Annotated in this window: 46 protein-coding genes and 1 riboswitch (2 of these 47 cut by a window edge); of the genes, 24 read left to right on the forward strand and 22 right to left on the reverse strand. The window is 40.0% G+C overall.

The window, feature by feature from the left end; all coding sequences use genetic code 11:
- Positions 1–1,268, reverse strand: the 5' portion of a protein-coding gene (gene feoB, locus QOL76_RS17820; protein WP_283414317.1) for a ferrous iron transport protein B. Its footprint begins 862 nt before the window's first position; only the first 1,268 of its 2,130 coding nucleotides appear in the window; the start codon lies at positions 1,266–1,268; its stop codon lies beyond the left edge, outside the window.
- Between the two features lie 5 nt (positions 1,269–1,273).
- Positions 1,274–1,501 carry a FeoA family protein gene (locus tag QOL76_RS17825; protein WP_283414318.1) on the reverse strand — a complete coding sequence of 76 codons (228 nt, stop codon included), beginning with the start codon at positions 1,499–1,501 and terminating at the stop codon, positions 1,274–1,276.
- Between the two features lie 789 nt (positions 1,502–2,290).
- Between QOL76_RS17825 and QOL76_RS17830 the strand changes: the two genes are divergently transcribed.
- The 3 genes from QOL76_RS17830 (at position 2,291) to QOL76_RS17840 (ending at position 12,751) form a co-directional block, all read left to right on the forward strand.
- The gene (locus tag QOL76_RS17830; protein WP_283414319.1) at positions 2,291–7,591 is read left to right on the forward strand and encodes a hypothetical protein; all 5,301 of its coding nucleotides are present in this window, start codon (positions 2,291–2,293) and stop codon (positions 7,589–7,591) included.
- Positions 7,592–7,821: 230 nt separating this feature from the next.
- Entirely contained in the window at positions 7,822–11,952 is a 4,131-nt protein-coding gene (locus QOL76_RS17835; RefSeq protein WP_283414320.1) for a hypothetical protein, read from the forward strand.
- Positions 11,953–12,094: 142 nt separating this feature from the next.
- Positions 12,095–12,751, forward strand: coding sequence for a Crp/Fnr family transcriptional regulator (locus QOL76_RS17840; protein WP_283414321.1), 657 nt, complete (start codon positions 12,095–12,097; stop codon positions 12,749–12,751).
- On the opposite strand, the gene QOL76_RS17845 is transcribed toward QOL76_RS17840, so the two are convergent.
- Complete coding sequence (locus tag QOL76_RS17845; protein ID WP_283414322.1) at positions 12,752–13,555, reverse strand: universal stress protein; 804 nt, start codon at positions 13,553–13,555, stop codon at positions 12,752–12,754.
- 217 nt (positions 13,556–13,772) lie between these two features.
- On the opposite strand from QOL76_RS17845, the gene QOL76_RS17850 reads away from it, so the two are divergent.
- Positions 13,773–14,579, forward strand: a complete 807-nt coding sequence (locus QOL76_RS17850; protein WP_283414323.1) for a sulfite exporter TauE/SafE family protein — start codon at positions 13,773–13,775, stop codon at positions 14,577–14,579.
- Between the two features lie 129 nt (positions 14,580–14,708).
- On the forward strand, positions 14,709–16,232 hold the full coding sequence (locus QOL76_RS17855; RefSeq protein WP_283414324.1) for a DUF4394 domain-containing protein: 1,524 nt from the start codon (positions 14,709–14,711) through the stop codon (positions 16,230–16,232).
- Between the two features lie 61 nt (positions 16,233–16,293).
- On the opposite strand, the gene QOL76_RS17860 is transcribed toward QOL76_RS17855, so the two are convergent.
- Positions 16,294–16,944: a sulfate ABC transporter permease gene (locus QOL76_RS17860; protein ID WP_283414325.1), complete on the reverse strand. Its 651-nt coding sequence runs from the start codon at positions 16,942–16,944 to the stop codon at positions 16,294–16,296.
- A gap of 79 nt (positions 16,945–17,023) precedes the next feature.
- Here QOL76_RS17860 and QOL76_RS17865 point away from each other — a divergent pair, with 79 nt between their 5' ends.
- The 5 genes from QOL76_RS17865 to QOL76_RS17885 all read left to right on the forward strand — a co-directional run bounded on the left by QOL76_RS17865 (position 17,024) and on the right by QOL76_RS17885 (position 22,287).
- The gene (locus QOL76_RS17865) at positions 17,024–18,217 is read left to right on the forward strand and encodes a tol-pal system protein YbgF (RefSeq protein WP_283414326.1); all 1,194 of its coding nucleotides are present in this window, start codon (positions 17,024–17,026) and stop codon (positions 18,215–18,217) included.
- A 209-nt stretch (positions 18,218–18,426) separates the two neighbouring features.
- On the forward strand, positions 18,427–18,909 hold the full coding sequence (locus QOL76_RS17870; RefSeq protein ID WP_283414458.1) for an Lrp/AsnC family transcriptional regulator: 483 nt from the start codon (positions 18,427–18,429) through the stop codon (positions 18,907–18,909).
- Between the two features lie 55 nt (positions 18,910–18,964).
- Positions 18,965–19,507, forward strand: coding sequence for an NUDIX domain-containing protein (locus tag QOL76_RS17875; protein WP_283414327.1), 543 nt, complete (start codon positions 18,965–18,967; stop codon positions 19,505–19,507).
- A gap of 1 nt (position 19,508) precedes the next feature.
- Positions 19,509–20,864, forward strand: coding sequence for an MATE family efflux transporter (locus QOL76_RS17880; RefSeq protein ID WP_283414328.1), 1,356 nt, complete (start codon positions 19,509–19,511; stop codon positions 20,862–20,864).
- 70 nt (positions 20,865–20,934) lie between these two features.
- Complete coding sequence (locus QOL76_RS17885; protein WP_283414329.1) at positions 20,935–22,287, forward strand: M24 family metallopeptidase; 1,353 nt, start codon at positions 20,935–20,937, stop codon at positions 22,285–22,287.
- A 138-nt stretch (positions 22,288–22,425) separates the two neighbouring features.
- Here the strand turns inward: QOL76_RS17885 and QOL76_RS17890 are convergent, their stop codons facing one another.
- The 3 genes from QOL76_RS17890 to QOL76_RS17900 all read right to left on the reverse strand — a co-directional run bounded on the left by QOL76_RS17890 (position 22,426) and on the right by QOL76_RS17900 (position 25,332).
- Entirely contained in the window at positions 22,426–23,610 is a 1,185-nt protein-coding gene (locus QOL76_RS17890) for an MFS transporter (protein ID WP_283414330.1), read from the reverse strand.
- 47 nt (positions 23,611–23,657) lie between these two features.
- A protein-coding gene (gene prfB / locus QOL76_RS17895) for a peptide chain release factor 2 (RefSeq protein WP_283414331.1) occupies positions 23,658–24,759 on the reverse strand; the annotation gives its coding sequence in 2 pieces (ribosomal slippage) (positions 23,658–24,698 and positions 24,700–24,759; 1,101 coding nt in all).
- Between the two features lie 66 nt (positions 24,760–24,825).
- The gene (locus QOL76_RS17900) at positions 24,826–25,332 is read right to left on the reverse strand and encodes a hypothetical protein (protein ID WP_283414332.1); all 507 of its coding nucleotides are present in this window, start codon (positions 25,330–25,332) and stop codon (positions 24,826–24,828) included.
- Between the two features lie 697 nt (positions 25,333–26,029).
- On the opposite strand from QOL76_RS17900, the gene QOL76_RS17905 reads away from it, so the two are divergent.
- A complete protein-coding gene (locus QOL76_RS17905) occupies positions 26,030–26,416 on the forward strand; it encodes a GreA/GreB family elongation factor (protein ID WP_283414333.1) in 387 nt (128 codons plus the stop codon).
- A gap of 56 nt (positions 26,417–26,472) precedes the next feature.
- Here the strand turns inward: QOL76_RS17905 and QOL76_RS17910 are convergent, their stop codons facing one another.
- From QOL76_RS17910 to QOL76_RS17945, 8 genes are all read right to left on the reverse strand, one after another.
- Positions 26,473–27,540, reverse strand: a complete 1,068-nt coding sequence (locus QOL76_RS17910; RefSeq protein WP_283414334.1) for a branched-chain amino acid aminotransferase — start codon at positions 27,538–27,540, stop codon at positions 26,473–26,475.
- A 38-nt stretch (positions 27,541–27,578) separates the two neighbouring features.
- Positions 27,579–28,130: a cob(I)yrinic acid a,c-diamide adenosyltransferase gene (locus tag QOL76_RS17915; RefSeq protein WP_283414335.1), complete on the reverse strand. Its 552-nt coding sequence runs from the start codon at positions 28,128–28,130 to the stop codon at positions 27,579–27,581.
- Positions 28,131–28,190: 60 nt separating this feature from the next.
- Complete coding sequence (locus QOL76_RS17920) at positions 28,191–28,907, reverse strand: ABC transporter ATP-binding protein (protein ID WP_283414336.1); 717 nt, start codon at positions 28,905–28,907, stop codon at positions 28,191–28,193.
- 75 nt (positions 28,908–28,982) lie between these two features.
- Positions 28,983–31,754 (reverse strand): tetratricopeptide repeat protein, encoded by a 2,772-nt coding sequence (locus QOL76_RS17925; RefSeq protein WP_283414337.1) that lies wholly within the window; start codon positions 31,752–31,754, stop codon positions 28,983–28,985.
- Positions 31,755–31,771: 17 nt separating this feature from the next.
- A complete protein-coding gene (gene gatC, locus QOL76_RS17930; RefSeq protein ID WP_283414338.1) occupies positions 31,772–32,059 on the reverse strand; it encodes an Asp-tRNA(Asn)/Glu-tRNA(Gln) amidotransferase subunit GatC in 288 nt (95 codons plus the stop codon).
- Positions 32,060–32,145: 86 nt separating this feature from the next.
- A complete protein-coding gene (locus tag QOL76_RS17935; protein ID WP_283414339.1) occupies positions 32,146–32,877 on the reverse strand; it encodes a lysophospholipid acyltransferase family protein in 732 nt (243 codons plus the stop codon).
- Positions 32,870–33,244: a globin domain-containing protein gene (locus tag QOL76_RS17940; RefSeq protein ID WP_283414340.1), complete on the reverse strand. Its 375-nt coding sequence runs from the start codon at positions 33,242–33,244 to the stop codon at positions 32,870–32,872. Before QOL76_RS17940 ends, QOL76_RS17935 begins: the two co-directional genes overlap by 8 nt.
- 22 nt (positions 33,245–33,266) lie before the next feature.
- On the reverse strand, positions 33,267–34,622 hold the full coding sequence (locus QOL76_RS17945) for an NfeD family protein (protein ID WP_283414341.1): 1,356 nt from the start codon (positions 34,620–34,622) through the stop codon (positions 33,267–33,269).
- Positions 34,623–34,974: 352 nt separating this feature from the next.
- On the opposite strand from QOL76_RS17945, the gene QOL76_RS17950 reads away from it, so the two are divergent.
- From QOL76_RS17950 to QOL76_RS17960, 3 genes are all read left to right on the forward strand, one after another.
- The gene (locus tag QOL76_RS17950) at positions 34,975–36,123 is read left to right on the forward strand and encodes a DPBB and LysM peptidoglycan-binding domain-containing protein (RefSeq protein ID WP_283414342.1); all 1,149 of its coding nucleotides are present in this window, start codon (positions 34,975–34,977) and stop codon (positions 36,121–36,123) included.
- A gap of 309 nt (positions 36,124–36,432) precedes the next feature.
- A complete protein-coding gene (locus QOL76_RS17955; RefSeq protein ID WP_283414343.1) occupies positions 36,433–36,987 on the forward strand; it encodes a hypothetical protein in 555 nt (184 codons plus the stop codon).
- On the forward strand, positions 36,987–37,754 hold the full coding sequence (locus tag QOL76_RS17960) for a TIGR02757 family protein (RefSeq protein WP_283414344.1): 768 nt from the start codon (positions 36,987–36,989) through the stop codon (positions 37,752–37,754). The genes QOL76_RS17955 and QOL76_RS17960 overlap by 1 nt, the downstream gene beginning before the upstream one ends.
- A 1-nt stretch (position 37,755) precedes the next feature.
- On the opposite strand, the gene QOL76_RS17965 is transcribed toward QOL76_RS17960, so the two are convergent.
- From QOL76_RS17965 to aceK, 4 genes are all read right to left on the reverse strand, one after another.
- Positions 37,756–38,973: an ATP-grasp domain-containing protein gene (locus tag QOL76_RS17965; protein WP_283414345.1), complete on the reverse strand. Its 1,218-nt coding sequence runs from the start codon at positions 38,971–38,973 to the stop codon at positions 37,756–37,758.
- 2 nt (positions 38,974–38,975) lie between these two features.
- Positions 38,976–40,403, reverse strand: coding sequence for a leucyl aminopeptidase family protein (locus tag QOL76_RS17970; RefSeq protein ID WP_283414346.1), 1,428 nt, complete (start codon positions 40,401–40,403; stop codon positions 38,976–38,978).
- Positions 40,404–40,421: 18 nt separating this feature from the next.
- Positions 40,422–41,552 carry an alpha/beta hydrolase gene (locus QOL76_RS17975; RefSeq protein ID WP_283414347.1) on the reverse strand — a complete coding sequence of 377 codons (1,131 nt, stop codon included), beginning with the start codon at positions 41,550–41,552 and terminating at the stop codon, positions 40,422–40,424.
- A gap of 77 nt (positions 41,553–41,629) precedes the next feature.
- Positions 41,630–43,357: a bifunctional isocitrate dehydrogenase kinase/phosphatase gene (gene aceK, locus QOL76_RS17980; protein ID WP_283414348.1), complete on the reverse strand. Its 1,728-nt coding sequence runs from the start codon at positions 43,355–43,357 to the stop codon at positions 41,630–41,632.
- A gap of 317 nt (positions 43,358–43,674) precedes the next feature.
- Between aceK and QOL76_RS17985 the strand changes: the two genes are divergently transcribed.
- Genes QOL76_RS17985 through QOL76_RS18000 form a run of 4 tightly spaced genes read left to right on the forward strand, consistent with a single transcriptional unit; the run spans position 43,675 to position 46,552 of the window.
- The gene (locus tag QOL76_RS17985) at positions 43,675–44,358 is read left to right on the forward strand and encodes a hypothetical protein (protein ID WP_283414349.1); all 684 of its coding nucleotides are present in this window, start codon (positions 43,675–43,677) and stop codon (positions 44,356–44,358) included.
- Between the two features lie 2 nt (positions 44,359–44,360).
- A complete protein-coding gene (locus tag QOL76_RS17990) occupies positions 44,361–44,999 on the forward strand; it encodes an NUDIX hydrolase (RefSeq protein ID WP_283414350.1) in 639 nt (212 codons plus the stop codon).
- 57 nt (positions 45,000–45,056) lie between these two features.
- On the forward strand, positions 45,057–46,310 hold the full coding sequence (locus tag QOL76_RS17995) for a DUF819 family protein (protein WP_283414351.1): 1,254 nt from the start codon (positions 45,057–45,059) through the stop codon (positions 46,308–46,310).
- Positions 46,310–46,552, forward strand: a complete 243-nt coding sequence (locus tag QOL76_RS18000) for a (2Fe-2S) ferredoxin domain-containing protein (protein ID WP_283414352.1) — start codon at positions 46,310–46,312, stop codon at positions 46,550–46,552. The genes QOL76_RS17995 and QOL76_RS18000 overlap by 1 nt, the downstream gene beginning before the upstream one ends.
- An 18-nt stretch (positions 46,553–46,570) precedes the next feature.
- On the opposite strand, the gene QOL76_RS18005 is transcribed toward QOL76_RS18000, so the two are convergent.
- Complete coding sequence (locus QOL76_RS18005; protein ID WP_283414353.1) at positions 46,571–46,891, reverse strand: YbjQ family protein; 321 nt, start codon at positions 46,889–46,891, stop codon at positions 46,571–46,573.
- Positions 46,892–47,132: 241 nt separating this feature from the next.
- On the opposite strand from QOL76_RS18005, the gene QOL76_RS18010 reads away from it, so the two are divergent.
- The 5 genes from QOL76_RS18010 to metF all read left to right on the forward strand — a co-directional run bounded on the left by QOL76_RS18010 (position 47,133) and on the right by metF (position 55,406).
- Positions 47,133–49,064: a PAS domain-containing hybrid sensor histidine kinase/response regulator gene (locus QOL76_RS18010; protein ID WP_283414354.1), complete on the forward strand. Its 1,932-nt coding sequence runs from the start codon at positions 47,133–47,135 to the stop codon at positions 49,062–49,064.
- A 68-nt stretch (positions 49,065–49,132) separates the two neighbouring features.
- On the forward strand, positions 49,133–50,449 hold the full coding sequence (locus QOL76_RS18015; protein WP_283414355.1) for a hypothetical protein: 1,317 nt from the start codon (positions 49,133–49,135) through the stop codon (positions 50,447–50,449).
- An 89-nt stretch (positions 50,450–50,538) separates the two neighbouring features.
- Positions 50,539–50,637: riboswitch (SAM riboswitch) on the forward strand.
- 65 nt (positions 50,638–50,702) lie between these two features.
- Entirely contained in the window at positions 50,703–51,755 is a 1,053-nt protein-coding gene (locus QOL76_RS18020; RefSeq protein WP_283414356.1) for a homocysteine S-methyltransferase family protein, read from the forward strand.
- 4 nt (positions 51,756–51,759) lie between these two features.
- The gene (gene metH / locus QOL76_RS18025) at positions 51,760–54,453 is read left to right on the forward strand and encodes a methionine synthase (protein ID WP_283414357.1); all 2,694 of its coding nucleotides are present in this window, start codon (positions 51,760–51,762) and stop codon (positions 54,451–54,453) included.
- Complete coding sequence (metF, locus tag QOL76_RS18030) at positions 54,453–55,406, forward strand: methylenetetrahydrofolate reductase [NAD(P)H] (protein WP_283414358.1); 954 nt, start codon at positions 54,453–54,455, stop codon at positions 55,404–55,406. Before metH ends, metF begins: the two co-directional genes overlap by 1 nt.
- A gap of 157 nt (positions 55,407–55,563) precedes the next feature.
- Here metF and QOL76_RS18035 read toward each other — a convergent pair whose 3' ends face one another.
- Entirely contained in the window at positions 55,564–56,091 is a 528-nt protein-coding gene (locus QOL76_RS18035) for a hypothetical protein (RefSeq protein WP_283414359.1), read from the reverse strand.
- 335 nt (positions 56,092–56,426) lie between these two features.
- Here QOL76_RS18035 and QOL76_RS18040 point away from each other — a divergent pair, with 335 nt between their 5' ends.
- Positions 56,427–57,278: a hydroxymethylglutaryl-CoA lyase gene (locus QOL76_RS18040; protein ID WP_283414360.1), complete on the forward strand. Its 852-nt coding sequence runs from the start codon at positions 56,427–56,429 to the stop codon at positions 57,276–57,278.
- A gap of 5 nt (positions 57,279–57,283) precedes the next feature.
- On the opposite strand, the gene dprA is transcribed toward QOL76_RS18040, so the two are convergent.
- Positions 57,284–57,671 carry the 3' portion of a DNA-processing protein DprA gene (gene dprA, locus QOL76_RS18045; RefSeq protein ID WP_346771420.1) on the reverse strand. Its footprint extends 740 nt past the window's final position, so the window shows 388 of its 1,128 coding nt (coding positions 741–1,128); the start codon falls outside the window, past its right edge; its stop codon occupies positions 57,284–57,286.

The following is a 57,671-nucleotide window of genomic DNA, read 5'->3' on the forward strand; positions in this document are numbered from 1 at the left end:
ATTATGGTGATGATTTTTTCCTTCCAATTGCCAATATTCCTAGCAGCCATTACCCCAGGAATAGCGCAGGCGACGCCTGATACTAAGGGAACTATACTTTTGCCATGAAGTCCAAATGGACGCATCCAACGATCCATCAGAAATACCACTCTGGACATATATCCGGTATCTTCCAGAATAGCAAGAAAACCAAAAAGCATAGCGATCTGAGGGATAAATATTACTACTCCCCCTATGCCCGGTATTATGCCTTCAGTTATTAAACTGGAGAGAGGTCCTTCAGGTAGCAGGCTGGAAACAGAGCCGGCAAGCTCAGCAAAAAATCCATCTATCAAATCCATAGGCACAGAAGCCCAAGCAAAAATCGCCTGAAAGATCACCAATAAAATTCCTCCAAATATGACATAACCAAATACTGGATGGAGTAGGATTTTATCAATTCCAGACTCCTTCTTTACATCAGGAGTTTTTACTACTGCTTTTTCTACAATTGAGGTGATAATTCTATATCGAATTTTGGTTTCCTCGAGCTGTGCTTTTTCAAGGTTAAAGTTGGTTTCTTCAAGTTTTGCCTTGATCCAACTTCTGTTTTCCAATGAAATGGTTTTATCTTTTTCTCCAAAACGAAGCATTTGATATGCCTGATAGGAGTTCGAAAATTCAAATTTTTCTTTTACTTCATTTAGTATGTTACCAGGAACTACCTCTTCAATGGTTATAAAAGACGATTTCTTACTAAAGTTTTGTTGATGAATTAACTCACGAATTTGGTCCAAACCTTTTTCTCCCCTGGCATCTGTGCTCAAAATAGGCACTCCTAGGGCTTTGAAAATCTCAAAGGTTTTAATCGCAATATTTTTCCTGGTGGCAATGTCAGCCATATTTAGCACCAAGGCCATATTTAAGCCCAAATCGATTAATTGAGTAGCCAAGAATAGTCCTCGAGAAAGCTGGCAGGAATCAATTACCATTAATACGAAATCTGGCTTCTCCTCTTCACTCAACTGGTTCAGAACTCGATGCGCTATGATTTCATCTTCCGAGTTTGGGTATAGACTATAAGTTCCTGGTAGGTCAATGATCTCATAGTTTGACCCATGATACACCATAGAACCGGTCCTTTTATCTACAGTCACTCCAGGATAATTACCGATTTTTTGGTTTAATCCAGTGAGTTGATTGAAAATAGTTGATTTACCAACATTCGGATTCCCGATGATGGCGATTTTTGGAGATTTGACTTGGGAGGGAATTGTTGACTCGGTCATGAAATTCAGAGCAATTGTACTTCAATGAGTGAAGCTTCGGTTTTTCTAAGGGCGAGTATAGTTTCATCAAGCTTGAATGCCATAGGTCCTCCCATTGGAGCGGAATGATGCAGGGTGATTGTTTTCCCAGGCAAAAACCCAAGCTCCATCAAGTTGATTTTCAATGGAGAATCTAAAATTTCTTTTATAATTGCTGCCCGGGTGACAGGTATAGAATCAGCTGTAACGATCATATATTTGTATAGGTCTTTTGACCGGTTGCAAAAATAGAATTATTTGGAATGAATCTAAAGAAAAATAAAGAAGATTTTTGTCATGTTTTAAAATTCCTTGGTCATTTTATCGAATGCCTCCCAATTACCAGAATAAATTCCTTGCTAATTTAAAGGAGTATTTTGATTTCAAAATGCAGGATAAGCTCCCTTTCTGGCTCTGAGGGTCCCTTTAGGTTCGGTAAATCATTCTTGTATAATTCACCCTGTCTCTATAGCAATTCATCTATTGTGAAGGATTCCAGGCTTGAAGATAATTTAATCCAACTAGCAGAAAAAAAATTCTACCACCGGGAAAAGTGCTGACATCAGTTATTAGCGAAGTATAATTGTAGGTTCCTTATCCCTTGACCTAGGTTATAGCGAAATACGCACACATGGTAGTCCTGAAGATTCCAATGAACTGGAATGCTTATTTCAATAGACTCAAGTGGATATAACTTTTTCTGGTTAAATGTTATTCATCAGTACAGCTAATTCCATAGGTGATAATGCGTCCTCAGCATTAAGTATTTAATAGATTTCATTTTTATTAACCCTAATCCTGGTTAGTGAATATTACTAAAAATAATTTCATAATTGGTAGATATTCAATGATATAGATTGGATGGTCTTAGGGATTATTTGGATTTATTTCTAACTTGATCATGCTCTTTTAATTTTTAATTGTTTGGTGTCGATTTTTATGTGGTAGCAGAAGTAAACAGTTTTTATCATGAGAGGGCTTCACAAGTCTAAACACTTTTTATTATGGAAAAAGACCTGATTCAGTCCCTGCTTACAGAGGTATTTAGTCAATTAGAGGCTAATGACTCCAAAGAAAAAAAATCGATTACTGAAGGGATTCCAATTCTGGCAAAAGCCTTACAACACCAGTCTCTGACTGATATTCAAGCTGAAAAATTAACTGTTCAAACTGCAGATTTTTTCTTTCAGGACAGGCTTACTAAGCCTGATAAAATTAAGATTGAAGAAATCTCCAAAGAAGTAAGTGGGCTAAAGGTCACCGCGCAGCCAGAGACTAAAGTTTTTGTGCGTGAAGTTCCGGTTCGAACTAGTCAGGTGAAAAAGAGTGTGCCGGCATGGGCTGTGGGGGCAAAAGTTGATAAAACAATCGGACCAATAACCAGAGTCGATGGCTTACAGGTTTTCGTGGATGTTTACAATGTAGAAAAGCTGATTGCGTTACGGCAACAAGGGTCAAATAAACCTTTGATATTTTTTAAAGCAAAATTCACTAAACCTAGAGTTCAGACAATCAATAGTCCTGCAATGGAAGTGTCTGAAAACTACACCTTGGTTGCAGGTAGTGTATGGGTTAAAGCTAAAATGTTTGCATCAAATGCCCCGGAGGACCGGTATTTTGGACTAAAAATACTAGCTGGGACAATTTCATTGACAGCTAAGCCAGTGCTAAATGGAAATAACCTCCTTTTAGGGATGAATACCCAAGTATCTGTAGATCTAAAACTTGATTCACCTCCTGTAAAAGGAAATAAAAGCTTGAAGAAATATGGCAGAGATGCAGCTGAGATGTCGCTTCAATGCCCTGAAGCTATTAAATTCAAGTTTACGGGTTCAGGTTTAGGGCAGATAATTAGTGCCGGTGATGCTCAATGGAACGTGTATGGGAATTCAAATTCTTTCGGCTTTCAGAACAAAGCAGCTACCTATAACACCCAACTCAGTCGATTTTGTATCCCATTTTCACCTGATTCAAAAGGCAAAGTTTTTTCTCCTAAGAAAGTGCAAGGGAATTGGGCGGAGTTGTCCGGCGAAGCTAAGGTAAAATTGAGTTGGTGGGCAATTCCGGCGGCATCCTTAGATATAAATGCTCCTTTAGAAGTATCTGGGATAGGAGGGATGGTGGAAGAATGGGAGTCAGGAATTCAGTTTAGTTGGGCCAACGTTGAGACTCAAAAAATCAGGTTAAATGAAAGTCTCTTTTTGGTAGAAGAAGGAAGAATTGCAATTACCTCACTGGCAGCAAATGGATCTGGCGGGGCTATGCATTTTGATCATTGGAATGATAAGCTCAACCCCTATGGAACCTCGATTGATGTCGCATTTCTTTCAAAAACAGCTTTCTTATATAACTGTCTGTCTGAGGGGACTGAACTCATTTTTTCTACTTGCAATACCTCAGTTAATGTTGATAGACCTAAGCAAGTAAATGGGCATGCAGTTGCAATTAAGACCAAAGAATCTGCCTTAATTTTAGCTGGAAATGATGCGTCGAATTTACTTCTCTTAATGGATGATAATATCCTGTGGGATAATAAATTACCGTTCGATAAGGTGCCTGAATTCAAATCAATAGCATTAGCACTGGAAAATGCATTATTCACTGTATCTCCGGTAAATGGCTGTATGGTTTTTGGTAAATGTAATGGTGAGTGGACAAGAATTTTGGAGAGCCAAACCTACTTGGTTTTTGGTATGTTGGCATATCTCCCAACCTTACCGGATCCTTATTTGGCGAATTTCGGAGAGCTCAGTAGATCCTTCAATCGAAAAGGTTCCAATCTGCAAAACATTAAAAATTGGCTGGTATGTCGAATTATTCAAAAACCAATTCCCGACAAAGATGATGAGGTACTAGTTTCTTTCCATTTTGGGCAGGCAGTAACTCATCCAGCTTCTGGCACCTCAAATGATGCTCAAGCTGGAGGGCTTATGAATGCGGTACGAGATTTCGAGTCTGAAAAGGTAGTCTATAGACTTAGTAGCGATTCAAATGTGCCCAAAAGTGCAAGCACCAAGGCAAAAACGCCAGACTATGAGGCTGAATATGATAAGCAAGTGTCAGGTTTCTCTCGGGATTTTTTCACATTGCTGGATGTAAGTTCCAATGCAAATCAAGTTGGGGTGAGCCTCGGCACGAACGTGGGAGCAATATCACAGCGGCAAGTTACTGGGGTAGCAACCCACAAGACAGAAGCCGAGGCTAACGTTGTCGCACAAGATGGACAAATGATTTCTGTAGAAGGAATGCAGGTGAAAGTTCCGGGATATTTGGCAAGGGTATTCTTATTGCCTCAGGTGGCCTGGGAGCCTGTATTGAATTTGACCACTCCTCCCAATCCTCCACAACCTATGGACCCACCTGGGGGATATAATTATTACCTTAATGATGGTGGACCTACACGACTTATCAATACAAGTAGTTTAAGTGTAACTCTATCTCCAATACCTTTAACCTCCTTTATATTAGATCAATATAGACAGAAAAAGATAGATCTTTTGGCACAGTTTACGTTGCCTTTTGGATTAAAAGCTGTAGCTCAACTCACACAAAAAAGTCCATATCAAGATTTGCTTCCACGACTGGAAGGGGTCAACCCCAAGTTCCCGGATAGTTTGCAAGGAGGAATACAAATTAGAGCTATAGGTGGTGATGCTGGGAAAAAGCCTCCTTTAGAAAGAGACTTACCGATGTTTGACGGGTTTACTTTTCAATTAAATAACATTCTTTCCGCATATGGTACCTACACCAATGCCAGTACACTAGGTGATTCAGTAACAACTATTTTTAACACAGAATTTTCCACCCAAAGTGGAGACCCCAAGGGAGTTCCTGTCTCAACAATAGATTTTTCCGGATACGGAGCGAGCATGTTTAGTAATTGGCTAAGCCCTTCTGCAGCGATCGCAAGTACAAGTCAAGCTCGATTTGATGTTATGCTGGGTAGAACTGGACATGAAGTGATTCAAGTGAAAAGCTTGGTTTATCCTTGGGGAATACGTGTGGTACGGACGATCACCCTATTTCGTACCAGTTCGGGATTCGTCTATCGTGTAGACAGTGGATGGCAACCTGAGACAGATGGTAAGTTTGATTTCGGATATGATTTCGTAAGAAATGGCAATTTGGTCCACCATGATCCTTATGAAATCCATCCGGGCACATTACGGGGTTTGTTCAACATAAGAAATATTGAAGAAGATGCGTCAATTGCTGATTTTGAACGAAAAGATTATATAAAAAAGAATGAGACGTATATAGATATATTGGGTGTAGAACAAACTTGGAACCAGAATACTGACAAAGAATTACCCATTATATGTCGACCCGTTTGGTTTGATGCAGATGTGGAGCTGGAAAACTTAGTACAAGGACATTCTAAAAACAGAACCCCTTCCAAAAAGATCTTGGGATATGTACAATTAGCACCAACAGGAGTGCCTCTGAGTCCTAACCGCTTTAAAGAACTGTTGAATTTGCAGGGCGGAATTATAGGTGGAGATATTAATTGTATAATGGACGTCAATAAATCAGGGCAGCAAATGCGGATTTCACGGTTCGATTTCTCTCATGCTACAAGCCAATCGTCTTCAGACCCAATTTTTGTGGCTTCCTCAAGAGGTAGTCTAATCCTGCCAAAAACCGGTAGCTGGACTGTGGTACAGCATAATGTGAGTTCTGGCGATGTGACTCCTTTACCTCCGCATATACCTGTTCCCTTGATTAGAGTAGGAAAGTGGGTAAAAGATATCGTGGTAAAACAGGCTGATGTAAATACGAAGCTATTAAGATTAGCCAGCCCTTCAGAATTATTGAGAAATCCTGACTCAAGTACCGTCAACTTCGGGATACTCCAAACCACTGCTTCCCAGAAAGCACTTGTTTTGACGCCATCATTCGAAAATGGAACTAAAAAGCTTCTTAGTAAAACCCCGATGCTCTATGCAGATGCTTATCGATTAATGGCAGGGAGTGGGATTTTTCCAAATGCGGGAAATGGCATTGATGAATTTGGAAAAGCAGCAGTACTATTCAGTGGCGCATTAGCTGGTGTTGGTGCGGCTGCAAGCGTTTTCAAAGAGAATGGTTTGGAAGATGGTGGAGTTAAAGTTTTGGAAATGCTGAAAATTGAACTCCAAAAAGAAGGGGAATCAATAATAGATCAGGGGTTTGAGCTTTTATCTACTGGTGCTAATGATGTTCTGAAAAAAGCGGTAGCTTTTGACCTGCCTCCAATCCAAGTGTATTTGGTGGATATGGAAGCATTGAAAATTTATATCGACTATCAAACGGGTAAGAAGGAAGAAAATCCAAATACTTATGTAGATAGCAAGCTGAATTTTGATATAGACTCCTTTGCCAACGATACAGCTAAATCATGGAAGAGTAGATTGAATAATCTGGCTATGGTTGTCGATTTGGGTAGTTTTAAACGTTTAATGACTATTAAAGGGAATTTTGATGCTAAGAAGGGTAAAGAGTCAGGTTATGAGGGATTTAAGGATGATGACTTTCCTGCCCTAGGTCTTCCTACTCCAGAGATTGAGTTCAGTGATGAGCTACAGCCTGTGATAGATATATTACAACTTTTAGCATCTCTCAGTACCGGAGATTATGGCGCAGTAATGCAAAAAGGTCTCAAAATAGCCATGAGTAATGCAGGTGAGATTTGGGAATACAAATTTGAAGCTTCTAAAGAAATTCCTTTAGTACGATTTCCGCCAGAAGAAAATGCGTACAACTCACCTCAGACCCCACTCAAATTAGAAGCTGGTTTATCATTAGGGGTTTATTTCAATGCGGCACTTAAGGTTACGACAGATCCAAAACAACTTTTACCTACCGCAGGTGCATTTATTGAGTTCCGTGGTGGGCTCGAAGTGATGTGTGTTACCGTGGGTGGAGCCACGATTTTTGCAATCGGTGAGGTGCAGCTAAAAGTAGCATGTGATACTAAAATAGGTCCAAGTCTGACTATGAAGCTTGGTTTTGGAGCCACGATAGCTGTTGGACTGCCTGTTGTAGGTAATGTGTCTGTCACCTATATGGTAGGATGTGAAATGTATGCAAGTGCGGACCTAATCAGTGTCACTGCTTTTATGCTATTCAGAGGTAAGGCAAGTTTAGTTGGTGGTTTGGTGGCAGTGACTATTTATATTGAAGCCAGTGGTACAGTTACTAGACTTATTCCTGAAAAAAGAACAGAATGCACAGCGTCAGTCACTTTTGGACTTGAGATCAGCATTTGCTTTATCATCAATATTGATTTTGAGGAGACATGGCAGGAAAGCAGACAGATTGCTTGATTCTTAGTTTGATTATCAGCAATAATGCCAGTCAGCTTAGATTCTTTGTTTTTCAGGTTGGAAGATACATCGGCTATTTTCAGAACAAGTGAACAAAGACTCCCGCATTGGCGGAACAGGCTGAAGTGGCTTCAATTCTTAAGTTTAAGATATCCTACTTTGCTTTTCCCACTTTACAGGTAGACAAGCAGATATACATAATATTTATTTTTAAATAGACCTTTTTCATCATGGAACTTAAAAAACTTCTTTCAGTAATGGCACTTCCTCAGCACTTTGATGGGAAGAATTTGTCTGTAAATATTTTAGTAGTGCCAACTAATACGGATCCGTTTGTTAATTGGAATACCGGACTGGCAAGCCCGAATTCCGTTCCTGGATTTGCTGATTTTCAGCCTCAATTCAGTCTGGGGATAGTCAGAGGGACTGATGATTTTCCAATTTCAAATCCATTAAATCCAGATCGAATGCCGGTGTTAGTTCCAGTCACCGTCACAGAAGCTACAAAAAAGGCAAGTTTGCTGGAAAAAGTATCCAAGAGTTTTAACCTAACCATAGGAAATACCAACGATAAACTTCCACCAGTGATAGAGGTGGCCAAGAGCGTTAAAAAATATCTGCCTGAAACTTATAGGAAAAGCTTCAATTTTACTCAACCTCGGCATCCCAATGCTGTCACGGATGATAGCTATGAATGTGCAGTAAGGGATAAGCTTCCTCTTCAGCCTGTTGCTCCCGTAGATAAGATAAGTTGGGGCAAGATTTTCGCCCAAATTCTTAAGCAACCCTTATTGGCTGAAGCTTGTGGGATGGTGTATAAGGTAACAATACCTCTGGAGGAATCATGGTTTGAAAATGGAGGCTTCATTTATGCGGATATAGTAAATGATCCATATGCTTCAGTTCAAGATCAACTTTTGGAACACTCAGAAGGGCCATTAATAAAACGATACGCTGCCAGAATTCCAGCTTTGGTACCCGGCATCGAACGTCCAGTTTTTGCGGCTGTGACTTTCCCTGTAGTTCATAAGAAAAATTCTGATCCAACTCCAGTAATTCCATTGGGACCTTGGGATGAGGTTTTTCAGGAGGCCCGAATATATGATGATGGTTTTGCAAAAATAGTCCATGCTAATCAACCTAAAAGTGGGAATCTTATTAAGGAAAAAAGAGATGGTTTTCATCCTCAAACCGAGGCAGGTATTAGATTGGGATGGGATGATGAGCAGATATTAGTGTGGTACATCAGACAGCTGACAGAAAACACAGATATTCAAGCCATAGGTTCAGGGTTAAGACTAGATGCTCCTTTGGGGGTGATGGGTTATCATATTGATGTGAAAGAAGCGGAAGAAGGAAGTATGTGGGAAAGTCTAAATGAAGTTGAGATAAATCCCGAAAGTAATTTGGGAAAGGAATTGGCTGCGTCTACAACAGAACTTCCTTATCAAGTTTATCCTACTAAGCTGACAGGGAAGGATTCAAGCAATTTTTGGTTGCCTATGTATTACGCACATTGGATTGGCAAAAGCATGGTTACGGAAGATCTTGACGCGCTTTTGATTTATAAAAATAATCAGGCAAATGGAGCTATTTTGAAAGGCAGCCAAGTGAAGAAAGTTGATCCTAATTCCACGCTGATCCCGGCCCCAATTGATACTGTGCTTAGATATGGACAAAGCTATGACTTTAGAATTCGCTTAACTGATATAAGCGGAGGTGGGCCAAAAGTGGATAAGCTGCCATTGAATAGTGCGCCTAATCCTGTGACCAATGTAGCCTTCAAGCGTTACGTGATTCCTGGTATGCTTAGGATTGAAATGCCCAGTCAGTTACTTAATCAGACGGGAGAATATTTCAACTCTACTGATCTTGCAGAAACATCTTTTTCTGCTAATCCTAAGATTTCCTTACATCGACCATTATTGGAATATCCAGCGGTAGTTTTTACTCAAAAATATCAGAAGGTGGGACGGGACCCCATTGCAGAATTGAAGAATGTGGCTGCTATCAATAACGTTATAAAACCAGCATTACCAGATCCTGATGTTAATGAAGTATATATTAGAGTAGAGGTGAAATCACTTAGAATGGATAATATCCTAAGTCAGAATGGTTCTGACAGCTACATCACATTATATCAAACGAAACGCTTTTTCCCCTCAGAATTTGATGAAAAATTAGATATCCCCATAGAATTCATCGATGTCCCGGTTTTAAATCTTGGAGAAGAGGCTAATCCATTTTTTATAGATAATCTAAAAAATTCGGATTTAGATGAAATGGACCAGTTGATCTTACCTACGGGCAGAAATATTAGAGTAACTCTACGAGGTTTAGCTAGCAGTGACGATGATCCAGATGAATATTTTGGCTCTATAGATACCAATATAGAAAATGATAGTAGGTATGGGAAAGTGACCCAATTAAGCTTCTACAAGGAGCCATCTCAAGAGAGTCAATTATTATTTCCATACGGGAATGTGCCTGAATTGCAGGGCATTTTCCTTCGTCCCGAAAGCGTTCCGACGATTAAAAAGAATCTTTTTTCACACCTGCTGAAAAGAGTTACAGAAACTGGAGAGGCAGATATTGTAAATAGGTTGGCTGATGCCCTAGGCTGTAAAGCCAAAGGTATGACTCTACTGGCTCCAAAGGGAGAAAGGATAGCATTTGGTTGTAGCTCTCGAATTCAGCATTCTTTAGCTCCGGATGGGAGCAGTGTGACCTTCGCATCTAAAGCAGAGTTGCAATCTCACTGGCTTGGTGGATTAAGTTGTAAAATGGAAAGAGACTGGACTTGGGATTGTTTGGAGAATGATGCTTTTCAAATCAGTAAGAGGTACAAATTTAGAAGGGACCTGGAGAGTGAATGGAGAAACCTTAAAAATGCTGGAGAAATAGAACTTAAGCATACTATTTCATTTGAAGCACTTCAAGAAGATCGTTTTGGGGAAATAAACAGAGGATATACTCGACTTGTTTTTATAGATGCAATAGAACCCAAAAATGATCTTAAAAGAGATGGGATTGAACTTCGATTTCCGGATGAAATCTGGGTTAATTATAAGCTAACACCAAAATTCAAGCCTAATCACGTACCAACCCCTGTAAAGGAATTTGAAGAATTAACTTTGCCAACAGTGATTGCGCCATCGCAAATGCCTAAAATGAAAAGTGTAGGGTTGGCCTTTTCGCCCTATGATCGATCTGATGATTATAGTTCCACAGAGGTGCGAAGGAGGCATTTATGGATTGAATTTGAAGAGCCGGTGGAGAATCCTGATGACTTATATTTTTGTAGGATGTTGGCAAATGCTCCTGATCAGTTGATTTCAAATAATGCTCCAGAACAATTGATAGCACCAGAAGAAAGCCCATTGAATCTCGATCCCGAACTGACAAGAATAATCACTCCTGGCCAGAGCGATGATATGGCAGCAATAGGAGCCATGCAGCAAATGACTAAATCATTGGATAGTGATCGACATTTTATTTTACCGCTTCCACCTGGTATGCATGCAGAGAGCCCAGAGCTTTTTGGGTTTTTTACTTATGAATTTAGAGTAGGGCATGCTCATTTTGACGGTGTGAAAGATAACCTTTGGTCGACTGCTCAAGCTAGGTTCGGTAGAGCACTTCGAGTAACAGGAATTCAGCATCCTGCTCCTAATTTATTATGTACCTTGAATAGAGGAAAGCAACAAATGTATGTTACTTCTCCTTTTGCAAAGGCGGTAATGAATGGTAAAAACGTTACTTCCAAACCACCTAGAACGAGCTTGTGGGCAGTGTTATATGCTCAAGTTTTTCAAGCCGACGGACTTGACTTCAGGAATATATTATTGGGGGAAAAGGAAATGCAGATCGGGATAAAAATTGTTGATGATAAAAAAGAGTATGAACAATTTAAAGATTTGGAGAAAATAGCTTCAGCGCCAAATAAGGTTCCTACTAAGGTTAAGTCTTCTTTTGTTCAAAATGATTCCCTAATTCTCAAAGGACATTTGGTTGCAAATTTAAAGGAACTTCATCCTGTCGGTACAGCTAAGTTTTCATCTGAAGAAATTGCAAGTAGATTAAAAATGTTTGGTTTACCCGAGGATAGCCCACTCAGTGTCTTAGTGGTGGAGGTTTTTGGTAACATTACTAATATATTTGATCACTTCGAACAATTTCAACAAGTCAGGGAGAGTCCGCTGATGGAGAAAATTTTAGAGAACGTTGACAAGGATAAAATACCTCCTACTAATACTCCAGAGGAAATGAGGCCATTGAGTAGAGGTTTGGGACATTTTAGGATTTTGCGAACATCTCCACTCACTAGGGTTCCATTTGTTTGTTGCCCAACCTGTGAATAACTAATGGTGAAGCATTTAGTGGAAATACCTCTCAAGTCAATTGGGAGGTATTTTTTTTGAACTATATTGATTGAGAAAACGTGATATTTATCACTTAGCTCAGAAGCGGAGATTTATAATTTCGCCAACTTTTAATTACGATATGACTACTGAAGAACTGAAAGAAGCACTACCTAATTTTACTGATCCAGCATTAATAGCCCAACTATTGGAAAAGGGTCAGATAATGGAGTTGAAGGCAGGAAAAGTAATTATGGAGCCTGGACAATTCATGAAAATGGTACCAATAGTATTGGATGGCTCTATAAAAATTTCAAGAATGGATGATGAGGGAAGAGAGTTGTTCCTGTATTTTTTAGATGCTGGTGAGACTTGCGCGTTATCCTTGACCTGCTGTTCTGCTTCAAAAGCAAGTGAGATCAAAGCCGTAGTTGAGGAAGATGCTACAATTATTGCCATACCTATTGCCATTATTGATCAGTTCTCGAATGATTTCAAGCAATGGAAAGATTTTGTGTCCAATACTTACCAAAATCGTTTTCAAGAAATGCTAGTTGCTTTAGATGCGGTTGCATTCAAACGAATGGATGAGCGATTGATGGGATATATCGTGAAAAAAATGAAGCAACTTAAAACCAATGAACTGCATACTACCCATCAGGAGATTGCAAATGAGCTTACTACTTCGAGGGAAGTCGTTTCTAGGTTGTTAAAGCAATTGGAGAAAAAAAAATGGATAGAGTTGGGTAGAAATGTAATTTACATTCGAGATGATTTCGAGGAGTTGATCAGCAAGTGATCAGGTCATTACTAAAAGTGGGACTTTTGAATGGAAAACCATTTGAATAGTTTGGCTTCTGCTCAAGACTTGCTCCCATAGATTTTTGTGCTGGTGGCACATTACGAGGATTACATTTTCGTTTTCTTCCAAAAATTGATCTAATCCTTCAATGGGTGTTCTTGCATAAAAAGTATGGATTTTAAGAGGTAAACCTGGATATTGTTTGACAATTAAATCTTCTAAATTTTTTATCCCGGGATCCTCTTCAAAATCATTGGAAGTTTGTACATGAACGAATTCTATTCCTCGGTCCCATCTTCTACTCATGTCTATAACCCAGCCTATGAATTTTTCCTCATGACTAGCAAATTCTAAGGCCAAAGCTACCTTTCGAATATCTGCTGCAATTGATTCTGCAGGCACAACTAATACGGGTACTGATGATTCTTTGATCAGGTTGACTGTAGTACTTCCAATAAGGGCAAGTTTAATTCCACTGGCACCTTGAGTTCCCATTACCACCAATGTAGCATCTAATTCTCTTGCTATTCTGGCTATTGATATTGAAGCAGTTCCTTCTTTGATAATAGTTTGAAAAATCAGGTTGGTTACTTTATATTTTTCTAAAGTATTCTGCATCAAAGCTTGGGCATCTCGATGCATGCTTTCCATGGCAACAGAGGCTTGGGAAGCAAAGTCGAAAACTGCTTCTATGACATGTACGAGTATTATTTCGCCATCTTTTTTCCCTGCAAGTGCGATTGCAAAGTCTAATGCATTAATTGAATTTTCTGAAAAATCAATCGGGAGAATTATTTTCATGGCGATTCAGTTTTTAACAATAATTTAAGCAAATGTGGAGGAATAAATGAGTTATACGGCAGATGAAATCAGATTTTTTTTGCAACTAGAGCTATTGGAATTATTCTTACTCAGGATATCAAAGTTTTTTGCCTTTTCTAAAGTCAGTGTAACAATTGTCACTTCTTCTTCTGGGGATCACGGGTACTTTTGTGCTATCAAATCTTAGAAAATCATTATGGAAATCATCGTTTTAGTTGGTTATGCAGCGGCGGTTGTTATAGGTGTAAGTTTGGGGCTAATTGGAGGAGGGGGGTCTATATTGACTGTGCCTGTACTTGTCTATATCTTGGGGATTGACCCTGTTTTAGCCACTGCATATTCGCTTTTTGTAGTAGGAAGTACTTCACTGGTTGGGTCATTTACTTATATGAAAAAACAGCTAGTTAATTACAAGACTGCTTTAGTTTTTGCTATACCCTCATTTATTGCAGTTTTCTTAACTCGAAAATTCATTGTCCCAGCTTTACCGGACCCTTTATTTGACTTAGCAGGAATGGAGATTACCAAAAGTATTGGAATCATGGTCTTCTTTGCCCTGATCATGCTTGCAGCTTCTTATTCTATGATCAAAGGAAATGGTAATACAACAAATGAGGAAGAAAGCGAAATTAAATTTAATATACCATTGATTGCAGTTGAGGGAATTGTAGTAGGATTGATTACAGGTATAGTGGGTGCCGGGGGCGGATTTTTGATCATTCCTGCTCTGGTTCTTTTGGCAAAGCTTCCTATGAAAATGGCTGTTGGTACTTCACTCTTGATAATTGCCGCAAAATCTTTAATAGGATTTTTAGGAGATGTTTCTAATCAAACAATAGATTGGAAAATGCTTTTGATTTTTACAGGCTTATCAATTATTGGGATTTTCATAGGTAGTTCCTTATCCAAAAGGATTAATGAAAAGGCACTCAAAAAAGGGTTTGGTTGGTTTGTGCTTGTAATGGGGATTTATATCATCACCAAAGAACTCATGTCAATGTGAGGTAGTGAATTCCATTTCAAAAGCGGGAAATAAAGATCGAATTTAAGGTAGCTGTAAGTTTTCTTTTCTAGTTGTAAAATCCAGTTGGTTGGTTGGTTTCGTAAATGAATGAAACTAACTAATCAACTAATGAAAAAAAGAAACATTTTCCCCGTATTACTGGCCAGTATGATTTTTTCTCTGGCTTTTACCTCATGTGATGATAATGACGATGATATGGATCCCGTCGTTGAGATGCCAGGCACTGCCCCGGAAGTAAGTTTTACGGCATTGACTTCGGATAATATGATTTTGGTGTACAATGCTCAAAATCTTTCCGCCCCTTCTAGTTCTTTGGCTATTACGGGATTAGGTTCCGGTGAAATGATTGTATCAATTGATTACCGTCCAGCGACCGGTCAGCTTTATGCACTCAGCTCCATGAGTCGTATCTATCATATCAATGAAAACTCAGGTGCAGCTACTGCCCTGGGAACTGGTGCATTTACCCCTTCAGTTCAGGGGGCGAATCCTTCGTTAGACTTTAACCCTACAGTGGATAGAATAAGATTGGTCACCGAATCTGGACAGAATTTACGTCTACATCCAGAATTGGGCACTGTTGTCGCTACGGATGGCTCTATTAATGGAGGTATGAATCCTAGAATCGGCGCTGTAGCGTACTCGAATAGTTTTTCAGGGACTACCATGACCACCTTATTCGATATTGACTTTGAGCAGGACAAACTTTATAAGCAAGTTCCTCCAAATGATGGTGGATTGGAGGAAGTAGGTGAACTAGGTGTGGACTTTGAAGGAGTAGGTGATATGGATTTGAATCCTGATAACTCTGTGGCTTTGGCAGTAAATAGAAAGGATGATGAATCAAGACTATACACAATTGACCTTTCCACTGGAAAAGCTATGTGGATAGGAACTTTTACTCAACCAGTGGTAAGTATTGCTTTCAAAACTAACCCGATTGCCTATGCAACCGACTCAGCTAATAAACTTTACCGATTTGACCCTACAAATCCAAGTCCGATTTCAGTGGACATGATGGGATTGAAAGCAGGAGAGATGATTGTTGGACTTGATTTCCGTCCTGTGAATGGTCAGTTACTTGCCATATCTAATATGAGTCAGTTATATAGTGTCAACCCTTCGAGTGGGGCAGTTACTGCGATCGGTAGTCAGCTCATGCCAGCAGCGATGGGATCCTTTATTGGATTTGATTTTAATCCAACAGTGGATAGAATCCGCCTGATCACCGAGACAGGACAAAACCTTAGATTACATCCAGATTTGGGGACAGTAGTAGCAGTGGACGGAAGTCTTAACCCAGGTACGCCCATGGCGAGTGCAGCTGCATATACCAAAAGCTTTGCAGGAACTACTTCTACAGCCCTTTACGTAGTAGATGCCCAAAATGATATGTTATATCAAGTGTCTCCTCCAAATGATGGAGTGCTCGTAGCAATCGGATCATTGGGAATAGATTTGATAGATGATAATGGATTTGATATAGGTGGAACTTCAGATATGGCTTATGGAGTATTTACTGTAGGGTCTGCCTCTGGAGTTTACTCTGTAAATCTGATGTCAGGTGCAGCTTCAAAAATTTCAGACCTTAATTTTACGCCTACTTCAATGGCGTTAGGGTTAGGTTTCTAATCAAAAACAATCAAACCAAAAAAGGGCCAGATCATCTCTGGCCCTTTTTTGGTTTGATAGGTTAACTCCTGTAAACCATAATATACCATACTAACCAAATAGCTAGGGGAAGGTAATAACTAATCAATACTACAATACTGCACTCCCCAAAAGGCCGCCTGCTAATCATATGAAAACCGTAGAGCCAAACAATTCCGTATATGATTTCGAAGATATTGAGTGTAGCTAAAGCATAGTGATATTGACCAGCTACATTTTCAGGACCAATCAATGACAGCATAGAAAGTGCTCTGAATTCATCAATTTCTAAGTAAGTGACACCCGTTTGCGGAGAAATGTATACCAGCAGCCTAATCAGCTCTGGGAAAATAAAAACCACTTCGGCAATAAGTGCAAACTGCCAGAGTTCCTTATAGGGAACTTTATAGCCTATTAAGAAGGCACCAAGCCAAAAGAGGAAAGATATTATTGTGAATTTCCACAGTAATGCAAAAGGAGTCCATAGGTAGTTTAAGGCATTGAAAACATGAAATATCATGAAGTCACCTCTGGCTTCCAGATTATCATAATCAGGTATGGCTTCCAGAATTAGCGTATTTGTGAGATACCTAATCAGCAGAAACAAAAACACCAGTACAAAAAAATAAACCCGTTTGTCGAAATCAATTAGTTCTTTCAGACGTTGTCCCTCTGGAGTTAAAGTTTTAGCCATAATTGTGATGAATCTTGGCCAAATCTAAAATTTTGTTTGGGAATACCCCTAATTTTGAGTTTTAAAAAAGAATAAATATATGTCAACACGAATCGTAATGATTCTCAGCATTTGGTTTGCCGGACTTGGCATAGCTCAGGCGCAGCAGGTTGAGGCAGATTCAATGTTCTTTGCGCCTTCTAAGTATTTGCTTTTGGACAAAGGGCTGCAGTTTAGAATTACCAAGGCTATTAATAGCATGTATAATTTTGATTTTGCGACAGCAGAAAGAGATTACGCTGTGCTAGCCATTCAATACCCCAATCATCCTTTACCAGAATTTTTAGTCGCTTTGGGATATTGGTGGAGGATCGAAGTAGATGTGACGAACGAAAAATACGATGCCATCTTACTTAAATATCTGGATAGATCCATTAATAAGGCTCAAGCCATGTTTGATGAGGATGAAACTAATAAGGAGGCAGCTTTCTTTCTAGCAGCTGGATATGGATTTAAGGGACGGCTTTATTCTGAGAGAAAAAGCTGGACAAAGGCAGCTTGGGCTGGAAAGAATGCATTAAAATACATGGAGTTAAGTAGAGGTGAGGAAGAGTTCAATCCTGAATTGCTTTTAGGAGATGCGCTTTTCAATTATTTCTCTGAATGGATACCGGAAAATTATCCGCTGATGAGGCCTGTAATGGCGCTTTTCCCAAAGGGAAACAAAGAGCTAGGTTTACAACAATTGGAGGAGGTCGCCAATAATGCCTTTTACACCAGAATTGAAGCACAGTATTTTTTATTTAGGCTATATGCTTCAGAGGAAAAAGAGCCATTTAAAGCATTACAAATTACAGATTATTTACATACTAAATTTCCTGACAACCCGTATTTCCATCGTTCTTATGCACGCCATCTTTATGCAGTAGGAAGATGGGCAGAATCCGTGCAGCAATCCAAAGAAATACTGGATAGAATTGATGCCAAGCAAACGGGTTATGAATCGAATAGTGGAAGGTATGCAGCATTTTATATTGCCCAATTCAATGAGCGGATGGGTAATACCGCTGAAGCAAAGAAGTATTACCTGAAAACACTCAGCTACGGAGAAGAATCTGAATCCCAGGAAAGCGGTTATTATTTACATGCATTGCTACAACTTGGTAAGATTGCAACTAAGGAGCAAAACAAGACTCTCGCAAAAGAATATTTCAAAAAGGTAAAGAAGTATGCTAAGCGAAAACACCCCGCTCATCAAGAGGCCCGAGATTTTATCAAAAAGAATAAACTTTAATTCACTAGCTATCGTTTTTACAAAAAATAACAGGAGATAATTTGAATTTTTTAAAGGAGGCAAGGGATTTTGAAAGGATTGTTTGTGTATTGGCCCTTAAATCTTAAGAAAATTTTGATTTTCCTCTTTAAAATTCTGATGAATGGTTTAAAACAATCATCAATTATATTAACTTTGTGCGATATAAAATTTTGTAAATGCAAGAGATCATGGATCATAGCTTAAGAATAAAATTCGATAAAATCGACAGGAAGATTCTGGAAATCTTACAGGCTAATGCCAAAATCACGAATGCTCAATTGTCAAAAGATATTGGGCTTTCTCCGGCTCCTACCTTGGAGCGAGTGAAGAAGTTGGAGCAGTCTGGAATCATAAAGAGTTATCATGCAAAGCTAGATCCTGAGAAGATCGGCTTGGGTGTAAGTACTTTTGTATTAGTGAGCTTGATAGGTCACAATAAAGGGAATATTGAAGCTTTCATGAAGGAGATTAACATCATCCCAGAAGTGATAGAGTGTCACCACATCACCGGTACTGGAGATTTTATTCTTAAGATTATAGCAAAGGATATTACCTCATACCAGAATTTGATGCTTGAGAAAGTGTCAGAGATCAAAGAAGTAGATTCCATGCAATCCATGGTAATTTTGTCTACTTTCAAAGATTCTAAAGTAATGCCAATTCCGGCTTAATCAGCCTTTACTACTAGCTAAAGGGTGGCGTAAGTCACCCTTTTTTTTTGAACAAATGGAACAAAATCCCTGGAAAACAAAAAAGATTAATCCGATTTATGAAAATCCCTGGATTAAGGTAGAGCATCATGATATCATAAATCCTGCTGGAAAAGAGGGGATATATGGTAAGGTTCATTTCAAGAATAGAGCAATGGGCATTATTCCTATTGATACCGAAGGAAATACCTGGCTCATCGGCCAATACCGATACACCTTGAATGAATATGCATGGGAAATACCTATGGGTGGGGGACCTTTGGAAGAAGATAAACTAGAGAGTGCAAAGAGGGAATTGAAGGAAGAAACAGGATTAACAGCTGAGAAATGGACCGAGATTATGAAAATCCATACTTCCAACTCGGTAACTGACGAAGTGGGTTTTGTTTATTTGGCACAAGAGCTTACTCAAGGAGAAACTGAATTTGAGGAAACCGAGATTCTCAAAATAAAGAAATTGCCTTTCACTCAAGTGGTGGAGATGGTAATGAATGGCGAAATCACAGATGGAATCAGTATAGCTGCAGTCCTCAAAGTAGCAAGAATGCTAAATTTGTAATATGACGATCAAGGATCATTTTAAGACTACGTTTACCTTGGCTTTTCCAGTGGTGTTGAGCCAGCTGGGTCAGGTGCTGGTAGGAGTAGCCGATAGTATGATGGTTGGCCGAATGGGGGCGGTACCGCTAGCTGCAGCCTCCTTGGGTAATAGTATATTTTTTGTAATTCTCATGTTTGGAATGGGAATTTCGATGGGCATTACTCCTTTGGTGTCAGTAGCGGAAGGCAAAGGGAAATTCAAGCGAATCGGGCATCTTTTTCAGCATGGTTTATGGATTAATATTGCTACCGCTATTCTTTTGACGGTTGTGGTACTAGGGCTTTCCCAAGGACTACACTTTCTTGATCAGCCCGAGGAAGTGGTAACACTCACCATACCTTATCTTTTTATTATCACAGCATCTCTTCTGCCTTTCATGATCTTTCAATCGTTTAAGCAGTTAGCAGAAGGACTTTCCCAGACTAAACAAGCGATGTATGTGACCATTTTTTGTAATCTGGTTAACGTATTTCTGAATTGGGTATTTATTTACGGGAATCTTGGAGCTCCTGAAATGGGGCTAAATGGAGCTGGATTGGCAACGTTGATCTCCAGAGTATTGATGCCACTTATGATGGGTTGGTATGTCATGCGTGCGAAGAGATACAGCGTATTTAACCTAAAACTAGGTATAGGTAAACTTAGGTTTTTACTCCTCAACAGAATATTGAAAATAGGAGTGCCAACAGGATTTCAATACATATTCGAAGTAAGTGCATTCAGTGCAGCAGCCATCATGATGGGCTGGATAGGTGTCAATGCACTTGCGGCACATCAGATTGCCATCAATCTCGCTTCTGTCAGCTATATGATGGTTTCGGGTCTGAGTACAGCAGGTATGATTCGTGTTAGCAATCAAATTGGTCGAAATAATTTTAGAGGAATGCGGGAAGCAGGAATGGTGGTTTTTGGGATGGTTTTGGTATTTATGTCGATCACCGGATTGATCTTTATCCTAATGAGATTCTATCTTCCCACCCTTTACATCGATAACGAGGAGGTTGTTGCTTTGTCGGCATCATTACTGATCATTGCGGGATTATTCCAGCTTTCTGACGGCGTGCAAGTGGCAGGTTTGGGCGTATTGAGAGGGCTTGAAGATGTGAGGTTCCCTACATTGATCACCTTAGTAGCATATTGGGTTATTGGACTTCCATTAGGTTATTTTTTGGCGTTTGAACTTGGCTTTGCCGAAAAAGGGATTTGGTATGGCTTGTTAATAGGTCTGTCTGTAACTGCTGTGGTACTCTTTTACCGTTTTCATAAACTAAGTAATCGTATGATTGCCGCAAATAAACCGGTTGTCATAGCCTAGGCGTTTTCGAACAGTATCGTTCTTCCTAATTATACTTTTTGTTTTATCTTCAGGATAAATCCAATCTGATATGACTAAAAAGCTACTCTTTGCCTTTTCTCTACTAATTCTTTCTAATTGTGCTTTCGCACAAAACCTTGCCGTGCTTTCCCAGCGTGATCAAGCTGAGGTAATAGATCGTTGGTTGGAATACCGAATTGAGAATCTTCTCCCGGAATTAATGACTGAGACTGGCATAGATATGTGGGTGGTGATCTCCCGGGAATACAATGAAGATCCAGTGATCCGAACTATGCTTCCTGCCACTTGGCATGCAGCACGCAGGAGGACAATCCTAGTAATGTATCAGCCTTCCGCTAATGCTCCAGTGGAAACGTATGCTGTTGCTCGATACGATGTAGGAAAATCTTTCAAAAGAGCTTGGGATCCAGAGACTCAACCGGATCAGTGGAAGGCTTTAATGGAGTTGATTTCTTCCAAAAATCCTAAGAAAATAGGCTTGAATTACGCTAAAGATTATGGGCATGCAGACGGGTTGACTACAAATGAGCATCAGGTGTTTTTGGAATATTTGCCTCAAAATCTTCAGACAAATGTTGTCTCTGCTCAGACACTAGCTGTTCGCTGGTTGGAAACTAGAACTGAGCCTGAGATGGCTACATACAAGCATATTCAAGAAATCGCTCATTCCATCGTGAGTGAAGGATTGTCTGAGGCCGTGATTACTCCCGGTGTGACAACCACCGAAGATGTGGTGTGGTGGTATAGGGAGAAAATTAAAGAAATGAAGCTGGACACTTGGTTTCATCCATCTGTGGACATTCAGCGTGCGGATCCTGCAAACAATGAGCAAAACAGAAACTTTGCGACCAAGTCTCCTGAGTCAGTGATTTTACCAGGGGATTTACTACATGTGGATTTTGGAATTACTTATCTCAGATTAAATACTGATACTCAGGAAATGGCTTATGTGCTGAAAGCTGGCGAGACTGAGGTTCCGGCATATCTTAGCAAAGCTTTTGCCCAGGGAAATAGAGTTCAGGATATTTTGACATCCAATTATGTGGCTGGTAAAACTGGGAATGAAATTCTTCGTGCTTCCCGAAAAGTATTGGATGCAGAAGGGATTCGAGGAAGCATCTATACCCACCCATTAGGTTTTTATGGGCACTCTGCTGGCCCTACTATAGGCATGTGGGATAATCAAGGTGACACTCCTGGTGCAGGTGACTTTCCGCTTCATGCAAATACCGGCTATGCTATTGAATTGAATGCTGTAGTTTTTGTGCCCGAATGGAATAAAGATGTGAGAATCATGCTTGAAGAGGGAGCTCTATTTGATGGGAAAAAAGTGACATATTACAATGGACGCCAAAAGGAGATTTTCGCTATTCCTAGAGCAAAAGGTTACTTGGGGAATTGAGTTTTCCATGAGTTTCCAGGAATTTTCCCGCAGATTATCGCTGATTTTTAGCGCGCAGATTATCGCTGATTTTTAAGTAAAACCTTTAAGATCTGCGTAAAATCTGCGGTTTTATCGGCGTTTATCTGCGGGAAATACCTACATATATTCTTCCAACGCTACGCCCTGTTTATTTCTCACAAAAAGCAGCCCCACAAACGCCAATCCTGCAATTCCAGCACTGCTTAGAAAAACCAATTGGAAGTTGTCTGCGCTATTTGCAAAGAGAAAGCCTGATACCAGAGCACCAATGCCAATACCGGCCTCAAGAGCAATATACATAGTCGCTAAGGCTCTTCCCCTGAATTGCTCCAGTGATAAATCTACCACCCATGCTGCAGTCGTTGGGCTATACATGCCCACAGCACATCCAAAAAGTATCCCTGATCCCATTAAAGCAATCTTGCTTTCTGCAAGGCCTATCAAAATCATAGCGCATACCAATGTCGCGCTCGCAGCTCGCATAACTGGCACTCTTCCGTATCGATCTGAGGTTTTTCCTGCCAACAATCTGATTCCAAGTGATGAAAGAGTGAATACCCCAAAGAAAAGCCCTTTGTTCTCTATACCTAGGTGAGTGGAAAAATCCGGAATGATCGTAAGAACTACACCAAAGGAAAAAGCGCAGAGAAAGAGAATTCCTGAAGGCACAAGCACTCTTTTTTCTATGATTTCATCCTTCTTTAATTTGAACATGTTCAAAGAAATCCGCTCTTTGTTTGGTAGTGTTTCTTTGAGTTTGAGTAGAATCAAAATGGAAAATATAGCCGTAAAGGCAGAAACATAGAAGACTGTTTCTAAAGGGAATAATGTGGCCAGCCAACCGCCGATTGCTGGTCCAGCTGCCATTCCCATAGATCCGAAAAGGGAAAACAGACCCATTGCTTCACCACGTTTTTGGTAGGGGACGATGTCTGCTACATAAGCCGAAGCTCCAGTAGGAGTAAAGCCTGTAGAGAATCCATGTGCAAATCGTAGAAATAAGAATCCTCCTACAAAGCTGAGAAGGGGATATAGCATTCCAACCACAAAGCAGACGCTTGCTCCGATCATCATTACCGGTATTCTTCCGATTTTATCTGCGAGCTTTCCACTGAAAGGTCTGGAAAGACCTGCTGAAAGTGTAAATAAAGCAATGATAAATCCTTTGTAATCTTCACCTCCAAGCGATGTTAAATACGCAGGCAGCTCAGGAATAATCATATTGAAGGATGAGAAAAACAAGAACGAGCTCAGGCAAAGGAGAGAAAAATCTAGGGAGAAAAATGAAGAGCTTGTTTTCATAAAAACTATAATAGAAAAAAGGCCAGGATTAATGCCTGGCCTAAATATTACTCTTTACTTGCTTGCTCTTCGCTCTGCGCTAGGAGGAAAGCTTTCATAAACTCATTTAATCCTCCGTCCAGCACATGCTGGGTGTCTGAGGTTTCAAATCCAGTTCGGTTGTCTTTTACCAGCTTATACGGATGAAGCACATAGTTACGGATCTGTGATCCAAAATCTACCCGCATCTTAGATGATTCGATCTTTGCGATTTCCGCATTTCTCTTCTCCAATTCCAGCTGGAACAAGCGGGATTTCAGCATTTGCATTGCTTTCTCCCTATTAGCAAGTTGGGAACGCTCGATCTGACACACCACCACGATTCCTGTTGGCTTGTGTGTCAACTGAACTTTGGTTTCTACCTTGTTCACGTTTTGTCCACCAGCTCCACCTGATCGTGAGGTATGCAACTCCACGTCGGCAGGATTGATTTCGATTTCTATGGAATCATCCACTTCCGGATAGGCATACACCGAAGCAAAAGAGGTATGCCTTCTTCCGCCAGAGTCAAAAGGTGAGATTCGCACTAGTCGGTGAACACCTGTCTCAGATTTCAAGAATCCATAAGCGAGCGGACCTTCAAACTCCAGAGTACAAGATTTGATACCGGCTACTTCACCGGGCTGCATATCCACTTCCTTCACTTTGTAACCGTTTTTCTCACCCCACATGATGTACATTCTCATGAGGATCGAAGCCCAGTCATTACTCTCTGTTCCTCCGGCTCCCGGATTGATTTCTAGCACTGCGTTCAGCTGATCCTCTTCCGAAGAGAGCATTTTTTTGAGTTCCAGCTCTTGTACGGCAGCCTCAGCTTTTACGTACTCAGCTTTCATTTCTTCTTCAGAAACTTCATCTGCGCTGTAGAATTCAAATAAAACGTCGAGATCCTCTATGGTTTTATTGAGAGATTCGAATGAACTGGTCCAAGCTTTACGTGCCTGAATCTGCTTCATGCTTTTTTCTGCCTCTTCTGGGTTATTCCAAAAATCAGGCTGGGCCGATACGGCCTCTAGGTCTTCTATTTCGGCAATCTTACGATCGTAGTCAAAGATACCTCCTCAAAGCCGATGTGCGGGCTTTCAAGTCTTTCAGTTGTTCTGAAGTCATCTGTCTAGGTTAAAATTTAGGGTGCAAAAGTCCGAAAAAATATCTGTTTATACCAGTAAACTTCTATTAATCCATCCTCATTTGGATCAACTGAATCTTATTTCGGCCAGTGTTTTTGAATGTTTTGTATCGCAAAGGTAGCATGGCAAGTCCTGTTCCTAGTAAAATCCCAGAAGTGAGACCAACACCTTTACTTATAGAGAATTCCTGTTCGTGGTAAATGCTATTGATAGACTCGGCTCCTAGCAAGATGATCCCAGCTCCTGCAATTAGCACATTGATAGCTCTTAAGGTGCCATTTCGGCGATCTTTATCACGAATATCCAGCTCAGTGATCGACTCAGGAGAGAGGATGTTTTCAGAGAGATATATGAAGTTTTGATCGATACTTTGAATTACATCTGTTACGAAGTAATCTATTTTCTTACTCTTATATGTAATTGATTCTCCAGGATAATATCTGATCTGAGATTTTTGTTTTGTGCCTCTTTTGAGAAGAATGAAATCTGTTCCTTGCGCAAATGTGGAAAGCGAGGCTGTAAAAATGATCAAAAGAACTAAAAGTCTTTTCATAATACTAAATAAGATGATTATACGCTATGATGCCAGTCACTTTAGATTCTTTGCTTATCAAGTTGATAGACCTCTCGATAGCTACAGGGAGACTGAAAACTCCCGCATTGGCGGGACAGGCTGAAGTGGCTACAATTCTTAAGGTTAACATATCTTACATTGCTTTTACCACCATTCTGGTAAAAAGGCGGATATACATACTAAGTAAAAACAATTTTGAAATTTTTCTTTAGTTAAACTGTTAAATCTTTGCCGAATAGTAGATTTTCCTGCATTTGTTAACTTGATTTGATTAAGAGGCTTAATGTCGACCAGCTCAACAGCCGTGGTTTGTCAGACCCACCTGTCTTTTTTCAATTTGGCAAAAGTAAACCTTGTAGGCATTGATACGTAAATACGATTTCGTGATTGTTCAATCTTCTGTTCAATCTTCTCAAAAGAGCATAAACAGACAACTCTTTAGTAAAGCAATGTTTTACACTACAATTATCTTTTTATCTAATTCTTTTGCAGCCGTAGTTGCCAAACAGGATAATTGTGCGATTTGTCAAAAGAATAAAGCCTTTATTTCTTAGCCCTCAGTGATTATTAGGATTACGTAAGCAGGGCAATTTTCCAGAGCAGCCTAGCTTATTTCTCTTGCATAGCGTAAGTACTCACCTCTTTATCAAGACATCACATTTTTATTCTAAAACAAATGAAGCCAATACTCACAAAATCCGACTATAATACGATTAAAGAATTAATCCTAAATACTCCTCATCATCTTATAACAAAAGAGATTTCACTGCTTGCAAAAGAAATTGAGCTAGCTAAGAAAATTCCTGATCCCAAGTTAGAACCTCAAGTCATTCGTCTCAATTCTTATTTTGAAGTAAAGGATGTAGCATCCGGCAAACTGTTGAATTTTCAATTGGTCCTTCCAAAGTTGGGGAACTTGGCAGAGAAAAGACTGTCTATACTTTCTCCTTTGGGTGTGGCGCTAATAGGCTTTCAAGAAGGAATGGAGATCGAATGGGTGTTGCCAGGTGGACTAAAGAAACTTAAGATTCTCAAGGTCCAAAATCCTGTTCCTACTGAATGAAAAAAAGGCTGTCTACTTTAATAGACAGCCTTTTTTGCTAGCTTTTGAAGCAGAAATTAAATCGAAATTATCCAATCATGAGTATCTGCTATGCTGCCATATTTGATTCCATCTAATTCTGCAAGAACTCTATGTGAGAAAGCATCATCGGATTTGTTTGGAAGGAGGTAATCTTTGCCATTTACGTTGATACGTTGAACATGTGCAATGGTAGCTGCTGTTCCTGTTCCGAAAGCCTCCTCGATAGTTCCATTTTGAAGTGCAGTTTCTAATTCTGAAACTGTCAGAAACCTTTCTTCTAGTGGCTCATTCCAATCTTTTGCCAATTGTATAACGGAATCTCTGGTGATTCCTTTCAAAATTGTTCCTGTATTGGTAGGTGCAGTGATTAAAGTCCCATTGATTTTAAACATGATGTTCATCGTACCGCTTTCCTCGATTTTGCTATGGGATTTACCATCTGTCCAAAGAAGCTGATCATATCCTGCCTTTTGAGCTTGGCGGGCAGGATAAAGGGAAGCTGCATAATTGCCGGCAGTTTTGGCTGCACCAGTTCCTCCTTCTGTAGCTCGGGTGAAGGTAGTTTCTACTTTTACACTTACTGGCTTGCTATAGTAGTTGCCCACCGGACAAGTGAGTATGATAAACTTATAGGTGTCGGATGGCTTTACCCCGATGTAGTCATCCGTAGCAAACATAAAAGGTCTCACATAAAGTGACGCACCTTTTGCTTTAGGTACCCAATCTCTGTCTAAATCAACCAACTGAGCTAGTCCTTCCATAAAGATCTCTTCAGGAAGTTCAGGCATGCACATACGGTCGGCTGATTCATTCAGCCTTTTCCAGTTTGCATTTGCACGAAAGACCAGGATTTTACCCTCATCATTTCTATATGCTTTCATTCCTTCAAAAATAGATTGGCCATAGTGAAGGGTTGCATTGGCAGGATTGATGCTGAGTGGGCCATAAGGTTCTATCCTTAGGTCAGTCCATTCGCCGTTTTTATAATCCGCCACAAACATGTGGTCGCTGATGGTGCGTCCAAATACCAAGTTGGAAAAATCTGTTTCCGGCAATCTAGAGTTCTGAACTTTAGTTATCGGTAGGGCAAGTTGTGTCTTCATTTGTTTTGCCTTTAAACTGGCTGAGCCAAGGTAGCTAATTATTTATTTCTGGGATTCCAGATTACTTCATTTACGTTGAGTTCCTGTGCCATTTTTCTGCAAAGCACAAAAAGGTAATCAGAAAGTCTGTTCAGGTATTGAATGATTAATTCGGAGACGGGTTCCATTGCGGCAAGCTCTGTCACTATCCGTTCAGTTCTTCTGCAGACAGTTCTGGCCAGATGTCCAAAAGAAACTGAAGTATGTCCTCCAGGGAGAATAAAGGAGGTAAGTGGGGGAAGTGCTTTTTCCATCTCATCGATTTGCTTTTCCAGCATTTCAATATCTGATTTTAGCAAATCAGGCTTTTTGACGTTTTGCTTGGCTGGATCTGTAGCCAGATCTGCTCCTATGGTGAATAGTCTATCCTGGATTTCTTTCAGTATCTCTGCTCTCATCCAGTTTACTTCCTGATCACCAAGCATCCCAATGTACGAATTGAGTTCGTCCACTGTGCCATAAGCATCAATTCTAACATCGAATTTTGGAACTCTCGTTCCACCTAAAAGTGAGGTTTGTCCTTCGTCTCCTGTCTTCGTATAGATTTTCATCTTTTTGCCCTGATTCTCTTTGGACAAAAATAAGAATCTATTTGAAATTATAAGGTGTGATTAGGCGTGCATTGCAATTCCGCGGGTAGGATTCGGGTTTATTGTGTCCGTTTCTACCAATCCATCACGTAATCTTACGATTCTATGAGCATAATGAGCGATGTCATCTTCGTGAGTTACCATGATGATGGTGTTCCCTTTCGAGTGCAACTCATGAAAAAGCTCCATGATATCATATGAAGTTTTGGAGTCCAAGTTTCCTGTAGGCTCATCGGCAAGAATGATACTTGGATTATTAACTAGCGCTCTAGCTATTGCAACACGCTGTCTTTGACCACCGGAAAGCTCATTCGGGCGGTGCTTGGTCCTGTCCCCAAGTCCCACGTTGGTGAGTGCCTGAAATGCAATGTCTTCCCGATCTGACTTGCTCATGCCTGCATATACCAATGGGAGTGCCACATTTTCAAGACAGCTTGCTCTAGGTAGAAGGTTGAATGTCTGGAAGACAAATCCGATTTCCTTATTCCGAATTTCAGCCAGTTCGTTCTCAGTCATGTCTGAGACGTCTTTGTCATTCAAAATATAAGTTCCCGAAGTAGGCGTATCCAAGCAACCTATGATATTCATCAATGTGGATTTACCCGATCCTGAAGGTCCCATGAAAGCAACATATTCTCCTTTGTTCACAGAAATGGAGACAGACTTTAGGGCTTGAATAATTTCAGCACCCATCTTATATGTTTTATTTATTTCGTGGGTTTCAATAATTTTCTTCATGGCTGGGGTTTTGCTAAAGTTACCTGTTTGGATTGGGAAGTTAATTTCCTCCCTCACAAAAAACGTTAATAGGATTCAATAGTTCAAGTTTTGTAGGCGTACAAGTTCCTCTTCGCTGACCCATTGCTTCAGTATTTCCAGGGATTCATCGGCATAATTGTCCAATCCACTTTCTCTGGCAGCTTTGATTTTGTTAAACCAAAGTATAGGGTCATGATTGAATTCGGTCGCTGAATTTAGGATTTCATATTGATCCAAAGGATCTGTTACCTTATGTAATTCACTAATAATCAATGGGCTAAGGTATGGGTTGGCTGTTGGTTCCTCTCCAGAATTTATCCAGGAGATAAAAGCCACTACTGAAGCTTCATCAGTGAGATCCGGATTATCGACAAAAGTTTTCAGGTCATCATTAGCCTCGATTTTTCCGGAAATATATTTTTCCAATTCTTTCAAATCATCCTGACTCAAACCATGTGCTTTGTGGACTATAATGCGGATTGCTATGTCCGTTTTCAGCGCAGACTCCTCAGCTGTACGCCATTGAGACAATAGATTTTGGGCAGAACTCTCGTGAAATCTGCTGATCATATTTAGATACTCCGGCACGATAGGCCCTTCGTCTGTCAGATAGGTTGGGTAGAGTACCTGATATTTTTCCCGGATTTCCACTGCTTTTTCCGGCATTCCTGCCAAACCAAAAATACTCCAGTGATGGGTGTCAAATCCTTGGAATCCTTTTTCCTCAGCTGCGATAAATTCTATCGCTGCTTTTTGAAAATCCAGATTTTGAGCTAAAATAGTACCGGAAAGTTGTAGGTAATAAGCTGCATCTTTGGGGTTTCGGAATGCTAATCCATTTAGGTTTTTTACTGCCTCTGTAACTCTTCCTGCTGCCAAGCTCCTAATTACCGCAGTTTCTTGCATGGGCATCAGGTAAGCTAGCATTTCCGGTTTTTGGCCTATACTATCGAGTATATGCAGGTCTTCACTTGGATTATTTCTATTGATTTCAGACATCAGATTTCTCCAGCCTGCATTGATTAGCATTGGAGAAGTCTCACGCTGAAGTTCTTCCTTTAAGGATTCCAATAACTCCTCAGATGGAATATTAGCCAAAGCATTTGAAGCTGCTAATTCATTTATCTGAGAAATGAGATCTGAATTGCGGGTAAGGCTAACTTCAGGCTGACCAAGTTTGGTTTTTAATGCTGTTAGATTTGACCTGACTACTGGATCAGCACTTTCTGAATTAGTCATTAATTCCAGAGCTTCAGATGTTTTATTGACTTTAGTGTAGAGTAAACTTAAGTTGTTACTTAGGTGCGGCTCATTAGGGAAAATTGTGAGCCCCTTTTCCAAGTAATAGATAGCCTCAAATACCTTGTTTTCTTGGTGTAAGCGATCACTTAAAAGTATGATATTATCGATTTGGGGTGATTCTGTAAAACTTTCTTCCAAATGTTGTCTAGCTAAAGTCGGTTGCTTCAGTTCCAATAGCAAATGTGCAGTTAGAAATTTAGCTTTAGGGTTTTTACGATAACGCATCCATGCATTTTCATATAAAATACTAGCTTCCAGTTTCTTGTCTACTTGATAATAGTAATCCGCTAGAATATTGCTAGACATGGCATTTGCCTGCACGCCAACTATCCCTCCTGTATAGGTAATGAGCACTAGAATTACTATTAATCCGCCAATCCTAATGTGGTAATAGACCAGGGAATAAGGTTTGTATAGGATTTTGTCAATCGCTTTTCCAGAATTCATGACAGACATGAAGTTTGCCAGTAGGTATATGAAAAAGAAAAATGAGAAACCAAGCTGCGTGTAAACAAATAAGTGTTTGAAAAGCTCTTCTGCAGGTTGATTTCCTGATAGTTTTAATTTCCAGACTAACCAAAGCGTAATTCCTAATCCAATTAAATGTAATGCTTTAATAACAGCAGGAGTCGAAATCAACTCATCGCTTTGGCTCACCTTTTCACCGATAGAAATCCAACCAAAAACCCCTAAAGGCAAGAGTAAATATAATGGGGAAAATGCAGGAATAGATAGGTGAACTTCTCCTTGTAGGTTTAGAAGTATTATGAAAAGTGTGCCTAAATAGAGTAACGCAATGAGACTAATTTGGACAGTTATATTCAAATTGAGATTGCGGTTTGCCCGTGCAAGCAGGATGTAAATTCCTGAAAGTATGCCATGTCCGTTCCAAAATACCCATGCAAGTGCAAGACCAAACCCGATCGTTAAACTGTGCTCTGAAACATACATTCCCGGATTTGAAATCGGACTTTGGGTGATAAGGACAGCAAGAGCTGAAAATGTCCCAACAAAAATTATTAGCCACTTGATGGCCAAGTGTATTTTTTGTCCCCATAGATGAAAATAAATCAAAGGAAGTAGTGTCCCTGCTAGAAGAATGATAAGCGGGTAATTGGCATTTTGTCCTCCGATATTTAATCCATTGAAATTGCTGAAGGTAAGAAGGACAATCCAAATAATTCCTCCCAGAATGAAATAGGCCTTTTTAAATTCAGTGACTAATGTCAAAACAGAAACTACAGCCAGCCATACTATCCCTGCATAAATCAAGGATTCTGTCACATGGAATGCTGGAGCTAAGGTCTTGAACTCTTGGAATACCAAGTAATTGTCTACCTGAATTGGAAATGAAATAGGTCCTATCTGTACCCAGTCAAAAGGAATAGGGACAGTATCCAGAAATGCACCAGCCTGAATATTGAGGTAAGGCTGCGGATCGAATATGAGGTAATACAGTGCAAAAAGCCCTCCTGTACTTATGAATAGGAGGGCTAGGGTTTTATAAATTGTTGAGGTATTCAATGTGGTTGTCAAGTATGTTACTCCATTACTTTCGGTACACGGAAGTAGTCAGCATCTCTTTTTGGTGCGTTTTTCAGTCCGGCTTCATGATCCAGCTGATGACCTACTTTATCCTCGCGCATATCATTTACTTCTGAGGACATGGTGGTCAGTGGTTCTACATTTTCTGTATCAATTTCATTCAATTTCTCTACCCAATCGAGGATTTGGCTCATGTCCTTAGACATTTTTTCAGCGCTTCCTTCATCAAATTCCAATCGAGCAAGGTGAGCGATTTTCTTAATTGAGTTGGTGTCTATTTTCATCTGTGTTTTTTTATTTTCAATGATCAGATGTAATCTCGCATGTTAAGATTTTTTCTCTCGCTGGGAGATTATTGTCATGCTCGATTTCATGATTTTGAGTTGTCTAGGTTGAGTTGACTTTGAATCACATGAAAGCACTTGTCTTTCAACGCTTTTTCAGATTCAAAATTATCAGGGGATAACGGCTCGTGAAGGACCATTTTTGCAGATCTCCAGTACAGCAGCAATTTCCCGTCATCGGGTAAAATTAGATGATTATAGGATAAAGTGACAGGGATGATCGGGATTTGTTTCTCCATGGCCATCCGGAAAGCTCCATTTTTAAATGTAATCATCTCTGGAGGATTCTTGGTGTAAATTCCACCTTCGGGAAAAATGATCACAGAGCTGCCTGATTGAAGGGCCTGATCTGTACGTTTCATCGTTTCCGCACGGCTTTTTAGGCGCTCTCTATCAACAGCGATATGGAGGTTTTTGAAATAATATCCAAATAGAGGCGCTTTACGAATGGAAGCTTTTCCTACGAAAAGAACATCTCCAGGTATAAAGCCCATCATAGCTATATCCAAGTAGCTGAAATGATTTGCAAGAAATATGTAGGCTTTGTCCTTTTGGATTTTCTCACTTTTCTCAATCTTGACTGGAAGGAAAATGCAAATGAAATAAGCCCTTGCCCAGTAGCGATTGATTTTTCGACCATATTTTTTCCAGCCTGGAACCCAGATGCAAACCAGAATGAATGGAAAGATCAGTAGAAAACTTAGCGCAAAGATTATCCCAGCGTATATAGAATACAGCCTTGCGAAAAGATCACGCATGATTGATCATGTGGTTTGCTGCATTTACAAAATAACTCAACATGGCTTCTTTGATATTCTGCTCCAAGTTGAGCTTATCCAAGGCACTTAGCATTGCAGTCATCCAATGGTCTCTCATGGTCGCATCGATTTTCCATTTGGCATGACGCATTCTCAACCGGGGATGGCCTCTCTGCTCAGAATAGGTTTCAGGTCCCCCAAAGACTTGAAGTAAAAACAGAAATAAGCGATCCTCTGCGGGTAGTAAATCCTCAGGATAAAGTCTCTTCAAATCCTCGTTTTTGGCAACTTCCTGATAAAAATAGTGCGTGAGCAAGCGGATTTGCTCTTCACCTACCAGGTCATATATCGTCTGAGAAGTATTCATGGCGCAAACTTACCAATTTCTCTCAAGCCTCCCATTTTTTCACCTTCAGCGAAGTGCCTTCAGTGGAAATCACGATTATTTTTTCTCCTTGGTCAATAAATTCACCTCGGGAATAGGCGTCATAAACATCACCGTCTATTTCTATTCTCCCACTTGGTCGCAGTCTGGAGTGCACTGTGCCAGTCTTGCCATTTAAAGTTTCAGCATAAGAAGAAGAGGTATAGCCCTCACTTCTTTGCTGAGTTGATGCTAGCGTGATGGTTTTGAATGCTCCCCATTCATTGACTTTGGGAGTAAGCCAAAATACCAGTCCCACGGAAACTATGGCCGCTAAAATTACGGTGAGTAAGGCTCCAAATAGGTCCGCAGCTGGAACAAAATCAAAATTGAAGTTCTGGTTTGGAATCATGCCTAGAACAAGTCCAGTCAAAATCCCGATAATCCCAAGTACGCCAAAAATCCCAAATCCAGGAATCACAAATAGTTCTACTGCCAATAAAATTACTCCGATAAAAAAGACTAAGATTTCCCAGTTTTCAGCAAGTCCATTGAGATAATAAGGGATAAAATAGAGAAATACTGCCACCACAGAAGCCAAGATTGGGAATCCAACGCCAGGAGTTTGCAATTCAAAATAGAGTCCTCCGATAATGATTAGGATTAGAAATCCGCTGACAGCAGGGTTCAGGAAAAAAGCTATTATCTGCTCAGAAAGCCCTATTTCATAGGCTATAATTTCAGCATCACCGAGATTTTGGGCAGCCAGTATATCTTCAATAGAATCGTATTGGCCTTCACAAAAACCATATTTCTCAGCTTCAGAAACGGAGAAAGTTATCACTGATCCTTCTTCTGAGACTCCTTCGATTTCAATCTTCTCATCGACCATTGCTTCAGCGATTTTTGGATCACGACCTTTCGCTTCCGCAGTGCTTCTCATCATTGAGCGCATGTAGGATTGGTATTTGTCGGGCGCCGCTGCTCCATCTGCTCCGTTCACCACAGTGGCAGCTCCGATACTCGCGCCTGGAGCCATGTAGATGCTATCTGTGGCGATGGAAATCAAGGCACCTGCAGAAGCAGCGTCTTTATTGATAAAAACGTATACTGGAGTGGTAGAATTTAGAATCAACGTTCTGATCTCATCAGCGTCATTCACAGCTCCTCCGTAAGTGTCCATGTCAATTACAATCAGATCAGCATTCACTTCTTCAGCCTTTTCCAAAGCCAATTTTACTCTTCGAGTCATCGCAGGATCGATATCAGTGTCGATCTTGAAAGTAAAAACTTTCTTATTAGCGGCAGTATCGGTTTGGGCCAGAATGAGTTGGGATGCTAGAATAAGAAATAGGAATAGAGCGCTGAAATAGATTTTCATTATTGGAAGTCTTGTTCGAATGATAAAAGATACGAAATACGTGTAAAAACTGATTCTTTTCTTTTAACGACCGAGATTTGTTGGAGTATTTTATGGATGTAAATTCTGATTATAAAGCTATTCTGCGATCTTTGTGGCCAATACAAAAGCAAGACCGCCGCATTTCATTTCTTTGGTTTATAATTTCTATTTAGATACCATGCCGATAACACGGAGGATTCTAACTTGTTTTATAACTATTCCCTAGTGTCGCTTGTATCACGATCGATTTCTAGCATAATTCTTGCGCCTCTAGCCTTTGGAAATTAATCTTGTATTTCTAATTCGTTTACCCCCAATTCAGTACATCCCTATGAATAATAGATCACAGTTTTTCTGGTCCTTTCTTCTTCTATTCTCACTTTCTGCTTCATTATCAAAGGCTTCCGAACTTACCGCCGTTGATTCGGTTGGAGTTCAGCGTATAGGAGATCAGTCATATATTTTGCATGAAGTAGATCCGAAAGAGACTTTGTTCGGGATTTCACGCAGGTATAACTCCCCTGTGAGTGATATAGTAAACGCTAATCCAGTGTTGAAGCAAGGGTTGAAAATCGGTCAGACGATCAAAGTTCCTTTTGTATCGATGGCCGAAATTCCCGCAGGTTCTGTGTTGCATAATGTAGTGCCTGGTGAGACGCTTTTCTCTATTTCTAAAAAATATGGCGTATCGGTAGAAAGCGTAATGAAAGATAATGGGTTGAAAGGTAATGACCTTAGTGTCGGCCAGTCGTTAATCATAGAGCCTGCTGTACCAGTCGCTGTGGAGAAGGAGCCAGCACCCGTAGTGGCGGTTGCCACTTCAACTGAAGTCGTTAAAGCAGAGCCAAAGCCAAAAGAAAAGCCAGTTAAAAAGGAGGAGGAAACTCCTAAAGTAAAAGTAAAATCAGAACCGGCTCCAAAACCTGAGGCAGCAGTGGAAACCAGCAAGCCAATGGTTCCGGGAGAATGGAGATCACATACAGTACAGAGTGGAGAGACACTCTTTTCAATTGCAAGTCAATATTCTGCTAGAGTAGAAGATCTAATCACTTGGAACGCCTTGACATCGAATAATTTACAACAAGGTCAAGTTCTCAAAGTAGGTCGTGGTGCAATGCAGGAATCCACAGTTCCGGTAATTGGTACACCTAGAGTTGTTTCCAGTGCAGAAGAAATGATGGTAGAGCCAGCAGATGCGTCTACTTCCGGGGGATTTAAAAACATCAAGGAAACCGGTCAGGCTGAGCTAATTGAAGGAACTGGAGGGCATAAAAAATACTTGGTTCTACATAGAACTGCGCCAGTTGGTACGATCATGCGGGTGAAAAATGAAGAGAATGACGTAACCATTTTTGCTAGGGTAGTGGGAACGCTTCCTGAAACTGGCGATAATGCTAAATTGGTAATCAAACTTTCCCAGGCTGCTTTTGACCAATTGAAAGCTGTAAATGGAAGATTCCCTGTTGAGGTGATGTATTGAGGAGTCGGGTGTTTGATGTTGGATGACCGATGTTGAATTCCCTGAGAACGAAGATTGAGAGATTTGAGAATAGCGACTTAGTAAGTTTTATAAGTAGTAATAAATAAAAGATGTCAAATAAAATTATGATTTAGCATCACAAATCTCTTGATTTTGATTTTATGAACACTGATTAACTACATCACAAATAATAAAGAAAGACCGTTAGAATTGGCGGTCTTTTTTCGTTTTGAACCTATCTTTTCTGGCAGAGGTTTTAAGAGTGAATTTTGGTTTCCGCAAAGCCACTGTTAATTTTGTGCTTGAGCTATGAATAAAGTCCAACTCGTATTCCACCACATTTTCAGATTTATCTGGAATCTTATTTTTATTATTTCCTATCCAATCTTGGCGAGTTTTGGCTTGTTGTTTATCGGTGTTACTTACGTTTTTTCTTTACTTTCAAGATTTCTGAACAGACTACGGCCTGAGGGGAAGAAGGTGGTTTTGAAAGAATCGGAGTGGGAAGATTTGCCGTATTCTGGAGAATTGTTGGAAGCTAAATTGATCAAGCAAATCGTGTTTGGACCTTCTGGGTTTAAGTTTAGAAGGAAAGATGGGGTTCCGTCTGTTCTTTCAGATTATGTTTTTGGGAAAAAGGTCAGGGTACTGGAAGAAGGATTTATTCTAGAGAAATGGAATAGTACCGAGTCTAAAGATCTACCAGATTTCGACATCTGCCTGTACGATCCTGATGAGGATTCCTTGCGTTCGCTTACGAATATCAAATGCTTTGATTGGCATGTGTCTGAGAAAGTTGAGAATGAGCTTTCCTTCAAATGGTTTGATGGGACACAGGGTGGTGAAGTGAAAGTTGCTCTTTGATGCAGGATTTAAAGGGTTTTTTAGACGAGAAAGTTGAGCAATACAATAGGCCGGGATTTATTACGCTGGACCCAATTTCTATTCCTCATCGTTTTTCGAAGAAACAAGACATAGAAATCTCAGGATTCTTCGCTGCGATTTTGGCTTGGGGACAGCGAAAAACCATTATTAACAAGTGCATAGAATTGTTTGAAATGATGGACAATTCACCTCATGACTTTTTGCTGAATCATCAGGAAGATAATTTGAAACCCTTTCTGAATTTCAAACACAGAACCTTCAATGACGTGGATACGCTTTATTTCATCCATTTTTTGAGATGGTTTTATAAAAAATATACTTCCTTGGAAGAAGCTTTTCTCCTTGGACAAACTGGCGGAGTGGATGCTATGCAATCTATGTTGACCAAGTTTCAGGAGTTTTTCTTTTCTCTACCAGATTCTCCACAACGCACGCGAAAGCATATCGCGACTCCAAGCCGCAAAGCAGCCTGCAAGCGAATTAATATGTATCTACGCTGGATGGTGCGTGATGATGATAAGGGAGTGGATTTTGGACTTTGGAAAAGAATTTCACCAACTCAATTGATCTGTCCATGCGACCTGCATGTGGATCGGGTAGGTCGAAAGCTTGGGTTGATTACCCGAAAGCAAACCGATTGGTTGACAGCTTTGGAGTTAACAGCGAAACTTCGGGAGTTTGACGCTGCTGACCCTGTAAAATATGACTTTGCGCTTTTTGGGCTAGGGGTGGAAGAGAAGTTTTAACCTAATGAAACTTCTTTATCTCAGGCGCATCCGCAACAGTAGAAAACTCTCGTGCAATTCGCTCGGCATAATCATCCAAAAGCTGCATCACCCGATCCTGATTTTTTGACTTTACGATCAGACCTGCATGGTATTCCAGTGGGACTCTAAAGTACACCTCCGGATCGTCAAAACTGCTCAAATCTGGATGCTGAAATTTGGATAGGGTAAGCAAAATCCCAGCGTAGTTTTTAGACACTTTTGGAAGCTGGTATTTATATCCTTTAGCCAAGGCATCTTCAATTTTCGCCCATTCTGCCCAGAGATTAATCCCTGTTGCCGCTTCCACCATTTCAGCCAAATGTGCTCCGCCGACACGGGATGAAGTTTCCAAAAAGTAAATTCCCCCATCTTCATGAGACTTGATGAATTCTGTATGAGTCGCTCCAGATTTCATTCCAAATGCCTTCATAACTGCAGCATTTGCTTTTTTGATAGCCTTTTCGTCAGTCGATCCAAAAGTCAAATTAGCAGATCGAAAGATCCCACCACCTTGAGAAATTTCCATTGGAGTGGACAGATACTTGGAAACTGAGCAAAACAAGTTTTTCCCATCCAGCATCAATCCATCCGCATGATAGACATCGCCTGGTTTGAATTGCTCCACTAAGTAGTATAGTCTATTGTCACCTAATTGATGAATGTTTTCCCAAAGAGATTCCTTGTCGTGAACTTTAATTATTCCATTTGCAGAGGCTTCAGATCTTGGCTTTAGTACCCAAGGAGCAGGAATATGATCCGCAAACTGGTTAATATCATCGTCATTGAAAAGCGGTGCAAAGGCAGGGACTTTTATATCAGAATCATGTGCTTTGATCCTCATCGCAAGTTTGTCCCGGAAAAAACGACCTGTAGTTTGACCCATTCCAGGGATTCTCAGGCTTTCACGTAGAAAAGTTGCCTTCTCTACATCGTAATCATCCAATGCAACTATGCTCTCGATTTTATGAGTTTTCATCAAACCTCCCACGCCCTTCATCAGCAGTTCAAGGTCCCAATCCAAATCCTGACCAGGCATGTAGAAAATCTCATCTATGTATTCAAATGCCCAAGGCTTGTCTTTCAGCTTTTCTGAAGTAATAAGAAACACTCTGTTTCCCTGTTTTTTCAGCTGAGTTAAAAAAGCATTTCCCTTGAAAAAATTAGAAATGCATAGAAAAGTCTGGCCTTGGTTTTCCATAATTACAATTGATTTTCGATGAATTTAAGTAATAATTGAACTCCAAAAGCAGTCCCTGACTTGGTTTTTGCAAATTCACTATCTCCAAATGCCACACCGGCAATATCTAAATGCGCCCAGTTCGGATGCTCGTGAATAAATGCTTCCAAAAATTTGGCTGCTGTGATAGCACCTGCGATAGGTTTACCGTGATAGTTTTTGATGTCTGCTATCTCCGAATCCATTTCGGATCTATAGCTTTCCCACATAGGTAGAGGCCATACTTTCTCCCCTGATTGCATTCCAGCTTCACGAAGTAAATCTGAGATTGTGTCTGAATTGGAAAAAAGAGCTCCACACTCATATCCAAAAGTACCCACACTACTTCCTGTCAATGTAGCCAAATCAATAAGCTGATCTACTTGATAATTCTTCACTAAATAAGACAAGCCATCAGCCAAAATCAATCGTCCCTCAGCGTCCGTGTCGATCACTTCTATACTCAGTCCAGCATGCGAACCAATAACTTCCGAAGGTAAATAGGCATCCTTGTCCACCGAATTTTCTACAGCTGGAACGATTGCTGTAAGGTTTATTGGAAGTTTTAGTGAAGAAATAAGCTGAGTTGCAGCCAAAACTGCAGCTGCTCCACCCATGTCGGATTTCATATAAACCATCCCTTGAGTTTTGATATTCAAGCCGCCGGTGTCGAAAGTGACTCCTTTTCCAACCAACCCTAAATGGGATTTGGCTGCTGGGTTTCTATACTCCATGATGATAAATTTGGGAGTTTTTGCGCTGCCACGTGCAACAGCCAAAAATGCATTCAACCCTTCAGATTTGGCTTTTTCTTCATCAAAGATTTTTACAGTAAAACCATTTTCAGCACCGGACTTTTCTGCCCATTCTGCCAAATATTCCGGTGTGATTACATTTGGAGGAAGGTCAACTAGTTTGAATCCTTCGTTTTTTGCTGCGGCAATCTTTGCTGCTCGATCAAGAGTTTTTTCTAATCCCGACTCTTGTGAAATAACTGAGACTTCTAGGTCAGCAAAGTCTTTTTGGTCGTCTTTTTTCAGCTTAAAAAAGCCGATGTTATAAGCACCAAGTTGAAAACCAACTAAGGCACTTTCAATTAATTCGGATGAAAAATCAGGTGAAAAATCAATAGAAACGGATTTTTCTACCAAATCCTTATTCTTGCTTAGAATTCTTCGAAATGACTTTTCTATGCTGGAAACATCTGTTTTTTCTCCCAATCCTATCAATAGAACTAATTTCCCATTGATTTCTAATTGATAAGTAGAGTCTTTTTTTCCGGAGAAAAGTGAGTTGCTGACAGCGTAACCTCCCAGTTTTTCTTTGAGTAATTCCGACCAGTTTAAACCGACTATCGGGATGACCAGAAGTCCTGAATTAGTGCTGGAATTTGAATGTATATTGAATTTCATAAGGTGGCGCTTTCGCTTTTAATCTTCTTTATCACTGAAAAATAGCCATTCTATGGCTTTGGGGAACTCATCACTCCAATAAGTCTCGTTGTGTTTTCCATCTTCATTGATGCTAAGATGGACTTTCATTTTGCCTTTTAAGCTTTCGCGTTTGAGTAAGCGTTTTCGGAATTTGAGCACGTGTTTTACCATCGTCTCGCTTTCATCCCCACCGGCATAGAGGTAAAGTCTGGTTTCCTGAGGTTCAAAAATATCCAGAAAGCCAAGTTTGATTTTGGGGATCACCCAAAGCGAGGGTGAAAACACCATTAATTTACCAAAGACTTCTGGGTATATCAGGCCAGAGAAAATACTCACCAAGCCTCCCATGGAGCTTCCTCCAATTCCTGTGAATTCCCGCTCAGTTTTAGTTCTATACGTTTTATCTACAAATGGCTTTAAGGTATCAGTAATGAAACGGATGTATTTCTTGCCACTACCGATTCCTAGCACAGTTTTGCCTACGTTGTATTCCTGCAATCGCTCAGATTCTCCATGCTCTACTGCGATGACGATGATCTTTCCAATGTTATAATCGGACATTACAGCCAGCTTTTTATCTATCTGCCAGTTTCCAAATTCAGCATTTTCATTGAAAAGGTTTTGGGCATCATGAAGGTAAAGCACCGGGTATTTTTCCTCGCTGCTATTGTAATCATGTGGCAAAAGTGCCCAAACTTTACGGGTTTTGTTAAGCTGAGGGATTTCGAATTCCTCTGAGATTAAACGTATTATTGGAAGTTGGCTAGGGCGATAGGGGAGCCAATTTTTACGCCATTTGGCTACTTTTTCGGTCTTGGTTACTTTATCATTTTTCCAGTGCCGATTTGGCGTACGATTTCCGTAGCGATCAATTTCTACCTCAGACCAGTCGCCTTTGGTGAATTTGTAGATAAGCTCAGATTCAAATTCCTCACCTTCAGGAAAAGTAAATTCATACTTTCCATGGGAGATTTTCTTCATCAAAAAACGACGATCCTGTGTAGTCCAATTATTGAAGTTTCCCGAGATGTAGACTGGTCTGTCATCATCATCTGAAGTGTTCAGAAATATGGTTTTTCGCTTTTTGACGGGTTGGTTGGAATCTAATTGTGGGGAGTCAGAATTCATTCAGTGGGTGATTATGGGCATAACCCAGCCTGCAAAAATAACTGTTGCAGGCATACCAATGAAATAAACTTCAGATCTTAAATCATTTCATCCGGGCGAAAGCGAATTTCATCAGGGTAGGGGAAGGCATGGATTAATTCTCCGGCATTGATTCTTTGCTGGACTTCCTGCCAATATAACGGGTCAAAAAGGTCTTTATGATATGTCAAAAAGTGTTCTTTGAGATCCTTTCTTCCTATCATCCATCTTTTGAAGTCTTCTGGGAAAACGTCGTTTTTGGCAATGGAATACCAAGGTTCCGGAGCATAAATTTGCTCGTAAGTTTCTGCCTTTGGTTTGACGCGAAAGTTCATATCTGTCAAAAATTCGATCTCATCGTAATCGTAAAAGATCACACGCTTTTGACGGGTAAGCCCAAAGTTTTTGGTCATCATATCTCCGGGAAAAATATTCGCCTGTGCCAATTGGAGGATAGATCTACCATAATCTTCTACCGCTCTGATCCCTTCTTCGGTACTGCAATGTTCCAAGAAGAGATTTAAAGGCTCCATTCTTCTCTCTGTATATAAATGTTTGATTACTAAGTGTGTGTCTGTAATTTTCAAAAGAGAGTTAACTGTTTTTCGAAGCTCAATCATCAGGTCTTGGCTGATTCGCTCTATAGGGATTTTGAAGTGTTCAAATTCATGGGTGTCAGCCATTCTCCCCACTCTGTCATGTAAAGAAACTAGCTTGTATTTCTCTCTCACTTCTTGCCGTGTCATGGTTTTTGGTGGTTCAAAATGGTCCTTGATCATCTTGAATACTATATTCAATGAGGGAAGTGTGAACACTGTCATCACCATTCCTTTGATACCTGCAGCTACTTCAAATTTATCTTCACTTTGTCCCATATGATGAAGAAAATCTCGGTAGAAAAGTGTTTTCCCATGCTTATTAAAACCGATTGCATTATAGAGCTCATGAACTTTTTTATGCGGAATCACTGAGCTTAAGAAGCTTACGATTTGAGATGGAACTTCAGCTTCTACCATAAAATAAGAGCGAGTAAAGCTAAACATGCTACTCATCAGATTAGGATCAAAAATGAGTGTATCCACGAAAACTCCATTTTTGCCGTGAACCACAGGGATAATAAATGGCATCCACTTATGTCCCAAAAATGTTCTTCCTATCAGATAGGCTGCTTTGTTTCGGTAAAATACCGACTTCAAAATTTGGGTTTGGGTATCTGTCCCCACGCGGTACCTGGTTAGGATGACTTTTCGGACTCCAGCAATCAGGAATTTGATGTCTTGCTCTTTGTCCATGAATGGGGCTCCGAAATCATAATCATCCAAGATTTGGCGTATGTTTTTTTCCAAGCCAAAAAATGAAGGATAGATCCTAAGAAGTTTTTCTGATTCTCGAACTACACAGGAATCAAATCCTTCCATCACAAACATCAACTTATCATCGATAGTCAATTTTGGAAAGCTTTTTCTGATTACGGAATTGAAGAATGTCTCTGCAAGCTCAATATCCGGCCTATCAGCAATCAATAATTGGTATTCAGCTTTTACTTCCATCCAAATAGTAGAATCGGTCGCATTTTCAGCAAGCATCTCTGTGCATTCTGCAGCAAGCGGAAAAAGTAAATCTTTATATAGCCGAAGACGCTGTTTATTGTTCAGATGAGTCGCATGCCAAGCTTTTTCACTGAAATATTTTGGAGCCAAACGAGTGTAAGTATTGAAAAGCTCCATGTATGTCATGAAGCCAATCTGGATTTTCTTAGCGACTTGTTGAATTGGTGTGTTGAGCATAGGGGATGTCTGGTTCAGACTTTTGGCAGAAGCACAAAAAAAACAGAAAATATTTTATTGTTCAGCTAAGATATAATTTCATTGATTTTTAAGGGTTTATAAAAGAAATTGTTTGGGAAAATATAATTTTGAAATTCTTTCGCAATCGATTGTTTGGAGTATATGAAAACATTTTCTAATTTTCGCAGGTATTCATAAAACGAATATCTACAATAGGTTTAATAGGTTTGAGAGCAGGAAAAGGTTGGAACAATGTTTCAACCTTTTTTGATTTTTAGTCGTCCTGACTTAGCTTAACCTTCTGAATTAAATCTTCCATGAGGAGTCCGAAATTTACACTTACTGATTTTGCCTTATTAAGCATTGTGTTTTTATCACTGATGGCTTGTGAAAGCAATGAAAAACAAACCAATGAGGGGCTTGAAAACGGTTCTGCTGCTGAGGAGGAAATGAGTCGCCACAGGGCGCTTATTGACGTGGCATTAGCTCAAAATAAAAATTGGTACACTCACTGGAGCAGTGATGTTGGGGAGTTTAACGCATCTCAGTTCGAATTGATGATGACTGATTCCATTGACCCTATGGAAATGCCCGAGAGAAATCCAATTTTGAAAGATGATCCACTTTATCCATATCAAATACCTCATCCTTCTGGCAATGGCACCATGGATATTTATAGTTACAAAATAGAAGCTCAAGATGCCGTCGATGAGCCTTTTCTAAATCCTGATTCAGAAGTTGTATGGTATAGAGAAGATGGGATGAAAGAACGCTTACTATTTATGGGGCCATCCGGGATGTTTGAGGATGGTATGTGGCTAAATTCAGAGGAATTTTTAGTGTTAGGATATTTTCAAGAAGAAGCAGGATTCAGGCCAATGGCATGGATCATCAATGTTGGTAATCATGAATTGCGACAGTTTCAACTGGCCAAGGTTTCTCCGACATATGAATCACATTCTTACATAAATGCGAAAATTAAGCAGATAGATTTAGGTTAAAAATGGATTTTAAGAGCGTTTTGGATTTGTTGGTAAATGGAATGAAACATCCCCTGCCCGGCAAAAAAGCGCAACTTACCATGTCCCCAAATCCAGTCGATTTGAGTAGGTTTGATCCAAAACTACCTGATAATCACCGTAAAGGGTCTGTTTTGATATTGCTTTACCCAAATGAGGACAAAGCATTTTTTCCCCTAATCAAAAGACCTGTTTACCAAGGAGTTCATAGTGGGCAAATAGCTTTTCCAGGAGGAAAAAAGGAAGAGGAAGATGAAGATGAAGTGGAAACTGCGTTACGCGAAGCTTGGGAAGAAGTCAATATTCAGCCTGAGCAAGTCAAGCTGATAGGCAGAATGAGTGATTTGTTTATACCAACTAGTAATTTCTTAGTAAGTCCAATATTAGGATATACTGAAGAGCTGCCTGATTTTGTACCTGAAAAAAAGGAAGTAGATCGGATCATACAAACAGCCGTTAGTGCATTTTATGAGCCTGAAATACGCAAACAAAAAATCTTAGAGTTTAGTAACAATTTCCAGTTGGACACACCTTATTTTGAAGTAGACCGTGAAATGGTCTGGGGGGCGACAGCGATGATATTAAGTGAATTTCTGCAGATTCTGGAAAACGGAAAAAAGTAGAATTCTGGTCTTTTCACTCAAATGTTGGTATTGTTGCAAACTATTACCTCTGAATAAATGGAAGAAAATACCCCTTTGCTTACAAATGATGCTGTAGTTTTTGGATTGCTGATGGCGATTCTTGCTGCGATTTTTGCCACCTCAGCTAGTGATAAGCCATTTTGGAAGAAATTCTATGGGATAGTACCTACAGTTTTGCTTTGCTATTTTATTCCTGCCCTTGCCAACTCTTTTGGCTTAATATCGGGAGAGAGCTCCGGACTTTATAAAGTTGCCAGTAGATACTTACTCCCTGCCTCTTTGGTGTTATTCACGATTAGTATAGATATCAAAGGAATTTTGAAATTAGGGCCAAAGGCATTAACGATGTTTTTGGCGGGAACTCTCGGGATTATGCTGGGTGGTCCGCTCGCATTGATGACTGTAGGTTTTCTATTCCCAGAATTATTGGGAGGAAGCGGACCTGAGGAGGTGTGGAGAGGTCTCTCTACTATTGCTGGCTCCTGGATAGGAGGAGGGGCAAATCAAACAGCCATGTTGGAAGTTTTTGGCCCAAGTCCAGCCTTGTTTAGTCAGATGATCGCAGTAGACGTATTGGTGGCAAATCTTTGGATGGCAGTATTACTTTATTGGGCTGCAAAGCCGGATAAAATTGATAAAATTTTCAAGGCGGATAGCACGAAAATCTACCAGTTACGTGATAAAATAGAAGAATTCAGGAAGGGGATAATGAAGATTCCTACTCTCACTGACACAATGATAATCTTAGGAGTAGGTTTTGGAGTGACAGGAATTGCGCATTTGATTGCGGATTTTGTAGCTCCCTATATAGGAGAAAATTACCCCAATTTAAAACAGTACTCTTTGGACTCCGCATTTTTCTGGATAGTAGTTATCGCCACTACAGCCGGATTATTGTTATCTTTTACTAAAGCTCGAAAGCTAGAAGGAGCAGGAGCGTCTCGAATGGGAAGCGTGTTGCTTTATGTATTGGTAGCTACTATCGGAATGCAGATGGATTTGGGAGCCGTATTGGACAATCCACTATTATTTGTAGTGGGGATAGTTTGGATGCTCTTCCATATCCTTATTATGCTGATAGTCGCGTATATCATTAAAGCACCATTCTTCTATGTCGCGGTAGGTTCGCAGGCAAATGTAGGCGGAGCAGCATCTGCGCCCATTGTAGCAGCAGCATTTGATGCTTCCCTTGCACCAGTTGGTGTACTCTTAGCGGTGCTTGGATATGCTGCAGGTACTTATGGAGCTTACCTTTGTGGATTAATGATGCAGGCTATTTCTGGAGGCTAATGAAACACCCAAGAAAACTAATTTTTGTATGCAACGGATCCGACTGTAAAAAGGAAGGAGCTAAAAAGCTATCCAAGGAACTAAAAAACCTGACGGACCAACGTCCTCTTAAAGGCAGTTGCAAATTGATTAAAACAAAATGCATGGATATGTGCAAAACTGCGCCGAATGTAATCGTCGGTGAGGTTTTTTGTAAGAGTACGACTGCTGAAAAAGTTTTGGAGCAACTAAAAAAGTCCTGATTTCTCAGGACTCAAAATTTAATTTTTAATAACTTTTACTGCCGTGCCACTCGCAGTGACCATCAGCATTCCGTCTCGTATAGTTTCGTAATCTAAGTCTATTCCGAGGATGGCGTTTGCTCCAAAAGCTCTTGCTTGCATCTCCATTTCTGTCATCGCAGTTGCCTTTGCTTCCCTTAAAACGCGCTCGTAAGCAGAAGATCTCCCGCCGACGATGTCGGTAATACTTGCAAAAAAATCCTTAAAAACGTTAGCTCCAATTATAGTTTCCCCTGAAACTATTCCCAGATATTGTTCCACACTGTGACCGTCTAGTGAGTTAGTGGTAGTTACAATCATTATTTTTAGTTAGTTTTTAGTTAAAATAAGCACTCATCTGATCACGAATTTCAGGAATAAAAGGTTTTCTTTAGATCATTGGAAAAATGTAGTTGATGTAACTTTTAAATCATATGATGTGTTTCAGCACAAGATTTCTAAAGATAAATACATATATTTTACTCTCTGTTTTTAGTTAATTGATCTAAGGTGAATCTAGTTTAGTTCTTGAATAAATCAAAATCCTGAGGTTGCTAAACCTATGAAACAATTCAATCAGTTTGATATTTCAGATGTTTTTAATGAGATAAATGCCCCATTATTTATCCTAGAATCTGAAGAGATTATTTTTTTCAATAAATTCTTTAATGAGCACTTCCTAGAAATTCCTTTTGATTGGAGAAGAAGTATTACAGAGGAGGAAGTTGTTATTTCATTAGAGATTTTTTTTAAAACAGGCATAGTTCCTAAGAATACATTTTTAACTAATATTAGGCCTAAAGAACTTACTATCAATAAGTATGAGTGGTCATTTACTAATCTTCCTTCAAGCTACTCTGATAAATTTTTGATCGTAAGAGGTCATCAATTGAAGTTTCATCCTGAAGAAGGAGAAATTTTAGCAAAGACCAGAGAAGAGTTATTGCAGTCTGAGGAAAAGTACAGGACTCTCGTTGAGGAATCTACCGAGATTATTTTCTCACTTTCTGATACTCTTGAAATCTATTATATCTCTCCAAATGTCAAGCAGTTTCTTGGATATGACGCAGATGAGGTGATTGGAACTAGTTTGTTAGACTATCTGAATCCTGAGGATTTGGATGTTTTCCAATCATTTGGAGGGGAGATCAGCGATTTTTTGGATAGTAATCAATACCTGGAATTTCGCATCAAACATAAAAATGGAACATTTAGGGTGTTTAGCTCAAATGGTAGAATGGTGCCTGAAAAAAGAGAAAAAAAACCATTCTATACGGGCATTGCCAGAGATGTGACTGAATTAAAACAAACACAGAAGGATTTGTTTCATGCAAAAGAAAGGGCTGAGAAGGCCTCTCTGGTAAAATCTCAATTTCTTTCAATGATTAGTCATGAGATCAGAACACCAATGAATGCTGTGATTGGTTTGACACATTTGCTGATGGATGAAAACCACAGAGAAGATCAATTGGAGAATTTAAAGACTCTGAAATTTTCAGCCGAAAGTTTGATGAGCCTAATTAATGACCTACTGGATTTTAGTAAAATTGATGCAGGGAAAATTGACTTGGAGCAGTCCCGATTTGATTTACGTGTTTTAGTCAACCGGGTAGTACATTCGTACAGATATCAAGCGAAAGAAAAAGCTTTACAAATCAGGGCCGATATTGATGATGAAATCCCGGAATTGTTGATTGGAGATTCCGTTCGGATTAGTCAAATCATTAACAATTTACTTTCCAATGCAGTCAAATTTACTGATAGTGGCCATGTAAGAACTGTTTTGAAACTCGTTAAGGCTAATCCTGATACCTGTGAAATTAAATTTAGTGTAGAGGATACAGGGATAGGGATTCCGGAAGATAAAATTGATTCTATTTTTGAGGCTTTCACCCAAGCTTCATCGGATACTACCCGTAAATTTGGTGGAACAGGACTTGGATTAGCTATTGTAAAAAGATTGGTTGAACTTCACGGTTCTGAAATAAACGTATCTACTGCTCTGAATCAGGGGAGTATCTTTGACTTTACATTGAAATTTAGAAGCGTGGAAATAAAAAGTAATGAGCAAATTCAAGAGGTAGAATACCAGGAAAAATCTTTAAAGGATTCTTCAATCCTAGTCGCGGAGGATAATCTTGTTAATCAAATTCTAATTAAGAAATTCCTTAAAAATTGGCACACGGGAAAGTTGGTCGTTACTTCAGACGGTCAGGAAGCAATTGAAGAATTTCAGAAAACTTATTTCGATATCATACTTTTAGATTTGCAGATGCCCATACTGGATGGTCTATCAGTTGCAAAATTAATTCGGGAAGACTTAGATCCACGTAAAAACCAAGTACCCATCTTGGTGCTTTCTGCGGCATCTCGCCAAGAAATAAAATCAGAAATACAAGATTTAGGTATAAATGATTTTATAGAAAAACCCTTCACTCCTGAAGGCTTGTTTGGAAAAATAACTGAACATCTGAAAGCAAAAGATGTAAGTTGAAATCGGTTTAGCATTAATTTTGCCTATGAGCTGAGGGTTTTACCAGCTTATTTCAAACCGACTACTCAATGCCCCTTTTTTATAGATATATTTTCCTTTTTTTCTTCTTTTTCATTGTTGCAACTTCACAAGGTCAACAATTAGTAACCAAAAGGCCGACATTCTATGCTCTTCTCGGTACTTCTGGTGGCAAACTCAATCAATTTGATAAACTACTCCTAGATCGAGGATTATCGGGTCTTAGAAATAGATATCAAACGATAGGGGTAGGCTATCAAACTAGAATAAATGACTTCGTGCTGGGTATGGATATACTCCATAATAGAGGTGGAGTGAGTAAGTTGGATGATTATAGGATGAATTACAGAACTTCCCGGGCTTTATTAAATATTGGCTATGCATTTACGGAGGAGTCTCGTTTTCAATTGATTCACTACATGTCCTTGGGTGTCGGATTCCTTAATTTTCAGATGTTACCCTCCCAGCATCCTGAAAAATTGGATTCTTTTTTGGCAAATCCAGAACAAGGATTTGTGCTACGGAAAAAAGATATTCAAAAGGGAACTTTCAACTATGGTAATTTTCTAACGGAAATTGGATTTCAATTGAGCTATGATTTTGACCTTCCTGGAAGGACGGAGGCATTGCAACTCATCACCAAAATGGGGTATTCTTTCAGTCCTTTGCAGGGTAAATGGAACATGAATGGTGTTTCGTTTGATAACACCCAAAATGGGGCATTTATAAGAGTGGGGGCTGGGATTTCACTTCCTGACGCAAATTTCTTTTACAAAGATGCTAGTATTAGTATTTCGTTAATACGAGGGATTCACTTCACCAACGCTAAGGAATTCAATGCGAAGTTGGAAGAAGTAGGATTGAATTCTTTGGATGGAACGCCTTCCAATTGGGGATTGAGAATTTTGGGAAATACCGAACGCTTATTATATGGTACAGAACTTTATAATCTTGCTTTGAGCGGGTCTGCTAATGAAGCGAAAAATCATTCTTTAAATAGCCTAAGAATTTATGGGAATTTGGGATATAATTTACTTGAATATAGAAATTTTGGAGTTGGGGCACTTGCAGGATTAGGATTCGGAAATATTCGGTATTCTCTCCTTAAACTTGATAAACCTGATTTTCCTGAGCTTTTTGAACAACGTGAATTTGATGGGTACATAAAAAATAGTGGCTTGATGATGAAGCCAGAACTCTTTGTGGATTATGGGATTCCGATGACAAAGCGTAAACTTTTTAAGCTGGTATTCACTGCAGCTGCAGGGTATGAAATTCCTCTGGCAAATTACAAGCTTGGAGATTTCAGCATGTCAAGTTTTATGGCAGGACCATATTTGAGTTTTGGAATTGGCGTAAGACCGTAATTTAAACAGTTGATAATTTGATTCTGTTTTTAATAAGTCCTTTTAGGTGATTCTACTGTTTTATTATCAAAATGCTATTACCTTTGGGTTGCTTATCGAGAAAGACCGAGGGAAGGGCCCTACGACGTCTTAGCAACCTGAAAATAAGGTGCTAACTCCCATCCCGATCATTCGGGAACAGATGAGCGGACTAGTACTTAGTACTTCTCTCCGTGTTTTGCTCGATTCGCTTTTTGATTAACGAAACTACAGTATGCAAAACAGAACGGAATCCCTACTTCAGCAACTTTCTCAGAGAATTTTGATACTCGATGGAGCCATGGGAACCATGATTCAACGATATACCCTGACCGAAGAAGATTTTAGAACTCCTGCATTGGCTAATCATCCCAAATCTCTGAAGGGAAATAATGATTTGCTGTCTCTAAGCAAACCTCAGATCATCAAGGATATTCATGCAGAATATTTCAAGGCTGGAGCCGATATTATTGAAACAAATACCTTTTCCGCTACCACGATTGCTCAGGCTGATTATGACCTTTCTCATTTGGCTTATCAGATCAATTTTGAGTCGGCAAAACTGGCTCGGGAAGTTGCCGATGAATTCACCGCAAAGAACCCAGCTAAACCTCGCTTCGTAGCCGGTGCAATCGGACCGACAAATAGAACGGCTTCACTTTCTCCTGACGTAAATGATCCTGGTTACCGAGCGATCACTTTTGATCAACTTGCGGAGGCATATTCTGAGCAAGTGAGAGGATTATTAGATGGGGGAGTAGATATCATATTAGTGGAGACGATTTTTGATACACTAAATGCGAAAGCAGCTTTGTATGCTATACAAGATGTCTACGAGGAAAGAAATATTCCTTTGGATCCAAAGGACGGCGGTATTCCGATTATGATTTCGGGAACAATCACAGATGCTTCTGGACGAACACTTTCAGGTCAAACTACTGAAGCATTTTTGATCTCTATTTCCCATGTGCCTTTACTTTCGGTAGGATTGAATTGCGCTTTGGGTGCAAAAGAATTGAGACCTTATTTAAAAGTGTTGGCGAATAAAGCACCATTCTTTGTGAGTGCTTATCCTAATGCCGGTTTACCGAATGAATTTGGTCAATATGATCAGGGAGCCAATGAAATGGCTGATCAGGTGAGAGACTTTTTGAAAGAAGGAATGCTAAATATCCTTGGTGGATGCTGCGGTACTACGCCTGAGCATATTTCCGCATTAGCACATATGGCTGCAAATTTTCAGCCTAGAAAATTACAAGAAGAAGAATTAGAAGAAACGTTGGATTGAGAAGATGGCAAGAACAAACTACATGAAACTTTCGGGCTTAGAGCCCCTGGTTTTTACACCCGAAATTAACTTTATCAATGTAGGCGAACGAACCAATATCACCGGTTCGAAGAAGTTTGCCCGCTTGATATTGAACGGAAATTATGATGAAGCGCTGGAAGTAGCCTTGGATCAAGTTAGGGGAGGCGCGCAGGTACTAGATGTCTGCATGGATGAAGGAATGCTTGATGGCGAATTTGCTATGGTCAAATTCCTGAACCTGATTGCATCTGAACCAGAGATTTCCAGAATCCCGATTATGATCGATAGTTCCAAATGGAAAATTATCGTAGCGGGATTGAAATGTGTGCAGGGAAAAGGAATCGTAAATTCTATTTCCCTAAAAAATGGTGAAGCTGAATTCATCGAACAGGCCAAAACAGTGAAGAAATTCGGCGCAGCGGTAGTCGTAATGGCCTTTGACGAAGCGGGGCAAGCTGATACTTACGAAAGGCGAATCGAGATTTGTGAGAGGAGTTACAGGGTACTTGTGGACCAAGTGAAATTCAATCCTCAGGATATTATTTTCGATCCGAATATTTTCCCGGTGGCTACTGGGATGGATGAGCATCGCAAAAATGCCCTAGACTTTTTCAATGCTACCAAATGGATAAAAGCGAACCTTCCCGGAGCAAAAGTCAGCGGTGGGGTGAGTAATGTTAGTTTTTCATTCAGAGGAAATAATCCCGTACGTGAAGCGATGCATGCAGCTTTTTTATATCATGCTATCAAAAGCGGAATGGACATGGGTATCGTGAATCCAACCATGTTGGAGATTTACGATGATATACCTAAAGAACTGCTTGAGCGGGTCGAAGATGTGCTTTTCGATCGCAGAGAGGATGCTACTGAGCGTTTACTTGATTTTGCTGAAACTGTAAAATCCGCCGATAAAAAAGAAATAGTGAATGAAGCTTGGCGTTCAGACCCTGTAGCCAAGCGTATGGAGCATGCCTTGGTAAAAGGCATTTTGGACTTTATTATTGAGGATACTGAGGAAGCAAGACTTGAGCTAAAGAACCCTCTAAAGGTCATCGAAGGGCCATTGATGGATGGGATGAACGTGGTAGGTGATCTTTTTGGAGAGGGAAAAATGTTCCTTCCTCAAGTGGTGAAATCTGCTCGTGTGATGAAAAAGGCGGTTGCTTATCTAGAGCCATTTATGCCTTTACCAGAGGAAGGGGCTGAGGAATCATCCTTGAAGAAAATCCTTTTGGCAACTGTCAAAGGCGATGTTCACGATATTGGTAAGAACATTGTTGGCGTTGTTTTGGCCTGCAACAGCTACCAAATCATTGATTTGGGAGTAATGGTTGACGCCCAAAAGATCATTGATGAAGCTGTAAAGAATAAGGTTGACATTATTGGACTAAGCGGCTTGATTACCCCATCTTTGGATGAAATGGTGAATGTGGCTTCAGAAATGGAGCGACAGGGGATCAAGATTCCTTTGCTTATCGGTGGTGCGACGACTTCGAGGATTCATACTGCTGTGAAAATAGATCCAGTTTACAGCGGAACGGTAATCCATGTGATGGATGCTAGTAAGTCTGTTCCTATCGCAGGCGAAGCTATTTCTGAGGAAACCAAAGAAGCTTATCGATTAAAGTATAAAGAGATCTATGCTCAACTTCGCGTGGAGCATGAAGCTAAGCAATCTGTGAAGCAGCTTGTTTCTTACGAAGAAGCCAAAGCCAACCCTGTTGAAATTGACTGGAATTCATATTCCCCTGTTGTACCGAAGAAATTGGGACGGACTGTATTGAAGGATCTGGATTTGAATGAGATTCGAAAGTACATTGACTGGACTCCGTTCTTCAGTACCTGGATGCTGAGTGGTAAATACCCAAAGATTTTCTCTGATCCAGTAGTGGGAGCAGAAGCCAAGAAGGTCTATGATGAAGCTAACGAAATGCTTGACAAAGTAATTTCAGAAAAGTGGCTTTCCGCGAATGCTGTTTTTGGACTTTATCCAGTACAAAGAGCAGCGGATGATGCGGTCGTATTCGATGAAAATGGAAATCAAACAGCGTCCTTTCACTTTTTGCGCCAGCAAGGTAAAAAGGGGAAAGGCGTTCCAAATCGTTCGCTAGCGGATTATTTGCATCCTTCCAAACAAGACTATTTGGGTTGCTTTGCTGTGACTTCAGGGATTGGTATGGAGTCAAAATTAGCTGAGTTTCAAAAAGCTGGGGACGACTATAACGATATCTTGTTCAAATCTGTGGCAGATCGACTAGCAGAGGCAGCAGCTGAATATATTCACGAGTTGGTCAGAAAGGAATACTGGGGATATTCACCTGATGAGAATTTGGAAAATGACTCCTTGGTTCGAGAAGAATACCTTGGTATCAGGCCAGCACCAGGCTATCCGGCTTGTCCTGAACACTCCGAAAAGGAGACGATTTCTCAGCTTTTGGATATGAAAAATGAGATAGGAATCGAGCTTACTTCCAGCTATGCGATGTATCCGACCTCATCTGTCTCTGGATATTTCTTTGGAAACCCTGAAAGTAAATACTTTGGTCTCGGCAAAATAGGAGAAGACCAAGTGACCAGCTATGCAGAGCGTAAAGGTATTTCTCTTCGTGATGCAGAGCGATTGCTTTCTCCAAACCTTGCTTACCAACCTAATTTAACCCTAGTAGAACCAACCTGATGAAAATTACTGAACACTTAGGAACCGCGAAGAATACGCTGTTTTCCTTCGAAATTTTGCCTCCGCTAAAAGGCCAAAGTCTGAATGAATTGCTTGAGGGAATTTCACCTTTGATGGATTTTAACCCGCCTTTTGTGGATGTGACTTATCATAGGGAGGAGTACATTTATAAAAAGCATCCAAATGGTTTGCTACAAAAAATCAGCACTAAAAAACGTCCTGGAACGGTAGGTATTTGCGCAGCAATAATGAATCGCTTTCACGTGGATGCTGTGCCACATATTCTTTGCGGAGGTTTTTCTAAGGAAGAAACCGAAAATGCACTGATTGATTTAAACTTTATCGGCGTAGAAAATGTACTTGCACTTCGTGGGGATGCGCCTAAAACTGAGGGAAAATTTATTCGTGAGCCAGAAGGACATGGTTACGCAAGTGAGTTAGTGGAGCAAATTAAGCGAATGAATGAGGGAAGATACCTTCATGAAGAGACTGAAATTGGCTTCCAAACTGACTTTTGCGTGGGTGTAGCAGGATATCCAGAAAAACACTTCGAGGCGCCTTCGATGAAGTTTGACTTGAAGTACCTCAAGGAAAAAGTCGAGAAAGGAGCAGAGTATATCGTAACTCAGATGTTTTTTGACAATGAAAAATACTTTGAATTTGTAGACCAAGTCAGAGCTGCCGGGATTACTGTTCCTATTATTCCAGGTATCAAGCCTATCACTACCTTAGGTCAAATCACTATGCTTCCACGCACGTTCTTTTTGGACTTGCCAGATCCGCTGATGGATGAGTTGGAAAAGTGTAAAACTAACGCTGAGGTAAAGGAAGTTGGAATAGAATGGTCTATACAGCAGTGCAAGGAGTTGGTGGATAAGAAGGTGCCCTCCTTGCATTTCTATACCATGAGTAAGGCAGATACCACCTATAAAATTGCAAAGGAGATATTTTAAAAATATGTATTTCCGCAATGGTACTGGTAGGATTGCTTTGGTTTAAATCTTTCCAAACCAGAATTTCTGAAATTCTTAGATCAACATGTTTTTTGAAAAAGTAAAAAAAAATCCTTCTGGAATCATTCCAGAAGGATTTCTAGTTTATTGAGTGAAATTAATCTTTGCTTAATTTCATTGAGATCTCTTCATATTTTTTCTTGGTCTCATCACCGAGTTTATCGAAGTTTTTCTCTAACCAATCCAAACTTTCTTGGGTGGTTTCTTCTAAATCTTCAGCTGTATTCTTTGTTCCTTTTTCAATATCTGAAGAAGTCTTATCCCACCATGTTTCCACATTATTCATGTGCATTTCGGCAGTTCTTTCAAAGTTCTCAGATTCAGCCTTAGCGTTTTTCACTACAGTTTCGTAGCGCTCTTCGATCATTTCAAGATTGTCATCTTCTACTTTCAAGTCATCATACACCTTTTCAGCTCTATTTTCAAGGCTGTCAAAACGCTCATCGATTACTGACCAGTTGTGTACTGGAACTATTTTAACTGCGTTTTCTACGCTATCTACATAATTCTCAAGGTTAGAAGTTACTTCTACACGGTCTTGTTCAGTGTAATTTTTCGTCTCACATGAGTACAATGCTACTGTGGCTACTGCTGCCCCGATAATTAAATTTACTTTCGTTTTCATTTCTAAATTGGTTTGGTTGTAAAAAGGTTGTTAGTGGTTAAAATCTATTGCATCTAATACAATACTGAATCCAATCCTATAGTTAGCTTGTAGGAATCATAAAAAGGGTCATTACGATTAATTAAGGCACTTTTTAGGGGTTGAAGGCGTTTTTTGACGATTAGTTATATTCCCCACTTTATGATAATTATTACCCAAGTTTTCCAAAATCTGTCCAGGTCTTGGGTGATTCTAGAGGTTTTTTGTTTAACCGACAAAGCAAAAATCTACTATAGGTCATAGCACAAACTTGAGGATCTCAGTCCTACAGTAATTGATCTTTGGTAACTTTAGCTATGATTAAATTGATAGAATGTCCTCGGGACGCAATGCAGGGAATACCTGAGTTTATTGATACCGCGATTAAGGCGGCTTATATCAATCAACTTTTGGAGGCGGGGTTTGACACGGTGGATTTCGGGAGTTTTGTGAGTCCTAAAGCAATACCTCAAATGCGTGATACGGCCGAGGTTTTAGAACTTCTCGATCTACATAATTCAAAAAGCAAACTTTTAGCGATTGTTGCGAATGTCAGAGGAGCAACCGATGCATTACAATTTCAAGAAATCGATTACTTAGGTTTTCCGCTGTCTGTATCAGAGACTTTCCAACAGAGAAACACGAATGCAAGTATTCAGCAAGCATTGGGGAAAGTTGAAGAAATTCAGAATCTCTGCGAAGTGAAGGGGAAAACCTTGGTGACTTACTTAAGCATGGGCTTTGGGAATCCTTATGGAGATCCCTATTCTCCAGAGTTGGTTGCAGAGTTTGTGGAGAAATTGGATCAGCTGGGTGTTAAAATTATTTCTTTATCTGATACGATTGGAGTAGCTGATCCAGAATTGATTACAAGTCTATTGAGTTTTCAGATTACTACTTTTCCTCACATTGAATTTGGTGCGCATCTGCATAGTAAGCATGAGCATATTGCAGCGAAGGTTAGGGCAGGAGTAAAGGCTGGTTGCAAAAGATTTGATGGTGCTCTGAAAGGATTTGGTGGTTGCCCTATGGCTGATGATGAGCTGGTGGGCAATATGGCTACTGAAGTGATGGTTGAGACATTGGAGTCTGATGGTCTTGATTTAGGGCTTAATAAAGTGGAATTTGGAGAGGCAATGAAATTGGCGAATTTTGTATTCAATCCATAAAATTGCTAAACCAACAACCTATACTTCTTCCCAGGTAAGGACTTTACAATCCCTTCAAACTCTAAAGCCAGAAGTTTAGAAGATAGCAATCCCAAAGGGATTTCTGTGGTTATGCTCAAAGAATCAATTTCTACTTCTCCTTTATCCTGTAAAAGCTTCAAAATAGCCTGATCATCCACATCTCTGTGGGTCAAGTCAAGTTGAGGCTTTTGAGTTTTTATTTCACCAGGTTTGCTCCAAAACAGAGCTTCTACTACGTCATTTGGCCCGGTATATATATTTGCCTTCATTTTCTTAATTAGCAAATTGCAACCCTCGCTGTATTGGGATTGCAGGTTTCCTGGCACAGCAAAGACATCTTTGTCATAGCTGTAAGCAATTTCAGCTGTGATT

This window comes from Algoriphagus winogradskyi, from assembly GCF_900182815.1.
GTDB classification, from domain to species: domain Bacteria; phylum Bacteroidota; class Bacteroidia; order Cytophagales; family Cyclobacteriaceae; genus Algoriphagus; species Algoriphagus winogradskyi.

Excerpts from the sequence above, each read along its gene's own strand:
- QOL76_RS17920 (WP_283414336.1), bottom strand. The coding sequence starts at position 28,907 with ATGAAGAAAATTATTGAAACCCACGAAATAAATAAAACATATAAGATG.
- QOL76_RS17870 (WP_283414458.1), top strand. The coding sequence starts at position 18,427 with ATGGATCATAGCTTAAGAATAAAATTCGATAAAATCGACAGGAAGATT.
- QOL76_RS17845 (WP_283414322.1), bottom strand. The coding sequence starts at position 13,555 with ATGAAAATAATTCTCCCGATTGATTTTTCAGAAAATTCAATTAATGCA.
- QOL76_RS17875 (WP_283414327.1), top strand. The coding sequence starts at position 18,965 with ATGGAACAAAATCCCTGGAAAACAAAAAAGATTAATCCGATTTATGAA.
- QOL76_RS18015 (WP_283414355.1), top strand. The coding sequence starts at position 49,133 with ATGCCCCTTTTTTATAGATATATTTTCCTTTTTTTCTTCTTTTTCATT.
- QOL76_RS17970 (WP_283414346.1), bottom strand. The coding sequence starts at position 40,403 with ATGAAATTCAATATACATTCAAATTCCAGCACTAATTCAGGACTTCTG.
- QOL76_RS17885 (WP_283414329.1), top strand. The coding sequence starts at position 20,935 with ATGACTAAAAAGCTACTCTTTGCCTTTTCTCTACTAATTCTTTCTAAT.
- QOL76_RS18035 (WP_283414359.1), bottom strand. The coding sequence starts at position 56,091 with ATGAAAACGAAAGTAAATTTAATTATCGGGGCAGCAGTAGCCACAGTA.
- QOL76_RS18020 (WP_283414356.1), top strand. The coding sequence starts at position 50,703 with ATGCAAAACAGAACGGAATCCCTACTTCAGCAACTTTCTCAGAGAATT.
- QOL76_RS17975 (WP_283414347.1), bottom strand. The coding sequence starts at position 41,552 with ATGAATTCTGACTCCCCACAATTAGATTCCAACCAACCCGTCAAAAAG.
- aceK (WP_283414348.1), bottom strand. The coding sequence starts at position 43,357 with ATGCTCAACACACCAATTCAACAAGTCGCTAAGAAAATCCAGATTGGC.
- QOL76_RS18005 (WP_283414353.1), bottom strand. The coding sequence starts at position 46,891 with ATGATTGTAACTACCACTAACTCACTAGACGGTCACAGTGTGGAACAA.
- QOL76_RS17905 (WP_283414333.1), top strand. The coding sequence starts at position 26,030 with ATGAAGCCAATACTCACAAAATCCGACTATAATACGATTAAAGAATTA.
- QOL76_RS18010 (WP_283414354.1), top strand. The coding sequence starts at position 47,133 with ATGAAACAATTCAATCAGTTTGATATTTCAGATGTTTTTAATGAGATA.
- QOL76_RS17995 (WP_283414351.1), top strand. The coding sequence starts at position 45,057 with ATGGAAGAAAATACCCCTTTGCTTACAAATGATGCTGTAGTTTTTGGA.
- QOL76_RS17945 (WP_283414341.1), bottom strand. The coding sequence starts at position 34,622 with ATGAAAATCTATTTCAGCGCTCTATTCCTATTTCTTATTCTAGCATCC.
- QOL76_RS17990 (WP_283414350.1), top strand. The coding sequence starts at position 44,361 with ATGGATTTTAAGAGCGTTTTGGATTTGTTGGTAAATGGAATGAAACAT.
- QOL76_RS17860 (WP_283414325.1), bottom strand. The coding sequence starts at position 16,944 with ATGGCTAAAACTTTAACTCCAGAGGGACAACGTCTGAAAGAACTAATT.
- QOL76_RS17840 (WP_283414321.1), top strand. The coding sequence starts at position 12,095 with ATGACTACTGAAGAACTGAAAGAAGCACTACCTAATTTTACTGATCCA.
- metF (WP_283414358.1), top strand. The coding sequence starts at position 54,453 with ATGAAAATTACTGAACACTTAGGAACCGCGAAGAATACGCTGTTTTCC.
- QOL76_RS17940 (WP_283414340.1), bottom strand. The coding sequence starts at position 33,244 with ATGAATACTTCTCAGACGATATATGACCTGGTAGGTGAAGAGCAAATC.
- QOL76_RS17985 (WP_283414349.1), top strand. The coding sequence starts at position 43,675 with ATGAGGAGTCCGAAATTTACACTTACTGATTTTGCCTTATTAAGCATT.
- QOL76_RS17855 (WP_283414324.1), top strand. The coding sequence starts at position 14,709 with ATGAAAAAAAGAAACATTTTCCCCGTATTACTGGCCAGTATGATTTTT.
- QOL76_RS17825 (WP_283414318.1), bottom strand. The coding sequence starts at position 1,501 with ATGATCGTTACAGCTGATTCTATACCTGTCACCCGGGCAGCAATTATA.
- QOL76_RS17880 (WP_283414328.1), top strand. The coding sequence starts at position 19,509 with ATGACGATCAAGGATCATTTTAAGACTACGTTTACCTTGGCTTTTCCA.
- QOL76_RS18040 (WP_283414360.1), top strand. The coding sequence starts at position 56,427 with ATGATTAAATTGATAGAATGTCCTCGGGACGCAATGCAGGGAATACCT.
- QOL76_RS17950 (WP_283414342.1), top strand. The coding sequence starts at position 34,975 with ATGAATAATAGATCACAGTTTTTCTGGTCCTTTCTTCTTCTATTCTCA.
- QOL76_RS17900 (WP_283414332.1), bottom strand. The coding sequence starts at position 25,332 with ATGAAAAGACTTTTAGTTCTTTTGATCATTTTTACAGCCTCGCTTTCC.
- QOL76_RS17955 (WP_283414343.1), top strand. The coding sequence starts at position 36,433 with ATGAATAAAGTCCAACTCGTATTCCACCACATTTTCAGATTTATCTGG.
- QOL76_RS18000 (WP_283414352.1), top strand. The coding sequence starts at position 46,310 with ATGAAACACCCAAGAAAACTAATTTTTGTATGCAACGGATCCGACTGT.
- QOL76_RS17850 (WP_283414323.1), top strand. The coding sequence starts at position 13,773 with ATGGAAATCATCGTTTTAGTTGGTTATGCAGCGGCGGTTGTTATAGGT.
- QOL76_RS17965 (WP_283414345.1), bottom strand. The coding sequence starts at position 38,973 with ATGGAAAACCAAGGCCAGACTTTTCTATGCATTTCTAATTTTTTCAAG.
- QOL76_RS17960 (WP_283414344.1), top strand. The coding sequence starts at position 36,987 with ATGCAGGATTTAAAGGGTTTTTTAGACGAGAAAGTTGAGCAATACAAT.
- metH (WP_283414357.1), top strand. The coding sequence starts at position 51,760 with ATGGCAAGAACAAACTACATGAAACTTTCGGGCTTAGAGCCCCTGGTT.
- gatC (WP_283414338.1), bottom strand. The coding sequence starts at position 32,059 with ATGAAAATAGACACCAACTCAATTAAGAAAATCGCTCACCTTGCTCGA.
- QOL76_RS17910 (WP_283414334.1), bottom strand. The coding sequence starts at position 27,540 with ATGAAGACACAACTTGCCCTACCGATAACTAAAGTTCAGAACTCTAGA.
- QOL76_RS17865 (WP_283414326.1), top strand. The coding sequence starts at position 17,024 with ATGTCAACACGAATCGTAATGATTCTCAGCATTTGGTTTGCCGGACTT.
- QOL76_RS17835 (WP_283414320.1), top strand. The coding sequence starts at position 7,822 with ATGGAACTTAAAAAACTTCTTTCAGTAATGGCACTTCCTCAGCACTTT.
- QOL76_RS17890 (WP_283414330.1), bottom strand. The coding sequence starts at position 23,610 with ATGAAAACAAGCTCTTCATTTTTCTCCCTAGATTTTTCTCTCCTTTGC.
- QOL76_RS17935 (WP_283414339.1), bottom strand. The coding sequence starts at position 32,877 with ATGCGTGATCTTTTCGCAAGGCTGTATTCTATATACGCTGGGATAATC.
- QOL76_RS17830 (WP_283414319.1), top strand. The coding sequence starts at position 2,291 with ATGGAAAAAGACCTGATTCAGTCCCTGCTTACAGAGGTATTTAGTCAA.
- QOL76_RS17915 (WP_283414335.1), bottom strand. The coding sequence starts at position 28,130 with ATGAAAATCTATACGAAGACAGGAGACGAAGGACAAACCTCACTTTTA.